Annotated in this window: 54 protein-coding genes (2 of these 54 only partly in view); 29 read left to right on the top strand and 25 right to left on the bottom strand. The window is 74.0% G+C overall.

Features of this window, described 5'->3' with window-relative positions; all coding sequences use genetic code 11:
• The 3 genes from ACFWPT_RS14295 to ACFWPT_RS14285 form a co-directional block, all read right to left on the bottom strand.
• Positions 1-1,055 carry the 5' portion of a hypothetical protein gene (locus ACFWPT_RS14295; protein ID WP_380481977.1) on the bottom strand. It extends 523 nt beyond the left edge of the window, so 1,055 of the gene's 1,578 nt are visible here — the first part of the coding sequence; it begins with the start codon at positions 1,053-1,055; its stop codon lies beyond the left edge, outside the window.
• A gap of 414 nt (positions 1,056-1,469) precedes the next feature.
• Positions 1,470-2,291, bottom strand: a complete 822-nt coding sequence (locus tag ACFWPT_RS14290) for an SDR family NAD(P)-dependent oxidoreductase (RefSeq protein ID WP_380428792.1) — start codon at positions 2,289-2,291, stop codon at positions 1,470-1,472.
• A gap of 490 nt (positions 2,292-2,781) precedes the next feature.
• The gene (locus ACFWPT_RS14285) at positions 2,782-3,951 is read right to left on the bottom strand and encodes a magnesium and cobalt transport protein CorA (protein WP_063350723.1); all 1,170 of its coding nucleotides are present in this window, start codon (positions 3,949-3,951) and stop codon (positions 2,782-2,784) included.
• A gap of 458 nt (positions 3,952-4,409) precedes the next feature.
• On the opposite strand from ACFWPT_RS14285, the gene ACFWPT_RS14280 reads away from it, so the two are divergent.
• On the top strand, positions 4,410-5,747 hold the full coding sequence (locus ACFWPT_RS14280; protein ID WP_380376731.1) for an FAD-dependent monooxygenase: 1,338 nt from the start codon (positions 4,410-4,412) through the stop codon (positions 5,745-5,747).
• A gap of 92 nt (positions 5,748-5,839) precedes the next feature.
• Here the strand turns inward: ACFWPT_RS14280 and ACFWPT_RS14275 are convergent, their stop codons facing one another.
• A complete protein-coding gene (locus ACFWPT_RS14275) occupies positions 5,840-6,739 on the bottom strand; it encodes a RimK family alpha-L-glutamate ligase (RefSeq protein WP_380376726.1) in 900 nt (299 codons plus the stop codon).
• 256 nt (positions 6,740-6,995) lie between these two features.
• On the opposite strand from ACFWPT_RS14275, the gene ACFWPT_RS14270 reads away from it, so the two are divergent.
• Positions 6,996-8,597 carry an ABC-F family ATP-binding cassette domain-containing protein gene (locus ACFWPT_RS14270; RefSeq protein ID WP_380481975.1) on the top strand — a complete coding sequence of 534 codons (1,602 nt, stop codon included), beginning with the start codon at positions 6,996-6,998 and terminating at the stop codon, positions 8,595-8,597.
• A 68-nt stretch (positions 8,598-8,665) separates the two neighbouring features.
• Here the strand turns inward: ACFWPT_RS14270 and ACFWPT_RS14265 are convergent, their stop codons facing one another.
• Entirely contained in the window at positions 8,666-9,472 is an 807-nt protein-coding gene (locus ACFWPT_RS14265; RefSeq protein WP_380481973.1) for a methyltransferase domain-containing protein, read from the bottom strand.
• Positions 9,473-9,778: 306 nt separating this feature from the next.
• Between ACFWPT_RS14265 and ACFWPT_RS14260 the strand changes: the two genes are divergently transcribed.
• Together ACFWPT_RS14260 and ACFWPT_RS14255 are read left to right on the top strand one after the other, a co-directional pair.
• On the top strand, positions 9,779-10,561 hold the full coding sequence (locus ACFWPT_RS14260) for a methyltransferase domain-containing protein (protein WP_380481971.1): 783 nt from the start codon (positions 9,779-9,781) through the stop codon (positions 10,559-10,561).
• 53 nt (positions 10,562-10,614) lie between these two features.
• Positions 10,615-11,067 carry a hypothetical protein gene (locus tag ACFWPT_RS14255; protein WP_380481969.1) on the top strand — a complete coding sequence of 151 codons (453 nt, stop codon included), beginning with the start codon at positions 10,615-10,617 and terminating at the stop codon, positions 11,065-11,067.
• An 87-nt stretch (positions 11,068-11,154) separates the two neighbouring features.
• On the opposite strand, the gene ACFWPT_RS14250 is transcribed toward ACFWPT_RS14255, so the two are convergent.
• Together ACFWPT_RS14250 and ACFWPT_RS14245 are read right to left on the bottom strand one after the other, a co-directional pair.
• Complete coding sequence (locus ACFWPT_RS14250; RefSeq protein ID WP_380481967.1) at positions 11,155-12,273, bottom strand: DUF6745 domain-containing protein; 1,119 nt, start codon at positions 12,271-12,273, stop codon at positions 11,155-11,157.
• Positions 12,274-12,472: 199 nt separating this feature from the next.
• A complete protein-coding gene (locus tag ACFWPT_RS14245) occupies positions 12,473-12,799 on the bottom strand; it encodes a hypothetical protein (protein WP_063350717.1) in 327 nt (108 codons plus the stop codon).
• A 200-nt stretch (positions 12,800-12,999) separates the two neighbouring features.
• Here ACFWPT_RS14245 and ACFWPT_RS14240 point away from each other — a divergent pair, with 200 nt between their 5' ends.
• The 7 genes from ACFWPT_RS14240 (at position 13,000) to ACFWPT_RS14210 (ending at position 19,971) form a co-directional block, all read left to right on the top strand.
• On the top strand, positions 13,000-13,956 hold the full coding sequence (locus ACFWPT_RS14240) for an STM4015 family protein (protein ID WP_380376691.1): 957 nt from the start codon (positions 13,000-13,002) through the stop codon (positions 13,954-13,956).
• 77 nt (positions 13,957-14,033) lie between these two features.
• A complete protein-coding gene (locus tag ACFWPT_RS14235; RefSeq protein ID WP_380481965.1) occupies positions 14,034-14,975 on the top strand; it encodes an STM4015 family protein in 942 nt (313 codons plus the stop codon).
• Between the two features lie 15 nt (positions 14,976-14,990).
• A complete protein-coding gene (locus tag ACFWPT_RS14230; RefSeq protein ID WP_380481963.1) occupies positions 14,991-16,130 on the top strand; it encodes an STM4014 family protein in 1,140 nt (379 codons plus the stop codon).
• A 47-nt stretch (positions 16,131-16,177) separates the two neighbouring features.
• Positions 16,178-17,083 (top strand): STM4013/SEN3800 family hydrolase, encoded by a 906-nt coding sequence (locus ACFWPT_RS14225; RefSeq protein ID WP_380376744.1) that lies wholly within the window; start codon positions 16,178-16,180, stop codon positions 17,081-17,083.
• Positions 17,080-18,411: an STM4012 family radical SAM protein gene (locus tag ACFWPT_RS14220; RefSeq protein ID WP_380376683.1), complete on the top strand. Its 1,332-nt coding sequence runs from the start codon at positions 17,080-17,082 to the stop codon at positions 18,409-18,411. Before ACFWPT_RS14225 ends, ACFWPT_RS14220 begins: the two co-directional genes overlap by 4 nt.
• Positions 18,408-19,370: an STM4011 family radical SAM protein gene (locus tag ACFWPT_RS14215; RefSeq protein ID WP_380481961.1), complete on the top strand. Its 963-nt coding sequence runs from the start codon at positions 18,408-18,410 to the stop codon at positions 19,368-19,370. Before ACFWPT_RS14220 ends, ACFWPT_RS14215 begins: the two co-directional genes overlap by 4 nt.
• 220 nt (positions 19,371-19,590) lie before the next feature.
• A complete protein-coding gene (locus ACFWPT_RS14210; RefSeq protein WP_380481959.1) occupies positions 19,591-19,971 on the top strand; it encodes a VOC family protein in 381 nt (126 codons plus the stop codon).
• A 95-nt stretch (positions 19,972-20,066) separates the two neighbouring features.
• On the opposite strand, the gene ACFWPT_RS14205 is transcribed toward ACFWPT_RS14210, so the two are convergent.
• The gene (locus tag ACFWPT_RS14205; RefSeq protein WP_380481957.1) at positions 20,067-21,677 is read right to left on the bottom strand and encodes a YDG/SRA domain-containing protein; all 1,611 of its coding nucleotides are present in this window, start codon (positions 21,675-21,677) and stop codon (positions 20,067-20,069) included.
• A 261-nt stretch (positions 21,678-21,938) separates the two neighbouring features.
• Between ACFWPT_RS14205 and ACFWPT_RS14200 the strand changes: the two genes are divergently transcribed.
• On the top strand, positions 21,939-22,268 hold the full coding sequence (locus ACFWPT_RS14200; RefSeq protein ID WP_063350711.1) for a hypothetical protein: 330 nt from the start codon (positions 21,939-21,941) through the stop codon (positions 22,266-22,268).
• A 154-nt stretch (positions 22,269-22,422) separates the two neighbouring features.
• On the top strand, positions 22,423-23,313 hold the full coding sequence (locus tag ACFWPT_RS14195) for a ribonuclease BN (protein ID WP_380481954.1): 891 nt from the start codon (positions 22,423-22,425) through the stop codon (positions 23,311-23,313).
• An 82-nt stretch (positions 23,314-23,395) separates the two neighbouring features.
• On the opposite strand, the gene ACFWPT_RS14190 is transcribed toward ACFWPT_RS14195, so the two are convergent.
• Positions 23,396-24,103 (bottom strand): rhomboid-like protein, encoded by a 708-nt coding sequence (locus ACFWPT_RS14190; protein ID WP_380481952.1) that lies wholly within the window; start codon positions 24,101-24,103, stop codon positions 23,396-23,398.
• A gap of 137 nt (positions 24,104-24,240) precedes the next feature.
• On the opposite strand from ACFWPT_RS14190, the gene ACFWPT_RS14185 reads away from it, so the two are divergent.
• The 5 genes from ACFWPT_RS14185 to ACFWPT_RS14165 all read left to right on the top strand — a co-directional run bounded on the left by ACFWPT_RS14185 (position 24,241) and on the right by ACFWPT_RS14165 (position 28,438).
• Positions 24,241-24,411: a hypothetical protein gene (locus ACFWPT_RS14185; protein ID WP_380481950.1), complete on the top strand. Its 171-nt coding sequence runs from the start codon at positions 24,241-24,243 to the stop codon at positions 24,409-24,411.
• A gap of 71 nt (positions 24,412-24,482) precedes the next feature.
• Positions 24,483-25,172: a rhomboid-like protein gene (locus tag ACFWPT_RS14180; protein WP_380481948.1), complete on the top strand. Its 690-nt coding sequence runs from the start codon at positions 24,483-24,485 to the stop codon at positions 25,170-25,172.
• Between the two features lie 86 nt (positions 25,173-25,258).
• The gene (locus ACFWPT_RS14175) at positions 25,259-25,789 is read left to right on the top strand and encodes a hypothetical protein (protein ID WP_380481946.1); all 531 of its coding nucleotides are present in this window, start codon (positions 25,259-25,261) and stop codon (positions 25,787-25,789) included.
• 236 nt (positions 25,790-26,025) lie between these two features.
• Positions 26,026-27,450, top strand: a complete 1,425-nt coding sequence (gene argG / locus ACFWPT_RS14170) for an argininosuccinate synthase (RefSeq protein ID WP_380481944.1) — start codon at positions 26,026-26,028, stop codon at positions 27,448-27,450.
• 319 nt (positions 27,451-27,769) lie between these two features.
• Positions 27,770-28,438, top strand: coding sequence for a GAP family protein (locus ACFWPT_RS14165; protein ID WP_380481942.1), 669 nt, complete (start codon positions 27,770-27,772; stop codon positions 28,436-28,438).
• Positions 28,439-28,515: 77 nt separating this feature from the next.
• On the opposite strand, the gene ACFWPT_RS14160 is transcribed toward ACFWPT_RS14165, so the two are convergent.
• From ACFWPT_RS14160 to ACFWPT_RS14150, 3 genes are all read right to left on the bottom strand, one after another.
• The gene (locus tag ACFWPT_RS14160; RefSeq protein WP_380481940.1) at positions 28,516-29,205 is read right to left on the bottom strand and encodes a hypothetical protein; all 690 of its coding nucleotides are present in this window, start codon (positions 29,203-29,205) and stop codon (positions 28,516-28,518) included.
• Positions 29,202-29,774 carry an RNA polymerase sigma factor gene (locus tag ACFWPT_RS14155; RefSeq protein ID WP_380481938.1) on the bottom strand — a complete coding sequence of 191 codons (573 nt, stop codon included), beginning with the start codon at positions 29,772-29,774 and terminating at the stop codon, positions 29,202-29,204. The genes ACFWPT_RS14160 and ACFWPT_RS14155 overlap by 4 nt, the downstream gene beginning before the upstream one ends.
• A 256-nt stretch (positions 29,775-30,030) precedes the next feature.
• Positions 30,031-30,504, bottom strand: coding sequence for a MarR family winged helix-turn-helix transcriptional regulator (locus ACFWPT_RS14150; RefSeq protein ID WP_063350703.1), 474 nt, complete (start codon positions 30,502-30,504; stop codon positions 30,031-30,033).
• A 117-nt stretch (positions 30,505-30,621) separates the two neighbouring features.
• On the opposite strand from ACFWPT_RS14150, the gene ACFWPT_RS14145 reads away from it, so the two are divergent.
• Entirely contained in the window at positions 30,622-31,032 is a 411-nt protein-coding gene (locus tag ACFWPT_RS14145; RefSeq protein ID WP_063350702.1) for an organic hydroperoxide resistance protein, read from the top strand.
• Positions 31,033-31,160: 128 nt separating this feature from the next.
• Here ACFWPT_RS14145 and ACFWPT_RS14140 read toward each other — a convergent pair whose 3' ends face one another.
• Complete coding sequence (locus tag ACFWPT_RS14140) at positions 31,161-31,523, bottom strand: hypothetical protein (protein ID WP_063350701.1); 363 nt, start codon at positions 31,521-31,523, stop codon at positions 31,161-31,163.
• Between the two features lie 156 nt (positions 31,524-31,679).
• Here ACFWPT_RS14140 and ACFWPT_RS14135 point away from each other — a divergent pair, with 156 nt between their 5' ends.
• Complete coding sequence (locus ACFWPT_RS14135; RefSeq protein WP_380343920.1) at positions 31,680-32,051, top strand: hypothetical protein; 372 nt, start codon at positions 31,680-31,682, stop codon at positions 32,049-32,051.
• Positions 32,052-32,061: 10 nt separating this feature from the next.
• Here ACFWPT_RS14135 and ACFWPT_RS14130 read toward each other — a convergent pair whose 3' ends face one another.
• Both ACFWPT_RS14130 and ACFWPT_RS14125 read right to left on the bottom strand, forming a co-directional pair.
• The gene (locus tag ACFWPT_RS14130; RefSeq protein WP_380378343.1) at positions 32,062-32,712 is read right to left on the bottom strand and encodes a beta-glucanase; all 651 of its coding nucleotides are present in this window, start codon (positions 32,710-32,712) and stop codon (positions 32,062-32,064) included.
• Positions 32,713-32,878: 166 nt separating this feature from the next.
• The gene (locus ACFWPT_RS14125) at positions 32,879-33,508 is read right to left on the bottom strand and encodes a CBS domain-containing protein (protein WP_380378345.1); all 630 of its coding nucleotides are present in this window, start codon (positions 33,506-33,508) and stop codon (positions 32,879-32,881) included.
• 377 nt (positions 33,509-33,885) lie between these two features.
• Between ACFWPT_RS14125 and ACFWPT_RS14120 the strand changes: the two genes are divergently transcribed.
• Positions 33,886-35,736, top strand: a complete 1,851-nt coding sequence (locus tag ACFWPT_RS14120) for a hypothetical protein (protein ID WP_380481935.1) — start codon at positions 33,886-33,888, stop codon at positions 35,734-35,736.
• Here the strand turns inward: ACFWPT_RS14120 and ACFWPT_RS14115 are convergent.
• Positions 35,720-36,994 carry an FAD-dependent monooxygenase gene (locus ACFWPT_RS14115; RefSeq protein WP_380481933.1) on the bottom strand — a complete coding sequence of 425 codons (1,275 nt, stop codon included), beginning with the start codon at positions 36,992-36,994 and terminating at the stop codon, positions 35,720-35,722. The two genes, ACFWPT_RS14120 and ACFWPT_RS14115, sit on opposite strands and share 17 nt — an antisense overlap.
• Positions 36,995-37,130: 136 nt before the next feature.
• Between ACFWPT_RS14115 and ACFWPT_RS14110 the strand changes: the two genes are divergently transcribed.
• From ACFWPT_RS14110 to ACFWPT_RS14100, 3 genes are all read left to right on the top strand, one after another.
• Positions 37,131-37,820: a TetR/AcrR family transcriptional regulator gene (locus ACFWPT_RS14110; RefSeq protein ID WP_380481987.1), complete on the top strand. Its 690-nt coding sequence runs from the start codon at positions 37,131-37,133 to the stop codon at positions 37,818-37,820.
• Positions 37,821-37,923: 103 nt separating this feature from the next.
• Positions 37,924-38,724 carry a HEAT repeat domain-containing protein gene (locus ACFWPT_RS14105; protein WP_380378350.1) on the top strand — a complete coding sequence of 267 codons (801 nt, stop codon included), beginning with the start codon at positions 37,924-37,926 and terminating at the stop codon, positions 38,722-38,724.
• Positions 38,725-38,895: 171 nt separating this feature from the next.
• Complete coding sequence (locus ACFWPT_RS14100) at positions 38,896-39,165, top strand: GlsB/YeaQ/YmgE family stress response membrane protein (protein WP_363582603.1); 270 nt, start codon at positions 38,896-38,898, stop codon at positions 39,163-39,165.
• A gap of 83 nt (positions 39,166-39,248) precedes the next feature.
• Here the strand turns inward: ACFWPT_RS14100 and ACFWPT_RS14095 are convergent, their stop codons facing one another.
• On the bottom strand, positions 39,249-41,150 hold the full coding sequence (locus ACFWPT_RS14095) for an amino acid transporter (protein WP_380481931.1): 1,902 nt from the start codon (positions 41,148-41,150) through the stop codon (positions 39,249-39,251).
• A 357-nt stretch (positions 41,151-41,507) separates the two neighbouring features.
• Between ACFWPT_RS14095 and ACFWPT_RS14090 the strand changes: the two genes are divergently transcribed.
• From ACFWPT_RS14090 to ACFWPT_RS14080, 3 genes are all read left to right on the top strand, one after another.
• Entirely contained in the window at positions 41,508-43,082 is a 1,575-nt protein-coding gene (locus tag ACFWPT_RS14090) for a N,N-dimethylformamidase beta subunit family domain-containing protein (RefSeq protein WP_380481929.1), read from the top strand.
• 270 nt (positions 43,083-43,352) lie between these two features.
• Positions 43,353-44,093, top strand: a complete 741-nt coding sequence (locus tag ACFWPT_RS14085) for a polyprenol monophosphomannose synthase (RefSeq protein WP_063350695.1) — start codon at positions 43,353-43,355, stop codon at positions 44,091-44,093.
• A 106-nt stretch (positions 44,094-44,199) separates the two neighbouring features.
• Complete coding sequence (locus ACFWPT_RS14080; RefSeq protein WP_063350694.1) at positions 44,200-45,435, top strand: aromatic acid exporter family protein; 1,236 nt, start codon at positions 44,200-44,202, stop codon at positions 45,433-45,435.
• Between the two features lie 40 nt (positions 45,436-45,475).
• On the opposite strand, the gene ACFWPT_RS14075 is transcribed toward ACFWPT_RS14080, so the two are convergent.
• From ACFWPT_RS14075 to ACFWPT_RS14050, 6 genes are all read right to left on the bottom strand, one after another.
• Positions 45,476-45,925, bottom strand: coding sequence for an SRPBCC family protein (locus ACFWPT_RS14075; protein ID WP_380378358.1), 450 nt, complete (start codon positions 45,923-45,925; stop codon positions 45,476-45,478).
• Positions 45,926-45,929: 4 nt separating this feature from the next.
• Complete coding sequence (locus tag ACFWPT_RS14070; protein WP_063350692.1) at positions 45,930-46,403, bottom strand: VOC family protein; 474 nt, start codon at positions 46,401-46,403, stop codon at positions 45,930-45,932.
• A 97-nt stretch (positions 46,404-46,500) separates the two neighbouring features.
• Complete coding sequence (locus ACFWPT_RS14065; protein WP_380378359.1) at positions 46,501-48,492, bottom strand: phosphocholine-specific phospholipase C; 1,992 nt, start codon at positions 48,490-48,492, stop codon at positions 46,501-46,503.
• Positions 48,493-48,506: 14 nt separating this feature from the next.
• Positions 48,507-49,940: an endonuclease/exonuclease/phosphatase family protein gene (locus ACFWPT_RS14060; protein WP_380481927.1), complete on the bottom strand. Its 1,434-nt coding sequence runs from the start codon at positions 49,938-49,940 to the stop codon at positions 48,507-48,509.
• Positions 49,941-50,263: 323 nt separating this feature from the next.
• Positions 50,264-50,530: a metal-sensitive transcriptional regulator gene (locus tag ACFWPT_RS14055; protein ID WP_063350689.1), complete on the bottom strand. Its 267-nt coding sequence runs from the start codon at positions 50,528-50,530 to the stop codon at positions 50,264-50,266.
• A 145-nt stretch (positions 50,531-50,675) separates the two neighbouring features.
• On the bottom strand, positions 50,676-51,023 hold the full coding sequence (locus ACFWPT_RS14050; RefSeq protein WP_063350688.1) for a PRC-barrel domain-containing protein: 348 nt from the start codon (positions 51,021-51,023) through the stop codon (positions 50,676-50,678).
• 244 nt (positions 51,024-51,267) lie between these two features.
• Here ACFWPT_RS14050 and ACFWPT_RS14045 point away from each other — a divergent pair, with 244 nt between their 5' ends.
• Both ACFWPT_RS14045 and ACFWPT_RS14040 read left to right on the top strand, forming a co-directional pair.
• Positions 51,268-52,098 (top strand): SAM-dependent methyltransferase, encoded by an 831-nt coding sequence (locus ACFWPT_RS14045; RefSeq protein ID WP_380481925.1) that lies wholly within the window; start codon positions 51,268-51,270, stop codon positions 52,096-52,098.
• A 386-nt stretch (positions 52,099-52,484) separates the two neighbouring features.
• Positions 52,485-53,210: a DUF4097 family beta strand repeat-containing protein gene (locus ACFWPT_RS14040; RefSeq protein WP_063350686.1), complete on the top strand. Its 726-nt coding sequence runs from the start codon at positions 52,485-52,487 to the stop codon at positions 53,208-53,210.
• A 105-nt stretch (positions 53,211-53,315) separates the two neighbouring features.
• On the opposite strand, the gene ACFWPT_RS14035 is transcribed toward ACFWPT_RS14040, so the two are convergent.
• Positions 53,316-53,966: a hypothetical protein gene (locus ACFWPT_RS14035; RefSeq protein ID WP_363374723.1), complete on the bottom strand. Its 651-nt coding sequence runs from the start codon at positions 53,964-53,966 to the stop codon at positions 53,316-53,318.
• 208 nt (positions 53,967-54,174) lie between these two features.
• Positions 54,175-54,568 carry the 3' portion of a response regulator transcription factor gene (locus ACFWPT_RS14030; protein ID WP_063350685.1) on the bottom strand. Its footprint extends 281 nt past the window's final position, so only the last 394 of its 675 coding nucleotides appear in the window; its start codon lies off the right edge, out of view; its stop codon occupies positions 54,175-54,177.

Here is a 54,568-nt window from a genome sequence, read left to right as displayed (position 1 = left end):
GGGTCGGTGAGGTAACGGCTCTCGTCGGCGTTCAGGTCGAAGGCGACGGCACGGGCGCGGCTGAGCGCGATCACCGAGTCGTAGGCGTTGCTCTTGGCGGTCACCAGGTGGTCGTCGGCGCGGCTGACCAGGTGCAGGCCGATCGCCAGCACGACGGCGGTGAGCAGCGTGACTGCGGCCAGCACCGGGTTGACGACGCGGTGGTAGCGCACCGCCAGGACGCGCTGGAGCCCGAGCAGCGCGGCGAGCGCGAGCAGGCCGACCGCGAGCAGCCACCACCAGCCGCTGCCGAGGGCGTCGCGCCGCTCGGTGTAGACCTGCTCGACGGTGGCCTCGTTGGCGGCGGTGACCTGGTCGGCGGCGGGCAGCAGTTGCTGGCGCAGCAGGTCGGTGGCCTGGCGGTAGGCGTCCAGGGCGGCGGGCGAGGGCTGGCCGGCCGGGGCCTTGGCCTGCTCCTCCAGCAGCTGGGCGCGGGCCACCAGGACCTCGTAGCTGCCGAGCCGGCCGAGCACCTGCTGGACGGCGCGCTGGCCGGCCGGGTCGGCGGCCGCGGCCTGGGCGGCCTGTTGGAGGTCGCCGTCGGCCTGCGCGCGGCGCTGCTCGTAGGTGTCGAGGGTCTGCTTGCGCAGCGTCGTGTAGTCGGGGTCGGCACCGACCAGCAGCAGGTTGGCGGCCTGGGCGTCCATGTCGCTGAGCGCGAAGTAGAGGTCGGCGGCTCGGGTGGCCTGCGGGGCGGCCCGGTGGCCGATGGTGTCGGTGCCGTCGCGGGCCCCGCCGAGGACGGTGGTGGCGGCCGCGCCGAGGCCGATCAGGGCGGCCAGGCTGAGCGCGGTGAGGCCGCGGACCAGGCGCGGGGTGGTCCAGTAGGCGCGGCCGCCGACCGTCCGCGCGCCGTGCCGGAGCCGGGCCAGGGGGCTCGGGCGGGGGGCCGGGGCGGCCGTGGCCGGGGCTGGGGCCGTGGCCGGGGCTGGGGCCGGTTCCCCCGCCTGATCGGGTTCCGTCCCCGGGGCCGTCTCCCCCGTGGTGGCCGTCGTGCCCGCTGCCGAGGTGGTCATGGCCGCACGTTCCTCTCCCCCGTTGTACGGTCCGCCGGGGTTTCCTGCTGAAACCGGAGCAGAACCGTTTCTCTCCGCCGGGCGACGCTAGTGCCGTGCCACCTGCGGGAAGCCGCCCCCTGACGGCTCCTTGACGCCGCCGGGCGCCGTTCTTGACGCATCCTTAGCGACCGTCCCCGGCGCCCGGCGGTGCCCGCCGGTTCGCGGCGGCCCTCAGCGGTTCGCGGCGGTGATCGGCGGTGGTGAGTGGTGATGGGTGGTGGTGATGGGTGATGGCGATGGGTGGTGGGCTGCGGTGGTGGGCGGGTCAGCCCTGCCCGGCCCGGCGGCCGCGGTTCGCCGTGTTCTTCCGCCGGGCCCTCTTCTTGCGGGCGCGCTTGGACATCGTGTGCTCTCCGCTTCCGGGGAAGGGCTTCAAGCGGCCTGGCCGACCAACTGGTCCGCCAGCTTGACCAGGCGCTTCAGCGAGCGCTCCTCCTGGGCGGCCTGCGCCACCGGCGCCACCGAACCGCCGTCGTAGTAGGCGCCGTTGGCGACCGCAACGTCCGGCAGGCAGAGCCGGACGACGGCCGCCGCGCCCTCCACCGCCGGCGCGCCGGCCCGCCCGTACAGCGGCAGCAGCGCCGTGTCGCACAGGCCCGGGTTGAGGCTGACGGCGGTGATGCCGGAGCCGGCCGGGGCCATGTCGGCGGTCGCCATGGTGAGCGCGAGCTGCGACTGCGCGTACGCGGCCACCCGCGAGTACCTCTTCACCCGGTGCGGGTCCGACCAGTTCATCGACGCCGTCCGGTGCAGCGAGGACGAGACGTTGACGATCCGGGCGTCGCCGGACGCCGAGAGCGGCGCCCGCAGCAGCCTGGCCAGCAGGTGCGCGGCCAGGAAGTTGACCTGCAGCGAGACCTCGTTGCCGTCGTCGGTCAGCGTGCAGCGCTCGGGCGCCAGCGCGGCGGCGTTGTTGACCAGCAGGTCCAGCGCCGGGTAGTGCTTGACGACCGTGCCGGCCAGCACCGCGACCTCCGAGAGGTGGGTGAAGTCGGCGGCCAGCTCGACGAGTTGGTCCCGGCGGGCGCCGGCGTCGACCAGCCGGGCGACGGCCGCCTCGGCCTCCGGGGTGGTCCGGGCGTGCACCAGCACGGTGGCACCCAGCCCGGCGAGCAGCCGGGCGGTCTCCCAGCCGATGCCGGAGGAGGCGCCGGTGACGAGGGCGGTACGAGCGGACAGGACGGATTCGGACATGACCGTTCCCAGGGTGCGGGGCACCGCCGACCCTGTCCGGGCCGGGGTGCGGGCTCAAAAGACCTGATGAGATGCGGAACTCGCGCGCCCGCCCGCACCCCGCGCCGATCGGACGACGGGGCGGGGCGGGGCGCGGCACGTGCCGTGCCCTCCGGCGGGGAGGCGCGGATCAGCGCACGGCGATGGCGGCCGCGGCGACGCGGACCGGCGGCCGCGGATGCGGCGGGCGGTCGTGGTGGCGTGCCGGGCGGTTCATGCTCCTCATCCAACCGGCGGGCGCGGACCGGGGCAAGCGCCGCACCGCCGCCCTGACGAATCCCTGACGCCGGGCGAACAGCCGTGCGGTCGGCGCCGGTTGCGGCAGCCGGTCAGTGCTGCCTGCGCGGGGCCGCGCCGGCTTGCGGCGGCACGGCGGAGCCGGTCGCGAGCACCGCGCCCGAGCCGGACCGCGCCGCGCCCCGCACCAGCCGCGCCCCGCCGCGGCCCGCCGTCAGAGCCAGTTGCGGCGCTTGAAGACCACGTACAACCCGGTGCAGACCAGCGCCATCAGCCCGACCGCGAACGGGTAGCCGAACGCCCACTTGAGCTCCGGCATGATCTCGAAGTTCATCCCGTACACGGTGCCGATCAGCGTCGGCGCGAAGAGGATCGCCGCCCAGGAGGAGATCTTCTTGATCTCGTCGTTCTGCACGTGCCCGGCCTCGGCGAGCTGCTTCATCTCCTCGTTCTGCCGCTGCGAGACCAGCGTCGCGTTCACGGTCAGGATGTTCTGCAGCATCTGCCGGAAGCCGTCCACCCGCTCGGCGGCGTAGGTGGCGTGGTCGGCGACGTCGCGCAGGTAGCGCTGCAGCTCGTCGTCGGTGCCGTACTTGCCGAAGCCCGCCTCCAGGCTCTTCATGATCTCCAGCAGCGGCCGGGTGGCCCGTTGGAGCTCGATCACCTCGCGGGACAGCTCGTAGATGCGCCGGGAGACCTGCGGGTCGCCGCCGAACACCTCCGTCTCGATCTCGTCGATGTCGTGCTGGAGCCCGGCGATCACCGGCGCGTAGCCGTCCACCACGGCGTCCAGCACCGCGTACAGCACCGCCTCCGGGCCGAGCGCGAGCAGGTCCGGGTCCGTCTCCAGGCGGCGGCGCACCGCGGACAGGTCCGGTGCCTGCGAGTGGCGGACGGTGAGCACGAAGTCGGGGCCCACGAAGAGGTGGATCTCGCCGAAGTCGACCTCCTCCGCCTCGTCCAGGTAGCGCGCGGCGCGCAGCACCACGAACAGCGTGTCGCCGTAGCGCTCCAGCTTCGGCCGCTGGTGGGCGACGATGGCGTCCTCGACGGCCAGTTCGTGCAGGTTGAACCGGTCCGCCGCCTCCAGCAGCTGCGCCTCGGCGGGGCGGTACAGGCCGATCCAGGCCATCGCGCCGGGCCGGTCGGGCAGTTCGCGGTAGATGTCGGCGAGGTTCGCCGGTGTGTCGATCCGCCGCCCGTCCCGGTAGACCGCCGCGTCCACCACGGAACGCTCCAGGGTGACCGGCTCGACGGGCTGGTCGGGCCGCGGATCCATCGAGTGCTCCGGCGCCGGCTGCGCGTCGGCGGGTCCGGAGCCCCCGGCGGGGCGGGAGAACGGACGCTTGCTCGCGCGCACGGCGCGCACACGCCAGTCGGACATGGCGGGTACCTCCACGGTGGGTGCCCGGTCGCCGTCCGGGGACGGCGGGCCGGAGGCGCCCGGCCGGCCACCACGCGCACGGCGCGACCGGCGGCACCCCGTCGAGGACGAGGTCAGCGCCGCGTGGGAGCCGTACGGGAGGAGGAACGCCGGGTGCCGCGAATGGTGCGGGACAACCGGGGGCGGGGCCGACTTCGACCCGGACTACTGCACTCCACGGCTCTCACCTCCTCGGCTCCGCGCGCCCGCGCACCGGAAGGGGGGCCTGCACAACTCCCGCCGAGTGTAGTACCCGCTCCCGGGTGCCTCCCACCGCCCGCCCCCGGGGGCGCCGCGCGACAGTGTTCCGGACCGGTCGTGCGCCCGGCGCGTTCGGGCACCAACGGCCGCCCGTGTCCTGCCCGTTCATCCCGCCGATGCAATTACGGGGCCGCCACCGCCCGACTACGCTACGTGTCATGACTTCTTCGGAAACGGCCCCCGGGCGGGGCACGGCGGTGGTGATCGGCGGCGGGCTGGCCGGCACGGTGGCGGCCTGGGCCCTACGCGGGTTCGCCGAACGGATCGTGGTGGTGGAGCGGGACCGCTACCCGGCGGAGCCCACGTTCCGGGCCGGGGTGCCGCAGGGCCGGCACGCGCACCTGGTGCTGGAGGCCGGGCACCGGGCGCTGGAGGAGATGATGCCCGGCATCAACCAGGAACTCACGGAGGCGGGCGCGACGAGGGTCGCCGTCTCGGGCGATCTGAAGTGGCTCAGCTCGGCGGGGTGGATGGCGCAGTACCCGGCGCAGCTCGCCTTCCTCTCCTGCACCCGGCCGGTGCTGGACAAGGCGGTGCTGGACCGGGTCCGCGCCGAGCCCTCGATCGAGTTCCTGGAGGGCGCCGACGTGGTCGGCCTGCTCGGGTCGGCCCGCACGGTGACCGGCGTCAAGGTCCGCGACCGCGGGCCCGAACGCAGCGAAGTCCGGGAGATACCGGCCGAGTTGGTGGTGGACGCGGCCGGCCGCACGACCTCGGTGCCGGACTGGCTGGCTGAGCTGGGCCACCCGCCGGTGCCCGAGGAGCGGGTGGACGCGGGCGTCGCGTACTCCTCCCGGCTGTTCCACCGCCCGGCCGGCGTCGACATCGGCTACAAGGCGATCTACGTGCAGACCAAGGCCCCGGACGCGCCCCACCTGGGCGTGCTGCTGCCGGTCGAGGGCGACCGCTGGATCGTCAGCGTCGCCGGCATGCGCGGCGCCGAACCCGAGCCCGGCGAAGCCGGGTTCACCAAGCAACTGGCCCGGCTGCGCGACCCGAGCATCCGCGAGGCGCTCCAGCAGGCCGAGCCGGCCGGCGAGGTGCGCGGCTTCGTCCCCGGCCCCGGCATCCGGCGGCACTACGAACGCAGCGCCCCGGACGGCCTGGTGGTGGTCGGCGACGCCGCCAGCACCTTCAACCCGGTGTACGGGCAGGGCGTCACCGTCGCCCTGTTCTGCGCCCGGGAGCTGCGCCGCACCGCCCTGCGCCACGGCGGCATCGGCCACGCCACGACCCGGGACGCCCGGCGCGCGATCGCGGCCGTCTCCAAGAACCCGTGGGTGATGTCCTGCACCGAGGACGTCCGCTTCGCCGCCACCACCGGCGGACCCTCCGGCGCCCTGCTCGCGCTCCAGCACCGCTTCCTCGACAAGGTGCTGGCCGGCGCCGCCCACAACCCGGCGGTCACCGCCGCCTTCCACGAGGTGATGTCGCTGGTCGCCCCACCGACGCTGCTGTTCCGCCCGTCGCTCCTCGCCGCCATCCTGCGGAGCTGACCGGCCAGGGACGTGCCCGGCCGCCGACAGGCCTCCTTCGCCAGCCGCCGGCCCGGGGCGCGCCCGGCCCGCCGTACGCCCGGCCGGAACCGTCAGACGGGCTCCAGGTGCGCGGCCACGTACGGCACGGCGACCTGCTCCAGGGCGCCGCGGCCGAACGCCGGGTGGACGTTGACCTCGAAGACCACGCCGCCGCTCTCGGCGGCGAGGTCGACACCGGCCAGCGGCAGGCCGAGGCAGGCGACCGCGCGGATCGCCAGGTCCGCGAGGCCCCGGGGCAGTTCGGCGGCGGCGAGCGGGGCGGAGACGGCGCCGCGGCTCTCGTTGCAGGGGGCGTCCGGATCCGCCTGCACGTGTTCGACCACCCGGACCACCCGGCCGTCGAGCACCACCACCCGGTACTGGTGGCGGCGGCCGTCCGGGGTGAAGTTGCGGGCATCCCGGGCGATCAGCCAGTCCGCCCCGTCATGCTCGTAGTGCCGTGCGGCGGAAGCGAGTTGGGCGTGAGTGGTGACGTGGAAGACGTCGTCGCCGCCCATCCCGACGCAGGGCCGGGCCCAGACGTCGCCGCCGAGCCGGTCGAAGGCCTCGGCGGCGGCCCGCAGGCTCGGCCGGGACAGCGAGACGGTCGGCATGTGCGCGACGCCGTCGCGGGTGAAGCGGGCCACCGTGAGGTCCTTCTCGGTGGCCGCCCGCCAGGCCTGCACATCGGTGCCGAGCGAGCGGGCGCCGTGTGCACCCAGCAGCCGCTGGAAGGACGCGAAGTCGCGCCGCCGGTGCGGCGGGATCTCGTAGACCACGACGGCGTCGGCCGCCACACTGCGGCCGTCCGCCTCCAGGCGCAGCCCGCCCCCGTCGTCGGGACGGATCCGGCCGCCCCCGCCGGTCATGAAGTGCCGGGCGTCGAGCAGCACGGGCGCCCGGCCGGTGAGGGCCCGGGCGGCGGCGGCGAGGACGTCGCGGCTTCCTTCGGTCGAACTGTGATCAGTCAAGAGAACGAGCTCACGTCGACCCATGCGGGTCATGGAAGCGCGGGGCCCGCGCCCCGGCAAGGGGGCCCCACGAGCCAACACCCGCCCCACTGGCCGAAACCCGCGCGGACGCGGTGCGCTCCCGCCGGCAATTCGGATGCGGACGCTCCACCCGCCCCGCTACCCTGGGCCGCATGTCTACGCCCCGAATTTCCTAGCCGACGGACCCGCCTCCACACCACCCGTGTGTCCGTTCGCTGTTTCGGAGCGTTATCCCATGATCACCACCCGTGGTGTCGACCTGCGCGTCGGCGCCCGCCTCCTGCTGTCCGACATCACCGTCCACATCGCCCCCGGCGACCGGATCGGCCTGGTCGGCCGCAACGGCGCCGGCAAGACCACCCTGCTCGCCACCCTCGCCGGACAACTGCCGCCCGCCGCCGGGACGGTCACCCGCACCGGCCCCGTCGGCTACCTCCCGCAGGACTCCCGCGCCGCCGACCCGTCCGCCACCGTCACCGACCGCATCCTGTCCGCCCGCGGCCTGGCCACCGCCGTCCGCGCGCTGCGCGCCGCCGAAGAGGCGATGGCGCAGGCCGACGCACCGCACGACCAGCGCCGGGCGATGGACGCCTACACCCGCGCCGAGGCCGAGTTCCAGTCCCGGGGCGGCTACGCGGCCGAGGCCGAGGCCGCCCGGGTCGCGGCCGGCCTCGGACTGCCCGCCCGGGTCATGGACACCCCGGTCGGCACCCTCTCCGGCGGCCAGCGCCGCCGGGTCGAGCTGGCCCGGATCCTCTTCGCCGACCACGGCACCCTGCTGCTCGACGAACCCACCAACCACCTCGACGCCGACTCCGTCGCCTGGCTGCGCGGCTTCCTCGCGGCCCACCAGGGCGGGCTGGTCCTGATCAGCCACGACCTCGGCCTGCTCGCCGACACCGTCAACCGGGTCTTCCACCTCGACCCGCAGCGCGCCGCGATCGACGTCCACAACACCGGCTGGCGGGCCTACCTCGACCAGCGCGCCGCCGACGAACGCCGCCGCACCCGGGAACGGGCCAACGCCGAACGCAAGGCCGCCGCCCTGCACGCCCAGGCCGACCGGATGCGGGCCAACGTCGCCACCGCCACCAGCGCCCGCAGCATGGCCCGCCGCGCCGACCGGATGCTCGCCGACCTCGAACCCGCCCGGCAGGCCGAACGGACGGCCCGGATCCGGCTGCCCGAACCCGCCCCCTGCGGCCGGATGCCGCTCGGCGCGATCAGCCTCGCCAAGGCCTACGCCGGCCGCCCGGTGCTCACCGGCCTCGACCTGGCCGTCGACCGGGGCAGCCGGATGGTCGTGCTCGGCCTGAACGGCGCCGGCAAGACCACCCTGCTGCGCATCCTGGCCGGCCACGAGAGCCCCGACACCGGCCGGGTGGTGCCCGGCCCGGGCCTGCGGCTCGGCTACTTCGCGCAGGAGCACGACACCCTCGACCCGGCGCGCAGCGTCCGCGACAACCTCGCCCAGGCCGCGCCGCACCTGAGCGACGGCGAACTGCGGCACGTCCTCGGCGCGTTCCTGTTCCGCGGAGACGACGCCGACAAGTCGGCCGGGGTCCTCTCGGGCGGTGAGAAGACCCGGCTGGCGCTGGCCGGCCTGGTCCACTCCGGCGCCAACGTCCTGCTGCTCGACGAGCCCACCAACAACCTCGACCCGGCCTCCCGGGCGGAGGTGCTGGCGGCGGTCGGCACCTACCCGGGCGCGATCGTGATGGTCACCCACGACCTGGGTGCCATCGAGGCCCTGCGGCCCGACCGCGTCCTGCTCCTCCCGGACGGCGACGAGGACCTGTGGCACGACTCCTACCTGGAGCTGGTCGCCCTGGCGTGAGCGGCGCCGCCTGACGCCGCCGCGCCCCTCCGGTCTCCCCGGCGGGGCGCGGCCGGGCCCGAGCCGTCCTACGGCTTGCGCGCCTCGATCAGGAAGCGCGCGGAGTGGGCGACGAACGGCCCCTCCGTCCGGATCAGGGCGTCCAGTTCACGCAGCCGGTCCCGGTAGGCCGCCACGGTGAAGCCCGGGACCATCCAGATCACCTTCCGCAGGAAGTACACCACCGCGCCGATGTCGAGGAACTCCATCCGGAGCCGCTCGGAGCGCAGGTCCACCACCTCCAGCCCGGCGTCGCGCGCGGCGGCGCTCTCGTCCTCCGGGCGGCGCGCCCGGCGTGCCTCGGGCTGCGGGCCGAGGAAGTACTCGACCAGTTCGAACCCGGACGCCGGCCCCACGTGCTGGGCGTAGTAGGCGCCGCCGGGCCGCAGCACCCGGGCGATCTCCGACCACCAGGCCTTCACCGGATGACGGCTGGTGACCAGGTCGAAGGCCCCGTCGCCGAACGGCAGCGGCGGCTCGTCCGGGTCCGCGACCACCACCACGCCCAGCGGGTGCAGCAGGCCGGTGGCGCGCGCGACGTTCGGCGGCCAGGACTCGGTGGCCGCCATGGTGGCCGGAAGCGCTCCGCGCTGCGCGGGAGCGGGCTGTCCTGCGACGGGCTTCGCAGCGGCGAGCCGGGCTGCGCCGGCCAGCACCTCGCCGCCGCCGGTCTGAATGTCCAAGGCTGCCGAGGCCCGACCCAGCCGCTCGGCCAGCAGCCGCTGGTAGCCCCAGGACGGCCGTTCCTCGGTGGCGCGGCCGGCGAGCCAGGAGAAGTCCCAGCCGTCCACGGACACCGCCTCGGCCTCGGCGATCAGCTCTTCGAAGGTGCGCATACCGGCATCATCCCGGTGGCCCGCCCGCCCGGCGAACCGTTTGACCCTCCGGGTCATCCCCTCGTACCGCAGGGCGGTTCCCCGGACCACGAGCAGACCGCCTGCCGTGATCAGCCCGTTCACCGGCTCCGAACCGCCGCCCCATCGTTCCCCGCCCTCGGAAAACCGGTGTCCGCCCCCGGTACGGCTGGGCGAGGATGACGGCGTGACGAACGAGCAGGCGAGGGCCCCGCCTACCACCTCGCCCACGTCAACGCCCGTCGTGCCCGCTCTTCACCCCTCTCGCCACCGTGGAGTCCCGACGCCATGACCTCCTCACCGCAGTCCCCCGTCGGCCGCTTCTACGACGAGTTCGCGGCCGGGTACCACCTCCTCTACCCCGACTGGGACGCCTCCGTCGCCCGCCAGGGCGCCAGCCTCGACGCCCTGATCCGCGCCGGCCTCGGCGATCGCCCGGTCGACGTCCTGGACTGTGCGTGCGGCATCGGCACCCAGTCCCTCGGCCTCGCCGCCCTCGGCCACCGCGTCACCGGCACCGACCTCAGCCCGGCGGCCGCCGCCCGGGCCGTCACCGAAGCCGCCCGACGGGGCCTCCGTCTCCCCACCGCGGCCGCCGACATGCGCGGGCTCCCCTTCGCCGACGCCCGGTTCGACGTCGTCGTCTGCGCCGACAACGCGCTCCCCCACCTACTCACCCCCGAGGAGGTCCGCACCGCCCTCACCGAGATGCGCCGCGTGCTGCGCCCCGGCGGCCTGCTCCTGCTCACCATCCGCCCCTACGACGACCTGCGCCGCTCCCGCCCGGCCTCCACCCCACCCCAGACCACCGAACGCGACGGCCGACGGTCCGTCATCTTCCAGCTCTGGCACTGGCACGAGGACGGCGAGCGCTACGACCTGGAGCTCTTCCACCTCACCCCCGATGCCACCGGCCAATGGCAGACCGACATCCGTCGCTCCACCTACTGGGCCCTCACCCAGTCCCAGCTCACCGCCCTCGCCTCCGAGGCCGGCTTCACCACCTCCCACTGGCAACCACCCGCCCGAACGGGCTTCTTCCAACCCGTGCTCATCGCCCGCGCCCCCTGACCCTGGCCGACCCCGACGACTGCACGATCCACACCGGCCGGGACAATTCCGGGGTGCTATTGACATGGATCGCCGAAATAGCGGACGAACCGCTGGTGCTGGAGCCGAGCGACCGGCGGGTCGAGTGGCGGACCAACACCTGGTACCTGAGTGCGGAGGATGAGGACAAGCAGTCCTTGTCCGTGACCGAGGTGGTCGCCGCCTTCGAACGAACCGCTCAGGCCATCCGGCACCGTATCCACGCGCTGGGCTTCGCCGGGGTGGCGACCTTCTACGTGTGGCACGACGAGCAGGTCGATCAACTCCGCTGCTCCACCGGATCGGTGGCCGTCGACGAACTGCCGTTCGGCGGCACCTACCTGCCCTCCGACGACCTCGTTCCGGTCGTCGAGGGCTTCCTGAGCGGCCGACAGCCAGCCGGGACCGACCCGTCGGACCAGACCGCGCCCAACGCCATGGCCCCCTTCCCCGTCTGGGTCCGCAACGTCGGACCGACCTCACGCTGACCTGTCCCGCACCCCGCCGAGGGGCAGCCCCGAGATCGGCTGGCCGAGATGCGCGGCTCAGCGGCCTGCGCCGGGGGTCCGGGCCGGTCAGGTCTCGCGCTGCGGGTGGTACTCGGACTCGGGTATGCCGAAGGTCCAGGCGACCCCGGCGCGGGCGGTGCGGGTGCTCGGCGGGACGCGCAGCCAGTAGGTGCGGAAGGTGCCGTCGGGCTCGGCGGTCGAGTTGACGACCTCGACCATGACCACCGGTTCGTCGTCGGGCAGGGTGATCCGCCAGAGCACCCCGGTCTCGTCGCGGTGGATGGGCTCGGCACCGGAGTCGGCCAGGTAGCGCTCGTAGCCGTAGTGCTCCAGCAGGACACGGCGCAGTTCGGCGTTCTCCTCGGTGCGGATCCGCTCGACGGTGACGTCGGCCAGCCCGGCCAGGAACTCGGCGGGCACGGGCATGCCGCGCCAGGCGTGCAGGGCGAAGCCGTCGGCGTACTCCAGGGCGGGGCCGTCCGCCCGGTCGAGCCGCCCGGCCTCGTCACGGTGCAGCGCGACGGGGCGCTCGCTGACCAGCGCGACGTCCTGGTACGGCCACCACCAGCCGGCCTCGCGGGCCACCCCGGCGAGCGGCGCGACGGCCTCGGCGCTGCCCCCGGCCGTGTCGGAGGCGGCCTCGAAGGCGGCGAACCAGGGAGCGTCGTGCTGGCCGCGCACGGCGTCGAGCAGGGCGAGCCGGACGGTGGTGCGCCGGGCGCGGGCGGCGGCGGCCGCGTCGTCCGAGGCCTCCTCGCGGTCGGCCTCGGGGGCGAGCCGGTCGAGGACCGCCGTGCGGGTGCGGTCGGCGAGCGGGGTGGTGACCGGGCCGAGCTCGCCGCCGGTGAGTGCCCAATGCGCCGCCCACCCGGCCGCGCCGACCTCCTCGACGGCCCGCCGCCGGGCCTGTTCCCAGGGCCCGGTGCGCACGGCCTCGCGTACGCTCACCGCGCCGGCGGCCCGCAGCTGCAGCGCCGCCTCGGCGGCGGCGAACGGCGAGCCGAACCAGCGGACGGCCGTGGGCTCGGGCAGCCCGGCTGCCCGGTAGGCGGCCCGGACCGCGTGCTCGGCCGCCGACCGGTCGGCCGGGCCGGTGGCCGCCGCAGCGGCCCGCCAGCGGGCCGTCACCTCGGCGGGCCCGGCCGTCACCGCGCCCGCCGGGCGGTCAGGGATCGTCGTCTCCATCGTCTGCTCCGTTCCCGGCCGGGCTCCCCGCCCGGCCGCCTGCTTCCGTTCCGTTCGGCACTGCGCGTTCCACGCTGCACGTTCCGCGTGGCACACCGCGCCCGCCCACCCGTCTACCGGCTGTCTGCCATCGCCCGGCACCCGGCCACCCGCCCGTCGGCCGGTCCGTCAGCCGTCGGCCCGTTCGTCGGGCCCTGCGTCAGTCCGCGACCACCCGCACTGCGCCCGGGGTGTACTCGCGCTGGCGCACCACCCGGTACCAGCTCTTCGGCAGCGGTATCGCCGCATGCTCCTCGTGCACCACCCGGCCGCCCTCGGGCAGGTGCAGCCAGCCCGCGCCGAACGGACCGGCCTCCCGGCGCAGTTCCCCGGGACCGACCACGGCGTGCGCGTGGCCGGTGACCTCCCCGAGGGCCAGCACCATCCGGCCCCGGCCGTCCCGGGGCTGGACGGCCAGCGCGGCCACCCGGGGCGGCACGGCACCCTCCTCGACCGGCACGATCAGCACATCGCCCTGGCGGTACATCAGTCCTCCCTCGCCGTACGGCCGGACCCGACGACCGCCGGAATCCCGGGCTCCACCGCGCTGTTCGCGGTCACGTTCCGGAGCCACGACCAGAACGTAGAGCAAGGGTCTGACAACGCGCCCGGCCGGCCACCCGGCCACCGGATTGTCGGACCCGGCTGGTAGACACGTGTTCGGCCCCGACCCCTGAGGAGCAGCGCATGACCGTCAACCACCACATCGAGCAGTTCCACGGTCTCCCGGTCTTCGACTTCGTCCAGGCCCTGGACGAGGCCGCCGACGGCGGCGACGCGGCAGCCGTGACCCTGCCGGAGCCGGCGTCGGCCGCCTGGCGGATCGGCCTGCACTACGAGTCCGAGGAGGCCTTCACCAAGCGCTGGCGGCAGTTCCTCGACACGGTCGACACCGAGCGCGTGACGGCCGTGGTGATCGGCCCGTGGTTCTCCGACGAGCCGGAGCAACTCGACGCCGCCCTGGCCGCGATCGTCGAGGCGGCGGACCGGCTGCCCGCGCTGCGGGGGCTCTTCGTCGGCGACGTCACCTACGAGGAGAGCGAGATCTCCTGGTTGGAGATGTGCGATGTCACCCCGCTGCTGACGGCCTACCCCGAACTGACCGAGCTGGTGGTGCGCGGCGGCAGCAACCTGGAGCTGACACCCGTGCGCCACGAGGCGCTGCGAGCGCTGCGCTTCGAGGCCGGCGGCCTGCCGGCCCCGGTGGTGCGGGCGGTGGCCGGCTGCGACTTCCCCGCCCTGGAGCGGCTCGAACTCTGGCTCGGCGTCGACAACTACGGCGGCGACGCCACGCTGGACGACCTCGCCCCCTTCCTGGACGGCACGCGCTTCCCCGCGGTGCGCCATCTGGGCCTGCAGAACAGCGAGTTCGAGGACGACATCGCGGCCGCCGTGGCGCACGCGCCCGTGGTGGCCCGGTTGGAGTCGCTCAGCCTCGCCATGGGCGTACTGACCGACCAGGGCGCCACCGCCCTGCTGGAGGGCCAGCCCCTCACCCACCTGCGCGCCCTCGACCTGCACCACCACTTCCTCACCGGGGAGGTGCAGCAGCGCCTCACCGAGGCCCTGCCGGGCGTCGAGATCGACCTCTCCGAGGCCGGAAAGCCCGACGACCGGTGGCGCTACGTCGCCGTGGCCGAGTAACCGTCACCGACCGCGCGCCCGACGCCGCCGCACCACCACACCGACCAGCCCACCACGCCCATCCGTCTGGAGCCGACATGACCGTCTCCCTCCACCCCGACCGCTTCCACGACCTGCCGATCCGCGACTTCAACCCCGACGACGGCACCCGCACGCCGCCCGCCGCCGGCTCGGTCGCCTGGAGGCTCGCCCTGGACTACGACGCGAAGCACGACTTCGCGCAGCTCTGGCAGACCTTCCTCGACACCGTCGACCCTGGCGGAATCCGCGCCCTGGTGATCGGCCCCTGGTGGCACGGCGGCTACGTCCCCGTGGCCGCCACCGTCGCCGCCATCGCCGCGGACGCGGAGCGCCTGCCCGCCCTGGAGGCGCTCTTCCTCGGGGACGTGACCTACGACGAGTGCGAGATCTCCTGGATGGAGATGGGCGACGTCACCCCGCTGCTGACGGCCTTCCCCGGGCTGACCGAGCTGACCGTCCGCGGCGGCACGGACCTGAGCCTCCAGCCGGTGCGGCACGACCGGCTGACCGCGCTGCGCTTCGAGGCCGGCGGCCTGCCGGCCCGGGTGGTGCGGGCGGTGGCGGGTTCCGAGCTGCCGGCGCTGGAGCGCCTGACGCTCTGGCTCGGCGTGGACGAGTACGGCGGTGACGCCACGATCGACGACCTCGGGCCCTTCCTGGACGGCGCCCGCCTCCCGAGCCTGCGCCACCTCGGGCTGGCCAACAGTGAGTTCCAGGACGAGATCGCCTCGGCCGTCGCGCACGCGCCCGTGGTGGCCCGGCTGGAGTCGCTCGACCTGTCCATGGGCGTGCTCTCCGACGAGGGCGCCGCCGCCCTGCTGGAGGGCCAGCCGCTCACCCACCTGCGCGCCCTCGACCTGCACCACCACTACCTCAGCGAGGAGCTGCAGCAGCGCCTCACCGAGTCCCTGCCCGGGGTCGCGCTCGACCTCTCCGAGGCCGAGGACCCCGACGAGGACGAGGACGACGGGGACCGCTACGTCGCGGTCGCCGAGTAGGCGGGTGACGGCACGATGACACCGCAGCTGACCGTCCTCGGCAATCCCGGGCACCGACGGGTGACGCTGTTCGCCGCCGCCGCCCGGGCCGCCGGGCTGCCCGAGCCCGCCGTCCTGCCCTGGCTGGACGTGCTGCGCGGCGACTACCGGCTGCCCGAGGACGGCCTGCTGCGGATCGAGTCGCCCGGTGAGGAGGCCCTGGTCGACGAACTGCTGCGCGGCCCGGCGCTCGGCCCGTCCTACGCGCCGACCCGGGTCGAGGGCACGGCCGCCTGGTACGCGGGGGTGACGGCCGCGCTGCGCGAGCTGGCCGGGCGCCCCGGCGCACGGCTTCTGGGCGATCCGGAGGAGATCGCCGTGATGTTCGACAAGCGGCGGGCGCACGCGCTCCTCGCCGCCGCCGGGGTGCCGGTACCCCGGGCGCTGGGCGGCGAGGTCACCGGCTGGGAGCAGTTGCGCGGGCGGCTGGCCGCGGCCGGCCTGCGCCGGGTCTTCGTCAAGCCCGCGCACGGCTCCTCCGCCTCCGGGGTGACGGCCCTGCAGTTCGGGCCGCGCGGGCAGGTCCTGGCCACCACGTCGGTCGAGCTGGCCGACGGGCTGCTGCACAACTCGCTGCGGGTCCGCCACTACCGCAGCGAGCGGGAGGTGGCCGAGATCATCGACCGGCTGGCACCGGACGGGCTGCACGTCGAGCAGTGGATCCCGAAAGCCGCGCAGTCCGGCCGCTCGGCGGACCTGCGCGTGGTGGTGGTCGCCGGCCGGGCCACCCACGCGGTGGTGCGCACGAGCGCGCAGCCGATGACCAACCTGCACCTCGGCGGCGCCCGGGGCAGCCTCGACCTGGCGCGGGAGGCCGCCGGGCCCGCATGGCCGGCCCTGCTGGAGACGGCCGAGCGCGCGGCGGCCTGCTTCCCCGGCTCGTTGATGGTCGGGGTCGACGTCCTGCCCACGGCCGGCTGGCGGCGCGCCCTGGTCGGCGAGGTCAACGCCTTCGGCGACCTGCTCCCCAACCTCACCGGCCTGCCCGGCGGCCCCGCCGAGGGCCTCGACACCTACGGCGCCCAGATCGCCGCCCTCACCGGGGCCACCGGCCGCACCACCGGAACGCCCCTCCCCACCCCGACGGACCACCAGATCACGGAACCCTCCCGATGAACCACCAGACCTCCCCCCACACCCAGGCTCCCGCTCCGGCCCCCGACATGAACGCGGTCGTCGGCACGCACGACCTGCTGCTCGTCACACTCGACACGCTCCGCTTCGACGTCGCCGAGGAGCTGGCCGCCGCCGGCCGGATCCCGCACCTCGCCGCCTTCCTCCCCGGCGGCCGCTGGGAGCGCCGGCACGCGCCCGGCAGCTTCACCTACGCCTCCCACCAGGCGATCCTGGCCGGTTTCCTGCCCACCCCGGCCTCCCCCGACGGCCCCCACCCGCGCCTGTTCGCGGCCCGCTTCGCCGGCTCCGAGAGCACCGCCCCGCGCACCTGGGTGTTCGACGCACCGGATCTGCCGACCGCCCTCGCCGCCGCCGGGTACCGGACGGTCTGCATCGGCGGCGTGGGCTTCTTCAACAAGCAGGGCCCGCTCGGCTCGGTGCTGCCCGGCCTGTTCCAGGAGAGCCACTGGGAGCCCGGGATGGGCGTGCCGTCCCCGACGTCCTTCGAGGAGCAGGTCGCCCGGGCGGAGCGGGTCGCCGCCGAACAGCCCGCCGGGCAACCGCTGTTCCTGTTCCTGAACGTCTCGGCGCTGCACCAGCCCAACTGGTTCCACCTGCCCGGCGCCACCCGTGAGCACGGCGACTCCCGGGCCAGCCACGGCGCCGCTCTGGAGTACGTGGACGCCCACATCGGCCGGCTCTTCGCGGCGATGAGCGCCCGCCGCCCCTGCTTCGCGATCGTCTGTTCCGACCACGGCACGGCGTACGGCGAGGACGGCTACACCGGGCACCGGATCGGCCACGAGGTGGTCTGGACCGTCCCGTACGCCCACTTCACGATCCCCTCAGCCGTCCCCGATGCCGCCCCCACAGCCGCCTCAGCTTTCCCTGCCCCCGCTGCCGTCCCCGCCACCGTCACAGCCATCGCCGCCACCACCGAGGAGCGCGCATGACCACCGCACCCCCGCGCCCCGACTCGCCCTACCAGTCCTACGTCTACGCCTACCCGCACAAGACCGCCTACCGCCCGCTGCCGGAGCGCCCGGGGCTGCGCGAGCTGTGGGCCGGCGAGGCACAGGACGCGCTCTCGCTCTACCTGCACATCCCGTTCTGCGAGGTCCGCTGCGGCTTCTGCAACCTGTTCACCAGGATCGGCAGCCCCGAGGGCCTGACCACCGCGTACCTGGACGCCCTGGAGCGCCAGGCGGTGGCCGTCCGCACCGCTCTGGACGAGGGCGCGCGCTTCGCACTGGCCGCCTTCGGCGGCGGCACGCCCACCTATCTGACGGCCGGCGAGCTGGAGCGGCTGTGCGACATCGCCGAGCGGCGGATGGGCGCCGACCTGCGGGCGATACCGCTCTCGGTGGAGGCCTCCCCCGCCACCGCGACCGCCGACCGGCTGGAGGTCCTGGCCGCCCGGGGCACCACCCGGCTGAGCCTGGGCATACAGTCCTTCGTCGACGCCGAGGCCCGCTCCGCCGTGCGCCCGCAGAAGCGGGCCGAGGTGGAGGCCGCCCTCGACCGGATCCGTGCCGCCGGGTTCCCGGTGCTCAACATCGACCTCATCTACGGCATCGACGGCCAGTCCGAGGCCAGTTGGCTGCACTCGCTGGACGCCGCGCTCGCCTGGCAGCCCGAGGAGCTGTACCTCTACCCGCTCTACGTGCGCCCGCTCACCGGCCTGGCCCGGCGCGGCGAGCAGGAGAGCCAGTCCGCCTGGGACACCCGCCGGCTCGCGCTCTACCGCACCGGCCGCGACCACCTGCTGGCCCACGGCTACCAGCAGGTGTCGATGCGGATGTTCCGCCGCGCCGCTTCCCCGCAGGCCGGGGCGAGCGAGTACGCCTGCCAGACGGACGGCATGGTCGGCCTGGGCTGCGGCGCCCGCTCCTACACCTCGCGGCTGCACTACTCCTTCGACTACGCGGTGAACGCCACCGAGGTGCGCGGAATCATCGACGGCTTCGTCGCCACCGAGGACTTCCACCACGCCGAGGTGGGCCACCGGATGAGCGGCTGGGAGCCGCGCCGGCGGCACCTGGTGCAGTCGCTGCTCCAGGCCGAGGGCATGCCGCTGGCCGACTACCGGGCCCGCTTCGGCAGCACACCGGCCGCCGACTTCCCGGCGGAGCTGGCCGAGTTCACCGCCCGCGGCTGGCTCGCCGATGACCAGGACCGCCTGGTGCTCAGCCCGGAGGGCCTGGCGCACTCGGACGCGGCCGGGCCGATGCTGTTCTCGCCCGAGGTCCGGGCCCTGATGACGGCGTACGAGGCGAAATGACCTTCCTCGGCCTGCCGTCCACCACCCCGCGCACACCGCGCACACCGACCGCGCCAACCGCAGAGACCGGCGCGACCGCCGCGACCGACCGTGGGCGCGACCTCACCCTGCTCTACCGTGGCCCACTCGCATCCTGCGACTACGACTGCCCCTACTGCCCGTTCGCCAAGCGCCGCGACACACCCGACCAACTGCGCGCCGACCGCGCGGCCTTGGAGCGGTTCACCGGCTGGGCGGCCGGACGGGCGGGCAGCGGCGACACCCTCGCCCTGCTGTTCACGCCCTGGGGCGAGGGCTTGGTGCGGTCGTGGTACCGGCGGGCGCTGGTCGAGCTGAGCCGGCTCCCGCACGTACGCCGGGTGGCGATCCAGACCAACCTCAGCTGCCGGACCGACTGGCTTGCCGAGGCCGATCCCGACACCCTCGCGCTCTGGGTGACGTACCACCCCGGCCAGGTCACCCGGGAGCGTTTCCTCGCCAAGTGCCGGGAGCTGGACGCCCTGGGCGTGCGCTACAGCGTCGGCGTGGTCGGCCAGCCCGAGCACCTGGCCGAGGCCCGCCGGCTGCGCGCCGAGCTCGCCGCAGGCGTCTACCTCTGGGTCAACGCCGCCGAGGGCCGCACCTATACCGACGCCGAGGCCGCAGACTGGGCGGCCGTCGACCCGCACTTCGGCTACAGCCGGCACGCCCACCCCAGCGCCGACCGCCCCTGCCGCACCGGCGAGTCCGTGCTCTCCGTGGACGGCGACGGTACCGTCCGCCGCTGCCACTTCGTCCGGGACGTTCTCGGCAACCTGTACGACGGCTCCTACCGCACCCAACTGCGGGCGCGCGACTGCCCGTTGCCGGTCTGCGACTGCCACATCGGCTACGTCCACCTGGAGACCCTGCCGCTGTACGAGCTGTTCGGCGCCGGCGTGCTGGAGCGGGTGCCGCACGCCTGGCCGCAGCGCGGCTGAGGCCGGGCGGCGGGACGCGACAACCCGATTGCCGGACGGGGCCGCCACCCGTGAAAGCACACGAACGACCGTGCCGGCCCTCCGCGCCCCGCTCGACCGCACCTCTCCGAGCGCGGCAACACCCGGCAATCTCCCGCACACGCCCCGCCGCCGCCCACCGCCCCCGTGGGCGCCCGCCCGCCGACGTCCCTAGCCTGGAAGCAGGAGGAGGCGAAGCACCATGCTTGGAGACGCACCACTGCAGGCCGTCATCCCCGCCGCCGACCTCGCCCGCGCGAGGAGTTTCTACACCGACACCCTCGGCCTCAAGCTCGCCGAGGAGACCGACGAGGAACTGGTCTGCGACTGCGGCGGCACCCAGTTCACGATCTACCACACCCCCAGCGGCGGAAAGGCCGCCCACACCCTCGCCAGCTTCAAGGTCGCCGACCTCGACAACGCGATGTCCGCCCTGCGTGAGCGCGGCATCACGTTCGAGGAGTACGACTTCCCCGGGCTGAAGACCGTCAACGGCATCGCCGAACGCGACAACCTGCGCGCCGCCTGGTTCAAGGACAGCGAGGGCAACATCCTCTGTCTGGCCCAGTCCGTCAGCCAGTAGCACGATCCCCCCAGCCCCGCCCTCGGCTCAACCCGCTGCCCCGCCCGTTCACCACGAGCAGACGGGGCGGCGGCCGAGATGACCGGACGGGAGGCTCAGCGCATGCCCTCGTGCCGGGGAACCCCGTGCCGCAGCCGATGCTCCGCGAGGCGCTTCCGGTCGACGACGTGATCCGGCGCCTCCCGCAGCCGGCCCAGCACGGAGCTGTCGTCGCGGCTCACCACCGTGAGGTCGTCATTGACGATCAGCATGCCGAAGTCGAACAGCACGTGGTGGTTGGCACACAGGCAGAGAACGTTGTCGACGGTGTCCGATCCGTAGTGCGGACTCCCCAGGGGCGTGATGTGTGCGGCCTCGGCGTAGGCGCCGCCCGGGACCGCCATGCGGACGCCGCACAACTGACAGGTGTAGTCGTGCGCACGTTTCACGTGGGTGGCGATCGCGGTGTTCCGGACGACGCGCACGACCGATGTCGCGGATCGGACGGGCCCCGCCTGCCCGACGTCCTCACCCTTACCCTTCCGGACGTCTTCCGCCTGACCCGCCTCCCGACCATCCTCATCCGTCGGAGCCGTCACCCGATCCGATACCCGGGCGACTGCCGCGGCCTGTTCGGCTGGGGGAAGGGCTACCAGGCGGAACCGCCACACGAGGAAACCGCCGGAGGAGTTCTCGGACCAGAAGTCCTCGACCCGGAAGAGCCCGTCGTAGCGGTAGAAGGAGCGGGTCGCGGTGGTGACTCCCCGGACCACGCGAACCGGGGCCCCGGTCGCCGCGCTCGTCGCCAGGGCCGCGTTGCCGCGCGTCAGCTGCTGGTTCCGGGCCGGCTGCCCCGTCTGCGGGCTCCGCCCGCCCTCCCCGGTGTAGAGGATCACGTCACCGAGATCCTCGTCCTCCTCGTACCCACCGGAGACCACGATCGATTCCGCGCCGAGTTCTCGCAGACCGCAGATACCGGCCTGGAGCGGCCGGTGCACGCCGGCGAGCGAGAGCGTCCGCCGGTTGTCGAACTCCTGGCCCAGCCGTACGCCCGGCACCGGCCCGATGCCGTCGGGGAACGGGCCGAACTCGACCGGCGCCTGCCCTTCCGGGAGGGCCGTGGCCAGTTCCCTGACCCTCGCCCGCTCCTCCTGCCGCGCCGTCTGGGCGCGGAAGAGCACTTCCCCGATGAGGGTGTCCCGGGTGGCCGCCAGCCAGGCGCTGTCATCGGCGCGCAGCGCGGACAGCCCGTCGAAGAGTTCGCGAAGCCGCGACTCCGTCGGAATGGTCCGTCCGTCCAGGTAGGAGTCGAGCGTTCGCGCGCTCAGGTCGCAGTGGCGCGCCACCCGTTCGGTCGACGGGTCGCCGACCTTGTTCCACAGTCCGCGCAGCGCGCGGGTGAAGTCCTCCTCCTCGGGTGTGCGGCCCGCCGTCGCCGCGCCCTGCCGCCGGGCCTCCTCCGCGAGGCCTTCCTCGGCGGCACGTCGCCGGTCGTACCACTGCCGCCGTTCGAGCTCGCTGCCGCTGCCCCACGCCTCGACCATGGCGTCCAGGTTCTTGGCGCTCGGCAGGCGGGATCCGTTCAGGGCGGCGTAGACCGCCGTCCGCGAGGCGCCTAGCGCGACGACCGTCTCGACCGTGCCCCGGGACCGTTCCTTGAGTTCGCGGAGCTCGCGGGCGAAGGAGACCAGCGGGCCCGTTCCACTCAGCGGGAGCCTGCGCGCCATATCCACACCGTGAGATTCCTCACAGTTCCTCTCCCATTTCCTGTGATGCGGGTCACATCAGCGACGTCGGTACGCCTCTGACCTGGACCAACATCAACTTTCTCAAGTCCCGCGATGTTTTCTGCGGTTTTTCGGCCTTCCGCAGCTCTGTCATCGTATCCACTGTCGGTACGAGCCGTACGCCCCACAACGGAGCGACGGCTCCCTGCGTCAACAGGAAGCCGTCATCACTCGTAGCCCCATCAACACCCGGAGAACTACATGCACGAGGGTACGGGGATTCCCGCGTCGGGCGGAAGCGCCCAGGCCACGGGCACCGCACCGCCCGCACCGGGCCCCCGCTGGCTCGCTCCGGCCGGAGTCGCCGCGACCGGCGCCGGCCCGGTCGCGGCCGGGTTCCAGAGCAACAACACCATCGCGATCATCTCGGCGGCCCCGAGCCTCGTCGTGGTGCTGCTGTTCTTCTTCGGGGTCGTCTGCCCGGCGGTCTGGTCGCGCAAGGCCCAGCGCAAGAAGGCGGCCCTCAACGTGCTCAACACCCTCATCGGGCGGAACCCCACGAGCCTCACGAGCCCGCCGCCCCGACGGTAGACCCACGACCACACCACACCCGCTACCCGGCCCCGACCCCAGACGCCCGACGCCGCCCACCCGCCAGCCTGCGGACGGACACCTCCGGTGGCGGGGCGGGCCGGGCTGGCCTTGACTGGGGCGGATCGTTGCCCCGCTGCGGGAGGACCGAGAGATGAGGTCGGTGAGGGAGGCCGCCGGCCGTTGGGGGGAGCGGCTGGCCCGGGGGCGCGGGCGGTGGGAGCGAGCGCGGGCCGAGGCCGAGCGGCGCTTCCCCGTGATCACCGAGCTGACGGCCCGGCTGCTCTCCCCCGGACTCCTGGACGCCGCCACCCGGATGGCCTCCCAGATCTTCCTGACCTCCGTACCGCTGCTGTTCGCGGTGGCCGCGTTCGCCCCGACCGGCGTGCGGGACCAGATGGTCGCCTCGCTCCGCTCGCTCTTCGGCATCTCCGGCGCCACGGATCAGCAGTTGCACCAGTCGCTGTACGGCACCGGGGACCTGCGGCAGACCACCGGGTTCATCGGCGTGCTGATGGCACTGCTGTCGGCGACCAGCTGCAGCCGCGCGGTGGCCCGGGTCTGCGAGCACGCCTGGCGGCTACCGAAGGCCGGGACCAAGGTGGCGGCCTGGCGGTGGCTACTGTGGATCGTGACCTGGCTGGCGGTGCTGCTGTTCCAGGGCCCGCTGCGGGACGACTTCGGCGCCGGCTTCTGGCTGGGCCTGCCGCTGACCTTCACCGCCTCGTTCGTCGTCTGGTGGTGGACCGCCCACCTGCTGTTGAGCGCCCGGGTCGGCTGGCTGCCGCTGCTGCCCGGCGCGCTGCTGACAGCCGCCGCGGCCACCGCACTCTCGCTGACCGCCCGGATCTACATGCCGGACGCGCTGAACCGCGCGCTGGCCCAGTATGGTTCGCTGGGCCTGGTGCTGATGGGGCTGTCCTGGCTGATCGTGCTCTGCGCCGCCATCACCTTCTCCGTCACGGCCGGGGCGGTGCTGGCCCAGGGACCGCCGCTGAACGCCTACCTGGGCACGCCCGCCCCGGGCCCCCCGCGCACCGGCTGATCCGTCGACGCCACCACCACCACGACGCAGCCACCAACCACCGCCGCCACCGCCACCATCACCGCTGCCATCGCCACCACCGTCAACGCCGGCGCAGCCGCCCTCGGACGAGCCGGCCCGTGGCGACCGGGTCCCAGGAGCCGGGGCGGTCCCGGGTCAGCGGGTAGCAGGCCAGGCCGATCAGCACGGCGCTGAAGTGGCCGATGCTGGTGTAGTCCCGGCTCTGCGCGACGCCCAGGCCGTAGAAGACCAGCACACCGGCCACGTACAGGTACCGCCAGGGCCGCACGATCAGATAGGTGAGCACCGCGACCACCCCGGCGAGCGCGTAGCTGACGCCGTAGTCGAGGGTGTAGACGGCCCTCGGCGGGGCGATGCCGCGGTGGATCGCCCACCCGAGCACGCCCTCGCTGAGATAGGTCGCGCCGACGTGCGCGATCATCGCCACCGAGATCCAGCGCAGGGTGCCGAGCCAGCGTTCGGCGGGCACGTGGAAGAGGTTGTAGAGCAGGAAGTAGCTCAGCCACCCGCCGCCCGCGATCCACAGCGCGCTGGTGATCAGCACGCGCACCGGCGAGACCTGGAGGTGGTGCAGGTTGGTCGAGCGCCGTTCCAGGATCCGGTCGGCGGTCGCGGTGTCGACGTGGCGGATCACCTGCGTGGTGGCGAGCAGGATCGCCAGCCAGACGTAGGTGCCCGGGGCCCGGCGGACGTAGGTCCAGACCGCGTGCGCGAGGCGTGCCCACCAGGGGCGCCGGTGTCCGGGCGCGTTGGTGGTGCCACCGGTCATCGGCGCCTCCTCGACGGTTCCCTTCACCCTCACCCGGGGCGCCTCCGGGCGCGTCGACGCGGTGCGCCCTTCGGGTGAGCGGGTCTCGCGGACAGTCTCCCGCATCCCCCCACGCCCTGGACCCGGCGCCGGCCACCGTGGTGGTCCGCGCACTGAACGCCGACCCGGCCGGGCACCCGGCGGACGGCGCGGCACTGCTGGACCTGCTGGAGCTGCTGACGGCCTCTCCGGCCCCGGGCGGCCCGGCGCCGAACGCGAGTTCGGTCGGCGAGGAGATCACCCGGGGCTGGCGTACGCTGGCGCTCTGACCGCCCGGAACGGGCCGCCGGGGGCCGCCGGGCGGCACCACCGGGACCGCACAGCGAGGGCGACGGGCACGATGAGCGAGCGCGGCACGACGACCGCACCTGCAGGTATCGACGCCGGCCCCGGCGCGCGGCACCCGGCGCTGCGCGTGGCGGACCGGCTGCGGCTGACCACGGTGTACGTGCTGCTGCTGACCGCGACGGCCTGCTGGCTGGCCGGCCAGAGCCACGGCGCCCGGGCCCGGTTCGTCCGGCACAACAGCAGCAACGTCCACCACATGGAGGTCGGCAAGTGGTGGACGATGTTCACCAGCGGGCTGGTGGTCGACGGGGTGCCCGCCTGGGCGGGCATCGCGGCGGTGGCCGTGGTGCTGGGTCTGGCCGAGTGGCGCTGGGGCCCGGCCCGGGCCGGCGCGGTCTTCGTCTTCGGGCACCTGGGCGCCACTCTGCTCACCGAGGGCGCCATGTGGGTGATGCTCACCGCCCGGATCCCGGGGGCGCTGTCCCGGGCGCGTGACGTCGGGATCAGCTACGGGCTGGTCGGCACCGCCGGCTGCCTGCTGGCCCTGGGCCCGGCTCCGCTGCGCCGGTTCGGGCTGCCCGCGCTCGGGCTGGGGCTGGCCGTGACCTGGGCGCTGGACCAGCAACTGGCCGACGCCGGGCACCTGGTGGCGCTCGGCCTCGGCGCGCTGGCCGCCCGGACGCCCTGGCTGCGCGGCCGGGCGCGGGCCCGGGCCCGGGTGCCGGTCTCCGCCACGCGCTGACGGCCCTCCGGCGTTCCTCCGGCGTTCCTCCCGACGTTCCTCCCCGGGGTCTTGCGATCACCCCCACCCCGAGTAATGCTGATTACATGATTACAACCTCACCCGAAGAGCTCCGGGGGTGGTTCACCGGCCGCCTCCCCGCCGACCTGTTCACCGATCTCGTCGAGATCACCGCGGACCGCGAAGAGATCACCGTCGTCGGCCGCATCACCGAACCCGTCCTCGACCAGGCAGCATCGGACGCCGAGCGCGAAGCGGCGCTCGAGGGCCGGATCGCCGAGTTCCGCGACCGGACCAGGGACGCCCGGATCGCCGTCGCCCGGGAGGCCGAGCGCCGTTACGGCCGCAAGGTCTCCTGGGGCGCCGAGTGCGGCGACCTGAGGGGCATGTTCACCACCGTCTCCGCCCCCGTCATGACCCGGCTGCGCCAGCCCGAACGGCAGGTGCTCGACACCCTGGTGGAGGCGGGCGTCGCCCGCAGCCGCAGCGAGGCGCTCGCCTGGTGTGTCCGCCTGGTGCAGCGCCACTCCGACACCTGGCTCACCGAACTGCGCGAGTCGCTGGAGAACGTCCGCCGCCTGCGCGCCCAGGGGCCGGACACCGACAGCGCCTCCTGACCCCCGCCCCGGCATACGACCTCCCAACGCGCCTGGGAGAAAGCCGGGTTGGGGCACGGCGACCACCGATCGGCCACGGCCGGGGCGGCAACAGGAGCGGCCGCCCCTCGCCGAGCCGATCGTATGCTCTTGCGGTACTCTGCAAACCTATGCCAGAGTGCGGGCATCGGATACGCCGAATCCCCTCACACGTCGCTAAGTCAGGAGCCCGCGCCTCGCGGGTCAAGGGTGCATGCATGTCGAAGGTCTTGAGCAAGCTGCCGGTCGGTGAACGGATCGGCATCGCATTCTCCGGTGGATTGGACACCTCCGTCGCCGTCGCGTGGATGCGCGAGCACGGCGCCGTCCCCTACGCCTACACGGCCGACATCGGCCAGTACGACGAGCCGAACCTCGCCGACGTCCCGGCCCGCGGCCGCGCCTACGGCGCCGAGCAGGCCCGGCTGGTCGACTGCCGGGCGGCGCTGGTCGAGGAGGGCCTGGCCGCCCTCGCCTGCGGCGCCTTCCACATCCGCTCCGCCGGGCAGACGTACTTCAACACCACCCCGCTCGGCCGCGCCGTGACCGGCACCCTGCTGGTCCGCGCGATGCGCGAGGACGAGGTCTCCATCTGGGGCGACGGCTCCACCTACAAGGGCAACGACATCGAGCGGTTCTACCGCTACGGTCTGCTCGCCAACCCCAGCCTGCGGATCTACAAGCCGTGGCTGGACCAGCGGTTCGTCACCGAGCTCGGCGGCCGCAAGGAGATGTCCGCCTGGCTCTCCGAGCGCGACCTGCCGTACCGCGACTCCGCCGAGAAGGCCTACTCCACCGACGCCAACATCTGGGGCGCCACCCACGAGGCCAAGCGGCTGGAGTACCTGGACACCTCGATGGAGATCGTCAGCCCGATCATGGGCGTGGCCTTCTGGGACCCGGCGGTCGAGATCCAGACCGAGGACGTGACGATCGAGTTCGAGTTCGGCCGTCCGGTCCGCATCAACGGCCGGACGTTCGCCGACGCCGTCGAGCTGGTGCACGAGGCCAACCGGATCGGCGGGCGCCACGGCCTGGGCATGTCGGACCAGATCGAGAACCGCATCATCGAGGCCAAGAGCCGCGGCATCTACGAGGCCCCCGGCATGGCGCTGCTGCACACCGCCTACGAGCGGCTGCTCAACGCGATCCACAACGAGGACACCGTCGCCACCTACCACACCCAGGGCCGCCGGCTCGGGCGGCTGCTGTACGAGGGCCGCTGGTTCGACCCGCAGTCGCTGATGCTCCGCGACAGCCTGCAGCGCTGGGTCGGCCAGCCGGTCACCGGCAGCGTCACGCTGCGACTGCGCCGCGGCCAGGACTACTCGGTGCTCGACACCCAGGGCCCGAACCTCAGCTACCACCCCGAGAAGCTGTCCATGGAGCGTAGCGTCGACGCCGCGTTCGTCCCGGACGACCGCATCGGCCAGCTGACCATGCGCAACCTCGACATCGCCGACTCGCGCAGCAAGCTGGAGCAGTACGCGGTGCACGGCCAGCTGGCGCCGTGGAGCGGCCTGATCGGCGAGCTGGCGCCCGGCGGGGCGGCGCCGATCGCCGCCGCCGGCCCCGACGCCGAGGCGCTGGCGGCCAAGTCCACCGCGCTCGACAGCGCCGCGATCGAGTCGGGCAACGACTGATCCGCTGCCGTGACCACGTCCGAGGGCCGCCGCACCGCACCGGTGCGGCGGCCCTCGGCGGTTCCGGTCGAACGACGGCCGTTCCGCGCCTGAGCCCCCGGGCCTCACCCGCACAGCGGTCCCGGCCGTGCACGGCGGCCCCGGGCGTAGCTGAATGGGGCAGACGTGTGCCCGGCGGAGCAGGCCCGGGGCAGCGGCTTCACCGGACGCCCCGGGGCAGCGGCTTCACGGGACGAGCCCGAACCGCGGCTGCGCCGGACGGGCGCTGACGGCGGCTGCGCCGGGCGAGCCCGGGCGACGGCGAGGAGGCGGGAGCGGGATGGGCGAGGCGGTCGGTTCGATGCTGGCGTCGGCGGTGGGCCTCGCGATCAGCCCGCCGGCGCTGGTCGCGGTGGTCCTGATGCTGGCCGCACCGCGCGGGCGGACCATCGGGCTCGCCTTCGCGGCCGGCTGGGCGGTCGGCCTGGCGGCGGTGGTGGCGGTCGTGGTGGCGGCGGGCAGCGCACTGGGTTCGGGTGGCGGTCGGCCGACCTGGCCGTACTGGCTGGAGCTCGCGCTGGGCGTCCTGTTCGTCCTGATGACCGCGAAGCAGTGGCGCGACCGGCCCCGCGCGGGGCACGTCACCGCGCCGCCGAAGTGGATGCGGGTGGTGGGCCGCTTCAGCGCGGGCCGGTCGGCCGGTCTCGCGGTCGTCCTGGTCACGACCGGCCCGAAGAACCTGGCACTGGCCGTCGGCGGCGCGGCCTCGATCGCCGCCAGTACGGCCGGGGTCGGGGGCACGGTGGTGGCCGCCGCGCTGATGGTGCTGATCGGTTCGCTGTGCACGCTGCTTCCGCTCGCGGTCCACCTGCTCCGCGGGGACCGCTCGGCACGGACCCTCGGGGAGTGGAAGGCCTGGCTGGCCACCCACAGCACGGCGATCACGACCACCGTGCTGGCCGTGATCGGGGCCGAGTACGTCGGCGACGCCATCACGGGGCTCGCGTGAGCCCGCGGGCGGCGGCCGCCCCGCTGCCACCACCACCGCCCTCCACCCACCAGCGCCCCACCGCCCCACCGCCCGGCTCACCGGATGCGCACCACCCCTCTCCCCCGCACCGACCGCAGGCCCAGCCGTCCGCCGTCCGCCCCCGGGCGCACCGCCAGCACGTCCCTGAGCGTCAGCAGGATCTCGCCGTCGTAGCGCTCGGCCAGTTCCCGCGCCAGTTGCGCGGCGCCGCCCGGCCCGGCGTCCGGGGCCAGGGCGGGCAGGTGACCGGGGGCGCTGAGGTCCTCGGCCTGGGCGGCCCAGCGGGCCGCGTCCCGGGTCTCGCCCTCGGCCGCGTAGTGGACGGCCAGGCAGTGCACGGCCAGCCGGTCGCCGTACTGCGTCGCGATCCGCCACCAGAAGACGCCGTCCGCGGTGCGGCCCATCCCGTAGAGCAGGCAGCCGAGGGTGCGGAAGGCCGTCTTCTCGGCGAGTTCGAGGTCCAGAGCCAGTTCGCCCGGGTCCACCGCGCCCGCCACGGTGGCGCACAGGTGCCGCAGGTCGCGGCGGAGCTCGGTCCGGCCGCCGGCCCACGGGGGCTCGCCGAAGGCGTGCGGCGGCCGGGCGTTCGCGGGCGGGCGGGCCGGGCGTTCGCGGGCGGGCGGCGCGGGCCGGCGGGCGGCGGCGAGCCGCTCGGCCAGCCGACGGGTGAAGGCGGCCGGGTCGTGGTCGCGGAACTCGCGTTCCAGCAGGGCGGCGTCCGCCCGCAGCAGTTCGGTGACCTTCACGGCGCCTGCCCGTCGTCCGGCTGCTCCAGCAGGTACTCCAGGTGGCGCCGCCCGAGGCTGTAGTAGGTGCGGGCGGTGGTGTGCGCGATGCCGAGGCTGCGGCCGATGTCCGGGTAGGACAGGCCCGCCTGGCGCAGCCGGACGACGTCGGCCTGGACCGGGGCGGCGCGCGCGAGCTCCTCCATCGCCCAGTCCAGCGCGTCGAGTTCGGCGAGCTGGTCCAGTTCGTCCTGGCTGGTGTCGGGCCGGCGCTGCGCGATGACGCGCAGCCGTTTGCGTTCGGCACGGCGGCGCTCGCGCAGGAGGTCCACCACCGCATCCTTGACGATCTTGAAGGCGAAGGCCTGCGGGTCGGCGCTGGCCAGGGCGCGGCGCCAGTTCCTGTAGAGCGTGGCGCCCGCGTTCTGGACGGCGTCCTGCGCGTCCTCGCGATGTCGCAGGCGCTGCTGGGCGTACCGGAGGTAGCCCGGGTGCTCGCGGGTGAAGAAGGCCTCGAAGTCGGCCGGCAGCGCGCCGAGCGGGTCCGCCCGCAGGTCCCGCTTCTCGCCCGGCCCGGGGGTGTTCAGCACACGCGCCCCCCTTTCGTGGGTCAGCTGGCCGGCCCACCGGGTGGCACGCCGACGGCCCCTGGGGGCTCGTGGTGTAACCGTCCGGGCGGCCCGGGTTGTTGACCGGATCGGGCGGACAATTGGCGACCGTTTCCGTTCACTTTCGAAAACCGGCGCTGACCTGCCGGTTCGGCCCCGACAGGAGCCCGGGACCCAGACGCACGTGACCCACGTCACAGACCGTGGACCGCCCGACTTGACAGGGCGGATGCCGCGACTACGGCGCCGGCTCCACCACCGCCGAGTCCAGCGCGGCGGTCACCCGCTCCAGCAGTACGCGCAGCGCGGCCAGGTCCTCGACCGGCAGCCCGGTCGCGTCGAACAGCCGGCGGGGCACCCGGCCGGCCCGCTCGCGCAGGGCGGAGCCCTCGGCGGTGAGGCTGACGGTGACCGACCGCTCGTCCTCCGGACTGCGCTCGCGCCGCACCAGTCCGGCCGCCTCAAGCCGCTTGAGCAGCGGGGAGAGCGTGCCGGAGTCGAGCCGCAGGCGCTCGCCGATCCGCTTGACGGGCAGGTCGCCGTCCTCCCAGAGCACGAGCAGGACGAGGTACTGGGGGTAGGTGAGCCCGAGGTCGCGGAGCAGCACCCGGTAGACGCCGCCGAAAGCGCGGGAGGCCGCGTTCAGCGAGAAGCAGATCTGCTGGTCGAGGCGGAGCAGTTCCTCGTCCGCCATGCCGGGGAGCGTGGTCATGGCTCCATGGTACCGATCACCCTCACATCATTTAGTTGTGCGCAATTGAATTGCGTGCTCTACTTATCTTCAGAGGGCGGCCCGGGCGGCCGCCGGAACACACGAAGGGAACCGACCATGGACGCGCTCTACACCGCAGCCGCCACCGCCAACGGCCGGGAGGGCCGCGCCGTCAGCTCCGACGGGCAGCTGGACCTCGCGCTCGCGATGCCGCCCGCGCTCGGCGGCAGCGGCCAGGGCACCAACCCCGAGCAGCTGTTCGCGGCCGGCTACGCGGCCTGCTTCGCCAGCGCCCTCGGCCTGGTCGGCCGCCAGGCCCGGGTCGACACCAGCGAGGTCTCGGTCACCGCCGAGGTGTCGATCGGCAAGGACGGCGCCGGCTTCGGCCTGGCCGTCGTGCTGCGCGTCGAACTGCCCGAGGCACTCGCGGACGGGACCGGCGAGCAGCTGGTCAAGCAGGCGCACGAGGTCTGCCCGTACTCGCGCGCCACCCGCGGCAACATCCCGGTCGAGCTGGTCGTCGAATAGGCCCAGCAGGCCACGCACGCCGAGTAGACCGCGCAGGCCGAACGGGCTGCGCAAACGCCGGCCAGGACGCCACCGCAAACGGGCCCGCCACACGCACCACCGTGTGGCGGGCCCGCGTGCGCCCCGGCTCAGCCGTCACCCGGCCCGTTCACCGAGCGCAGCGTGTCGAGCCTGTGCCGGTACTCCTCGGTGTCGATCTCGCCACGCGCGAACCGCTCCGCGAGCAGTTGCTCGGGCGTCGGCCCGGCCGCCGCGCCGTGCGGTGCGCCCCACCCCGGCCCCGCCGCACCCGAAGCCGCCGAACCCGAACCCGGCCCCGCCGCACCCGGACCCGCCGGGCCGTACGGCAACGGCCGGCGCGACCGCGACACGTACCGGAACAGGGCGATGGCGGCGAGCACCAGCACCAGCAGGACCAGCAGCGTCAAGACCGCCATCACACCGATGCCCCAGCCACCCAGGACGTGGCCGTGTCCGTGCCAGTACCTCATGGGGACCTCCTCCTCCGGCCCCGCAGCCGGGGCCCGCCGAGGTGACCAGCGCCTCACCACCATCGTGCGCCCGCACCGGGCCGAAGCGCCCTGAAGAAAGCCTGAGAAAACGTTCCGGCGCTCAGCGCCCGGCCCACCGGGGTAGCGTTGCCGCCCATGAACCACCACCCACCGGCCGACGACCGCTCGCCCGAGCAGCTCGTCGCGGCCGGGGTGCTGCGGCGCCACGGGGACCATCGCCCCCACCCCGCGCTCGGCCACTCCCCGATCAGCTACGTCTCCACCGCGCTCTGGGCCGAACTCACCGCGCTCGCCATCGCACCGCCCGCGGCCGAAGCGACCGCCACCGCCCTGCTGCACGCCATCGCCGCGCGCGCCGTGGACGCGGCCCTGGCCCCCGGCAACGAACGCGCCCCGCGCGACGACCTGTACGTGGCCCACCCCGCGCACATCGGCGCGCACCGCCGGACGGTCTGGTTCCAGCGCTCCGGCCCGCGCGGCCCGGTCACCGCCACCTTCGCCCCGTGAGGCGGGACGCTCAGCGCTCGACCTGAAGGCTGTGGCAGACCCAGCTGAGCCGGTCCGGCCCCTGCAGCGGCGGCCGGTCGTGGTACGTGCCGTCCGCGACCGACAGGTTGACGATCAGGTACGCCTGCCAGCCGGGACCGACCCCGTGCAGGTCCGCGTAGACCAGCTCGTCCTCGACGTACCAGTCCACCGAGTTCGCGCCGAGCACGACCCGCAGGTCGAAGGTCGACCCGGGCGCGATCCCCGAGCCGGCGCCGTGCCAGTACCGGTACCCGCCCCGGACGTGGTTGGAGAACTCCAACAGGTCAGGGTGGTCGGGGTGGTACTCGAAGAGGTCGACCTCGTTGCCGCCGTCCCGCCAGGTCCAGACGGCCGGCCAGGCACCCAGCCCGACGGGCAGCGTGATGCGTGCCGACAGCTGGTCGCCGGTGCGGGCCTGGAAGCCGTCCGGACTGCCCTCGGTGGTGAGCAGGTTGCACGTCCAGAGCCCGCCGACGAGCCGCCGGGTGGCGCTGAACACGCCGCCCGGGCAGTAGCCGCGGCCGAGGTAGTCGAGCTTGTGGTCGCTCCGGTTGGTCGGCCCCATCCGGGGGTAAGCACTGCTGCGCCCGGCGGTCCACTGTCTGGTCGAAGTGAAGTCCGCGTCGAACACGACTGCCACGGCCGCCTCCCCTGTGCTCCGCCTCCCCGGCAGTTCGACCCGCCGGGCACACAGGGTGAGTTACCCGATACGCTCCGCAGTATGCGAAGCGAACCGCCCGGGCCGGGGCAGCGCACAGCGGTCGGATCGCAGGATCGACGGATCTCGGGATCGACGGATCGACGGATCAGCCCACCGGAGCGGCCGCCCCGCCCGCACCGAGCCGGTCGGTGACCGAGACCACGCCGTCCACCGAGCGGCACAGGTTGAGCACGATCGGGACCAGGTACGGCTCGGGCACCGTACCGCTGAGCACCACCCGGCCCTGATCGACCTCGACGCCGATCTCCGCCGGGCTCACCCCGTCGATCCGGCCGAGCACCTCCTCGACGATCTCCCGCCGGATCACCACGTCCTCGCGCAGGAACACCCGCAGCAGGTCCCCGCGGCTGACCATGCCGGTCACCCGTCCGTCCTCGTCCAGCACCGGAAGCCGCTTCAGCCCGTGCCGGCTCATCAGCCGGGCCGCCGCGACCACGCTGGTCCCGGGCGTCGTGCAGACCGGCTGCCCGGTCATCAGGTCGGCCGCGGTCACGGCACCGCCCGGGCCGGCCGGCGCCGCCTCGGGGGCGGGCAGCAGCGCGCCCGGATCCTCCTGCGCGGCCAGCGTGCGCAGCAGGTCGGCTTCGGAGACGATCCCGAGCGGCCGCCCCTGCGCGTCCACCACCGGCACCCCGGTGATGTCGTACTCGGTCAGCAGCGCGACGATCTCCCGGAAACCGGTCTCGGGCGCGACCCGGACCACGGGGCTGGTCATCACTGATTCGACGGTGGCATGCCGCACGCCGGTTCACCTCGTCCACGACACTCTTGCAGCCGGGCGCGGATCGTCCCGGCCGGTACCGGCAGCATCGCGCCCGGCGGCACGGGCCGCCAGGGGCCAAGGGGCTGAACGGACGGGACCTTGGGCCCGCCCGCCGAACGCGGATCCGACACCGCGCCGAACCGACACCCCCGACCCGGCGGGGTGTCGACCCGGCGCCTCGCCGAAACCACCGACCCGCCGACCCGGCAACGCACCGACCCGGCGACCCGGCGACCCGGACGGCGCAACCATCACATGATCGACTCGTTGGACCGTCCACCACGACAGCACGCACGGCATCCGGGGAGGGCCCGTTGGCAGGACGGACGATGGGCGCGGCATCGCCGGCGCAGGGCGCCGCGGCGCGCCCGGTGGCCCAGGCCGAGGCCGCGCTGGTGCGCCACTACCGCAGGCTGGCCCGGCTGGCGTACCTCGCGCTGCCCGCCGACCGGGACCGGCACAGCCGGGTGCTGGCCGCGCACGCGACCGTCCAGCGCGCCCTGCCCTCCCGCTGGACCCGCCCGGCCGGTCCGCCGGCGGCGGACGAGGACCCGGTGTACGCCGCGCTGCGCCTGCGGGTGCTGCGCGCAGCGCTGCGGCCGCACCCCGCGCGGCGGCTGCCCGCTCCCCGGATCTGGGGACTGCGGCTGTTCACCCCGCACGGCGGCGAGGAGGACGCGGCGCTGGACCACGCGCTCGCGGCGCTCGACGCCCCCGCCCGGGCGGCCTTCGCCCTGCGCGCGGTGGAGGGGCTGACGCCGGAGCAGGCGGCCGGGGCGCTGGGACAGGCCGGGGTCGAGCGCCCCGAGGAGGCCGTCGCGGCGGCGGCCGGCGTGACCGCCGGGGCGGACCCGGAGCCGCCCGCCTTCGACCCGTGCGCGGTGCGGGTCCAGCCCACCGACCTGCTGCGCCGCCGCCGGACGTGGAGCGCCGTGCTGCTGGTCGGCCTGCTCGGACTCAGCACGACGGCGGCCGTGGTGGCCGACTCCGGCCCGGCCGCGCCTGCGGCCCGCCCCGCGCCCGCCCCGTCCGGCACCGCGGCCGACCCGGCCCGCCTGACCCGGGTCGAGCCGGACCGGTGGCAGCACACCGCGCGGGTCGACTTCACCGCCTGGCCCGCCCGCGGCGACCGCCGCGACGACGGCGCGCTGCTCGGCCGCGCCCTGGCCGCCTGGGAGCGGCCGGGCCCGCAGACCCGCGCCGAGCCGGGTGTGGACGCCACGCCGCTCGTCGCCCCGCCGGCCCTGCTGTTCGCCGGGACGGTCGACGGCGCCGCCGTGGTGGTGCTGTTCGACGGCCGGCGGCTCGCCCGCTACACCGACGGGCGCGACGGCGGCCTGGACCTCGCCCGGGCCGACGACTCGGACGTGACCACGGCGGGCGCGGTGGTGCTGCGCCGCCAGGGCACCGCCGTGCGCTATCTGCTGGCCCCCTGGGTGGACGCCGCCGAGACCCGCCGGATCGACCAACCCGACTCCCCCGCACGGCCGTTGGACCACCCTGACGGGGTCACGGCGGCGGTCCCGGGCGGTGGGCTCGCGGACTGCCACGGCGCCACGGTGCTCCAGCTGCACTCCTCCCCCGCCATCGCCGAGAAGCACGCCTTCCTGCTGACCGACCTCGGCGGACTCGTCCCCGCGCACCTCACCTACTCCCCGCCACCGGACCGCACCCAGCCGGCCCGCGAGCCGCGCGAGGCCACCGGCCAGGACGCGCTGCTGGCCTGGGCCCGCGCGGGCTGCGCCGTCCCGGACGGCACGCCGGGCGTCAAGCAGCTCAACCTGTGGGCCTTCGCGGTGCAGCCGCTGCCGCAGAACGCGGGCTCGGCGTCCTGGGTCTGCCTGCGCGCCGACCGATGGACCGGCGAAGGCAGCGCCGCCACCGCCGTCCTGCTGCCGACCGCCCGCGGCCCGCAGCGCACCGGCGGCGGCCCGGGGCGGGCGTGCAGCCGGTTCGAGCAGGACGTCGTCGGCTGGGCCTGGTGGCGCTCCCCGCAGGGGGCGGAGTTCCTGCTCGCGGCGGGCAGCCGGCGGGTCACCCGGCTCGCCGTCAAGGGCCCGGACTGGTCCGCCGACCGGCCCGCCCCGGACCACACGCTGGCCGTCGAGCGCCCGGCCCGGGCGGCCGTCCAGGTGGAGGCGGCCCTGGACGGCGGCGCCCGGATCAGCCCGCCGCACTGAACCGACCGGCCGACTCGCGCGCGCACTTCGGCAGCTCGCAGTCCGGCAGCTCGCTCTCCAGCGGCTCGTAGTCCGGCAGCCCGCCCTTCGGCAGCTCGTAGTCCGGCAGCTCGACGCTGGAGACCTGCTTCCCGAGCTCCAGCATCCGGTTCAGCACCCAGCGCCGGTTCAGCAGCCCGTTGCGCACGCGCAGGCCGGTGGCGGTGCGCGGCGCCAGGAACGGGCCGGTGCGGTCCCCACCCTTCTGGCAGCCCTGGGCGTAGCCGCGCAGCAGTTGCTCGTACCGGGCGAAGGCGGTGCGGTGGTCGCCGCGGGCGCGGGCCAGTTCGCCGGCCAGGACGTACGCGGCCACCACGGCGGTGCCGGTGCCCATGCCGCCGATGGTGGCGCCGCAGGCCGCGTCGCCGAGCAGGGCGATCCGGCCGCTGGACCAGGTGGGGACGTCGGCGCGGCTGATCGAGTCGAAGTAGAGCTCGGGGGCGTGCCGCAGGCTCTCCAGCAGGCGCGGCACCTCCCAGCCGAGGCCCGAGAAGGCATCCCGCACCAGGGCCTTCTGCTGCTCCGGGTCGTGGCGGTCGTAGCGCAGTTCGGGCGAGGCGAAGAGGCAGAAGGCGCCCGCGCGGGCCGGGTCGCGGTGGTCGGCGCCGATCGAGGCGAGCCGGCCGGGGACGTTGAGGCCGACCGAACCGGGCGGCAGGCCGAGGTCGTTGGGGAACTGCCAGGTGGCCGCGTAGTAGCCGAGGTGGCGGACGTAGCGCTGCTCGGGGCCGAAGGCGAGCCGGCGGACGTTGGAGTGCAGCCCGTCGGCGCCGATCACCAGGTCGAACTCGCGCGGCGCGCCGTGCCGGAAGGCGGCCCGCACACCGCTCGGGGTCTCCTCCAGGGCGGTGATGGAGTCGCCGAAGACGTACTCGGCGCGGGCGCGGCTGTGCCGGTACAGCAGCTGGGCGAGTTCACCGCGCGGGATCTCCAGCTCGCCGCCCGCGAACTCGGCGGGCAGGTGCAGGAGTCGGCGGCCGTCGGCGCCGAGGAAGGTCATCGGGCTGCCGCCGGTGTCGAGCGCGCGCAGTTCGTCGAGGACGCCCATCCGCTCCAGCACCGTCAGGTGGGTGCGGCCGCGGAAGTCGACGTTCTGGCCGCCGCCGCGCAGCGCCGGGGCGAGTTCGACGACGGTGACCTCGAAGCCGTACCGGCCGAGCCAGTGGGCCAGGGCGGGGCCGGCGATGCTCGCGCCCGAGATCAGGACCTTGGTGCTCATGGGAAACCACTCCGTCCGAGAGGATCGAAAAACTGTGTCCAGTGGATACTGTTTGCTGCTGTGTACGGTAGACGCAGTTAGGTCGGACGAGCAACCCCCAGAACGGGAGCGGAATGTGAGCGAGGCGGCGAACGACATGGTGCGGCTGCTCTGGGGCCCCCCGGCCAAGCCCACCCGCGGGCCGAAACCGGCCCTCAGCCTGGAGCGGATCGCGGCGGCGGGCGTCGAGATCGCGGACGCCGAAGGCCTGGGCGCGGTCTCGATGCAGAAGGTCGCCGGGCTGCTCGACTTCACCAAGATGTCGCTCTACCGCTACGTGCCCGGCAAGGCCGAACTCGTCGCCCTGATGGTCGAGGCCGCCGTCGGCGAGCCCCCGCAGGACCGGAACGCCCACGACTGGCGGGGCCAACTCACCGCCTGGGCACACCACTTGACCGAGTCGTTCGGCCGCCACCCGTGGCTGCTCGACGCCACCGTCGGCCCCCGGGTGATGGGCCCGAAGGAACTCACCTGGCTGGAACGGGTGGTGACCGCCCTCGACGGCCACGGACTGACCGGCCCCGAGCGGATGGACGCCGCCGTCCTGCTCGCCGGACACGTCCGCAGCATCGCCCAGCAGTCCCGCGCCGCCGGGCCCGACGGCTCCCCCGAAGCCGAACTCCTCACCGCCCTCGGCACGCTGGTGCACCAGCACGCCGACCGCTACCCCGCCCTGGCCGCCGCCATGACCGGCGAGGACGGGCGCGACCAGGCCCTGGACTTCGGCCTGGACCGCATCCTGGACGGCCTCGCCGCCCTGATCACCCGCCGCACGGGCACCGCCTGACGCCTCCCGCCCCGCCTCCTGCTCTGCCTCCCGCCCCGCCCCGCCCCGTCTCCCGAGGAAATCCGATGGGCCCGCGTTCGGCCAGCCGCTAGCATCCCGGGCCATGGCGATGTTCGTGCACCTGACCACCGCGGCGAACGCGCCGCGGATCCGCCGCGCCGGGATCCGGGCCGACAGCCGGGGGCAGGGCGGGGTGCGCGGGCTGTACTGCTTCCCGGTACTGCCCTCGTACCCGCTGACCCACCAGTGGCTGCGCGAACTGGCCCGGTTCGGCACCGGGGGCTCGCTGGTCGCGGTGCACCTCCGGCTGGACGACGCACAGCAGGTGCTGGCCGGGCACTACCGGGACCGCGCGAGGGACGCCCAACAGTGGGTGCCCGCCGCCGAGGCGGTGCGGCGGATCGCCGAACTGGCGGACCCGCGCGGCTGGGAGGTGTTCGTGCCGCGCGCGGTGGGCGCCCGCGAGGTCCACCGGATCCGCGGCGTGCCGCAGGTCTCCGGCTGGCGCTACCAGCCGAACGCCCACGGCACCCGGCCCTGCCCCTGCATGGGCTGCCAGCCCGTCGGCGGGTACGGCAGCCGTCGACTGCGCGAGCGCCACCAGCACCCGCTGGACGCCCCGCCGCCGCCCGTGCCCGTCCTGCTCGCCCGGATCGAGGCCGCCGGCGAGCCGGGCGACCCCGCCGAACTGCTCGCCGCCCTGCAGAGCTTCGGGCGCCGCCGCCGCGGCCCACTGGACCGCCTCGCCCGGCTGGCCGCCCACCCGGACCCGGCCGTGCGCGAGGAACTGGTGTGGGCCGTCGCCGGCTGGTCCACCCCAGGTGTCGCCGCCCTGCTCGACGGCCTCGCGAACGACCCGCACCCGGACGTCCGCGAGGCCGTCGAGGCGGCACTGGAACGCTGAGGGCCGGCCGCCAGGAGTCCTCGGTGAAGCTCAGGACCGAACAGGTGCGGCCGGAGCCGTAGAAGCTCCCGACGTGCCCGTTCGGCCGATCCGGGCGATCATGGGACGAACCGCGTCTCGGCGATTCGGCGCACCGGTGTCAGTCCGGCGGCGCCCGGAAGGTGGACTGCGATGTTCCAGCTCCTGTGGATTCTGCTCATCGGCTTCGTGCTGGGCGTACTGGCCAAGCTGATCCTGCGCGGGCCGCAGTCGATCCCCTGGTGGCTGACGATGCTGCTCGGCGCCGCCGGGGCCTGGCTCGGCAACGCCGTCTCCGGATGGATCGGCGTCCGCCACACCTCGGGCATCGACTGGATCCGGCACCTTCTCCAACTCGGCTTCGCCGTCGCCCTGGTGGCCTTCGTCGCCCCGGCCTGGAGCAAGTCCCACCCGAGCCGCTGACCCGGACGACCCGGACTGCCGCTGACCTGGACTGCCACTGAGCAGAGGCGGAGACGGTCGACCCGTTCGGCGGGGAGGTGCCGTCAGCCGACGTGGACGGCCGGGCGGCGGCTGCGGTCCGGTTCGGCCTCGCGCAGGACTTCGCGGGTGACGGGGGCGATCTCGCCCTGCCCGAACAGGAAGAACCGCAGGAACTGGGCGAAGGGGTTGCCCTCGGTCCACTCGAAGTAGATGTGCGGCTGCTGCCCGGTGAGGTCCCGTACCCGCAGCAGCAGGGCGGCCAGCGCGTTCGGCACGCTGGAGCTCTGCAGCGTCAGCACCCGGTAGCGGTCGTGCAGCACCTCGCCGCGCACGGTCAGCTCGGCCTCGAAGTCGGACGGGTCGAGCACCGTGACCTCGACGAACACCAGGTCGTCCTCGACCGGGATGTCGTTGTCGGCGCGGATCTGGCGGATCTTGTCGCGGTACTCGGCGAGGTCCCGGCTGTTCGGCTCGTTGGCGATCAGCCGTAGCGGGCGGTGCATGTAGTCCCGGACGAAGCGTTCCGCGACGACATCGAGCACCACGTCGGTGACGCGCAGTTCGAAGGCCCGCTTGAGCCGGGAGAGGAAGGAGACCAGCATGATGCCGGCGATGAAGCAGCCGCCGATCTTGACGCCGTCCGGCCGCTCGGCGATGTTCACGGCCGTGGTGTAGAGGAAGACCCCGGCGATCACGGCGAAGCCGACCGTCCTGCGGCGCTGCCCGGACTTGTGGGCGGCGATGGTGACGGCGATGGCGGCCGAGCTGATCAGCACCAGCACGCCGGTCGCGTACGCGCCGCCCTGGGCGTCCACGTTGGCGTCGAACAGCCAGGTGACCAGGAAGGCGATCAGGGTGAGGACGATCACGGTGGGGCGCACCGCGCGGGCCCAGTGCGGGGCCATGCCGTAGCGGGGCAGGTAGCGCGGCATCAGGTTGAGCAGTCCGGCCATCGCGGAGGCGCCGGCGAACCAGAGGATGGCGATCGTGGACAGGTCGTAGACGCTGCCGAAGGTGTTGCCGAGGTTCTCGTGGGCGAGGTAGGCGAGCGCCCGCCCGTTGGCCTGGCCGCCGGCCTTGAAGGCGTCCGCGGGGATCAGCAGGGTGGTGATGAGGCTGGTGGTGATCAGGAAGCAGCTCATGATCGCGGCCGCGGTGGTGAGCAGCTTGCGGGCGCCGCGGATCCGGCCGGTGGGCTTCTCCTCGGTGTCGTCCGGGTCCCCCTCGATGTGCGGCATCACGGCGACGCCGGTCTCGAAGCCGGACAGGCCGAGCGCGAGCTTCGGGAAGACGATCAGTGCGACGCCGATCATCGCGATCACGTTGCCGTGCTCGGCGGTGAGCGCGTCGGCCCAGTCGCCGACGACGTGCGGGGCCTTCAGCACGTGCCAGAGTCCGTTGGTCACCACCACGACGTTCAGCGCGAGGTAGACCGCGACCAGGACGACGGCGATGCCGATCGCCTCGCTGAAGCCCTTGAGGAAGACCCCACCGAGCAGGGCCACCATGATGAGGGTGATCGTCACCTGCTTGCCGGTCAGCACGCTGTGCAGATGCGGGTTCTCCACCAGGTGCGCGGTCGCGTCGGCGGCCGACAGGGTGATGGTGATCATGAAGTCGGTGGCCGCGAAGCCGAGCAGCGTGAGCACGAAGAGCTTGCCCTGCCAGAACGACAGCAGCCGCTCCAGCATCGCGATCGAGCCCTGGCCGTGCGGGCTCTCCTGGGCGACCCGCCGGTAGACGGGCAGGGCGCCGAGCAGGGTGACGATCACCAGCACGATGGTCGCCAGCGGCGAGAGCAGGCCGGCGGCGAGGGCGGCGATGCCGGGCTGGTAGCCGAGCGTGGAGAAGTAGTCCAGGCCGGTCAGGCACATCACCCGCCACCAGCGCTGGCCCTTGACGTGCGGCGCCTCGGCGTGCGGGCCGGGGTGCTGCTTGGCCATGTCCGACAGGCCTTCCAGCATCCACGCCCGGAACCTCGCGCCGCGGGTCGCGGGTGCCACCCCCGGATCGGCCGAACCCGACGACACCACGTGCACCCCTGTCCACGAGTCGGCCGGCCGCGCTCGGCTCCGGCCCCCCAAAGGCCGCCGGACGGCGGGCCTGGTCAGGCTAGGGGACCGGATCGGTACCGCCGGGGAGCAGCGCGTCCGGACACGCCAGCGGTGCCCCGGACGGCCCTCAGCGGTGGCGGGCGGCGCCCCGCCGTGCTGGTCGTCCCGGCGCGGCGGGCCGCACCCGCCACCCGGAACAGGCGAGGATGTCCGCGCGATCGACCGATGTGTGCAGGTTTGCCGAGGACGGACACCAGGGAGGCAGCGGTGGCGGAACCGAGTCGGCGGGGGATTCTGGGCCTGGGCCTGCTGGCGGCGGCCACCGCCTCCTGCGGCACCCGCCACCCGGACCCCGCCCCGCACTCCTCGTCCGACGGCCCTGCCCCGCGCCCCTCCGCCGACGCCCCCGCCCCGACCGCCGCCCAGCACGTGGTCGTCCCGCCGGAGCAGTCCCTGCCCGGCGCGCCCGACTGGGAGATCACCGACCCCGGCCCCGCCGACGCCATCGAGGGCTTCGCCGACCGGGTCAGCGTGCTGCCCGGTGAGCAGTTCGGCCTGCACGTCTCCACCCCGGCCGCCGCCTTCACCGTCTCCGCCTACCGCACCGGCTGGTACGACGGCGCCCGCGCCCGCCTGGTCTGGCGCCGCGAGCACGTCCCGGGCGGCCGGCAGCCCGCCCCGCACGTGGACCCCGCGACCAGGACCGTGCTGACCGGCTGGCAGCGCACCCTCGCCGTGGACACCACCGGCTGGCCCGAGGGCGCCTACCTGCTGCGCCTGGACGCCGAGGACGGCTCCGGCCAGCGCTACGTCCCGCTCACCGTCCGCTCCGCCGCCACCGCCGGGCGGACGGTGGTGATGAGCGCCCCCGCCACCTGGCAGGCGTACAACGAGTGGGGCGGGTACAGCCTCTACAACGGCCCCACCGGCGGTCTGGCCACCCGCTCGCTGCGGGTGGTCTTCGACCGGCCCTACGACTACGACCACGGCGCCGGGCTGTTCCTGGTGTACGAGGCGCCACTGGTCGCGCTCGCCGAGCGGCTCGGGCTGCCGCTCGCCTACACCACCGGGATCGACGTGGCCCGCGAGCCCGGGCTGCTGCACGGCGCGAGCGCCGTCCTCTCGCTCGGCCACGACGAGTACTGGTCCCCCGAGCAGCGCGCCCAGGTGGTCGCGGCCCGGGACGCCGGCACCAACCTGGCGGTCCTGGGCGCCAATTGCTGCTTCCGCCGGGTCCGCTTCGAGCCCTCGGAGCTGGGCCCGGACCGGACGGTGGTCTGCTACAAGGACGCGTGGGCGCAGGACCCGGGCCACCAGGCCGGCGCCCCGGCGACCACCGACTTCCGGGTCGGCCCGGGCGCCGACCCGGAGAGCTCGATGCTCGGCGTGATCTACGACGGCTACCCGGTGGACGCCCCGTACGTGGTCGGCTCGCCGGAGCACTGGGCGTTCGAGGGCACCGGCGTCGCCACCGGGGCGTCCTTCCCGCACCTGGTCGGCGTCGAGTACGACCGGGTGGACACCGCCTTCCCCACCCCGCGTCCGATCGAGGTGATCGCGCACTCCCCCGTGGTCTGCGAGGGCCGCCGCTCGCACTCCGACACCGCGTACTACACCGTGCCGGGCGGCGCCGGGGTGTTCGCCTCCGGGACGATGCGCTGGGTGGAGGCCCTGGACGCGCACGGGCCCGGGGGCGGCAGCGCCGACCACGGGATCGATGCCCGGGCCGGGGACCTGGTCCGCCGGGTCACCGAGAACGTCCTGCGCACCTTCGCCGCCGGCCCGGCCGGCCTGACCCACCCGGCCCGGGACAACCTCGCGACCGTCTACGGCGGGGCGTAGCCCGCCGGGAGCTGCGAGGGACCGTCTGCGAGGGGCCGTCGAAGAAATTTCCCGGAACGACGGATCGGGGCGGTGACGCGGCGCCCCGGGCACGCATCGCGGTCGAACGGATTTCCGGGCCGTGGCCGGCCGTGCCCAGCCCGTCACCCGGGGCGAGGAACCGTCCGCCGCACCGATACACTCGCACGGTCTCATCCACCGCAGGTCGTCAAGGACAACCGTCCGGCGTGGCACGGGTGCCGGCCGGAAAGGGCACGAGGGAAACAGAACATGGTCGAGGCCTCCCCGAAGGTCGTTGTCGTCGTCCCCACGTACAACGAACGGGAGAACCTTCCGGTCCTCGCGGGTCTTCTCGCGGACCTCCCGGTACCGGGCCTGCACCTGCTGGTGGTCGACGACAACTCGCCGGACGGCACCGGCGAGATCGCCGACAAGCTCGCCGCGGAATCCGGCGGCACCGTGGGCGTGCTGCACCGCACCGAGAAGGACGGCCTCGGCCGCGCCTACCTGGCCGGCATGGCCCGGGCCCTGGACGAGGACGCCGACGTCGTGGTCCAGATGGACGCCGACCTCTCGCACCCGGCCTCGGCGATACCCGCGATGGTCCAGGCCCTGCTGGCCGACGACACCGCCGTGGTGCTCGGCTCCCGCTACGTGCCCGGCGGTTCGACCGCCGCGGAGTGGCCCTGGCACCGCAAGGCCCTGTCCGCCTGGGCCAACCTCTACGTCAACACCATCCTCGGCCTGGGCGTCCGGGACGCCACCGCCGGTTTCAAGGCCTGGCGGGCGAGCACCCTGCGGGCGATCGACCTGCCGACCGTGCAGAGCAGCGGGTATTCGTTCCAGGTCGAGATGAACTACCGGGTCGTCCAGCGCGGTCTGACGATCCGCGAGGTGCCGATCCGCTTCGAGGAGCGGATCGAGGGCGCGTCGAAGATGAGCATCGGGGTGCAGGTCGAGTCGGCGCTGGCGCCCTGGAAGCTGCGGCTGAACCGCCAGGACCCGCGGTAGGCCGTGGCCCGCCGGATGTTCTGTCCCGTGACCCGGGCCCGGGCATACGGGTGCCGGTCGGGCGGCTCGGCGGTGTGAAGGGCTGCCACAGGGAAAGAAGGGCGACATGGCCCTTCTCCCGGAGTCCCTCACGGCCCTGATCCGCCGCGGTGCCCGAGAACCCTTCGTCGTCCAGACCGTACGGGCCACCGTGGCCGCCACCCTCGCCTTCGCGGTGGCCACCCGGCTCAGCAACGAGCCGGCCCCGCTGACCGCCCCGCTCACCGCGCTGCTGGTGGTGCAGGTCACCGTCTACTCGACGCTCAAGACCAGCATCCGCCGGGTCAACTCGGTGGTGGTCGGCGTGCTGATCGCGACCGGTTTCAGCGCCGTGGTGGGGCTCTCCTGGTGGAGCCTCGGGCTGATCATCCTGGCCTCGCTGGTCGTCGGCCGGTTCGTCCGGGTCGAGGAGTTCGTCCAGGAGGTCGCGATCAGCGCCATGCTGATCCTCGGCGTCAGCGGGCTCGCCTCGCAGGCCTGGGACCGGGTGCTGGAGACGCTGATCGGCGCCGCCGTCGGCCTGCTGTTCAACCTGCTGTTCGCCCCGCCGGTCTGGGTGGACACCGCCGGGGAGTCGATCGAGGACCTCGCCCGGCGGGCCCGGCAGCTGCTGCTGGACATCGCCGAACAGCTGGGCCGTCCGACCCCGGTCGCCCGGGCCGCCGAGCAGCTGCACGAGGCCCGCCGGCTCGACCACGCCATCGCCGACGTGGACGTGGCACTGCGCCAGGCGGAGGACAGCCTGCGGCTCAATCCGCGGATCAACGACGGACTGCTGTCCCGGCTGGTGCTGCGCACCGGACTGGACACCCTGGAGATCTGCGTGGTGGTGATCCGGGTGCTGGCCCGCTCGCTGACCGACCTGGCCAAGCGGCGCGCGCCCGGCGAGCGGCTGTTCCCGCCGGACGTCGCGGTGGGCCTGGAGGAACTGCTGGCGCACGTCGGCGGGGCCATGGTCAGCTTCGCGGTGCTGGTCACCACCCAGGTGAGCCGCAGCGCCGAGGAGGCGGAGCGGCGGCTGACCGCCGAGCTGGCCGCGGCCTGGACCTGCCGGGAGAACGTCGCCCAGGTGCTGCTGCAGAAGGTGCGGGAGCACCCGGAGGCGTGGCAGTTGCACGGTTCGATACTGGCCGAGGTGGACCGGATCCTGGACGAACTGGACCTGGAGCACCGCAGCCGGCGGCTGATGGAGGAGCTGGACCGGGCCTCGGTGGCGAGCCGGGAGCGGTTCTCGCGGTTCGCCGGGCTGCGCCGGTTCGTCCGGGGCGAGCGGGCGCGCCCGGCGGTGCGGGCCGGGCGCTGACCCTGCGTCGGGCTCAGGAGGCTCAGGGGGCTCAGGGGGCTCAGGGCATCGACCAGGGTTCCTGCGGGAGCGGGTGGCCGGTCTCCAGGTAGGTCTTCAGGTTGGACAGCACCGCCGACCAGCCCTGCTCGACGTCCGCCCGCTCGGCCTCGTCGGCCAGCTGGTCGTGGGTGACGGTGAGCCGGGTGAGGTCGTGCCAGCCCCGGAGCTCGAAGGTGACCCGGGAGGGACCGCCCGGGCGTCGTTCCCCGGGCCCCGCCCAGGTGGTGACCAGCCGGTGCGGGCGGTCGACGGCCTCGACGACGCCGATCACGTCGGCCGTCCCGGAGCCGTCGGCCCGCTGGTGCTCCCAGGGCGCGCCGGGCAGCCAGGTGGAGACGTTGCGGTGGCCCCAGTAGAGGCCGGACTCGTCGGCGTTGGTGAGGGCGTGCCAGACCCGCTCGGGGGTGGCGCGCAGGTAGAGGGTGCTGCGGAAGGCGGGCGCGGCCATCGCGTCAGCCCCTGGCCGCGTCGAGCAGCGGCTGGACCTCGATCTTCTGCATCCGCATCATCGTCGCCATCACCCGGCCGGCCTTGGCCCGGTCCTCGTCGGCGATCAGGTCGAGCAGGACGCGCGGGGTGATCTGCCAGGAGAGGCCGAAGCGGTCCTTGAGCCAGCCGCACGGGCCCGCCTGGCCGCCGTCGGCGGTGAGCTCGGCCCAGAGCTCGTCGACCTCCTGCTGATCCTCGCATTCCACCTGCAGCGACATGGCCTCGGTGAAGTGGAACTCGGGGCCGCCGTTGAGGGCCGCGTACTCCCGCCCGGCGAGTTCGAAGGCGACGGTCATGACCGAGCCGGCTCCGCCGGGGCCGGTCTCGGGGTAGCGGGTGACCTGCGTGATGCGGGAGTTGGGGAAGAGCGAGGTGTAGAAGGTGGCGGCCGCTTCGGCCTGGCCGTCGAACCAGAGGAAGGTGGTGATCTTCTGCATGCGCCCGACGGTAGCCCCGGGCCCCGCCCGGACGGCCGAGCCACGGCCGGGGGTCACCGGTTCGGCGCCCCCGGCCCGCGGCCCGCCCGCTACCGGGTCAGTGCACCCAGCCCGCGTAGCGCTGCACGAAGCGCAGGCCGGTGTGGGCGGTGACGACGACGTCGTAGCGCCCCTGCTTGTCCAGCGGCCAGGACAGGTTCACCTGCTGCCCGGGCTTGACCCGGACGGTCTGCGCGGTGCCGGCGAAGTCGTTGGGGGCGGCGGTGAAGGAGACGTCGGTCATGCCGTCGTTGGCCACCTGCAAGGTGAGCCGCACGCTGCCGTGCAGGTCGGCGGTGACGATCGGCACGCCGATGTCGTTCTGGCCGTCCTGCCCGTCCCGGACCACGGTGCCGGCGAAGCGGCGGACGAAGCCGTCCGGGCCGTGGACGGTGAAGTCGTAGCGGCCGTTGGTGGTGGCGGCGTCCCAGACGTACCGGGCGGTGGCGCCGGGGGCGACGGTGTACGGGGTGCCCGCGAAGGGCAGCGCGATGTTCGGGTAGACGGTGTACGGGAAGGCCACCGAACCGTCGTTGCTCATCGTGCAGGTGACCTTGCCGGTCTTGCGGTCCACCTCCACGTCGGCCCACGGCTGGTAGGGCAGCGGGCGGTGCGGGCGCTCGCCGCGCTCCTGGACGGGCATCGACTGGGCTCCGACCGCCGGGAGGGCGACGCCGGGCAGCTTGGTGCCCGCGTCGGCCCTGGCCATCAGGGCGGTGGTGTCGGGCAGCGACGGGACGGACGGGTTCGGCGCGGCGAAGTCGAAGCAGCTGGTGAGGTCGCCGCAGACGGACCGGCGCCAGGCCGAGATGTTCGGCTCGGCGACGCCCGTGACCAGCTCCATGAAGCGCAGCACGGAAGTGTGGTCGAAGACCTGGGAGTTGACCCAACCGCCGCGCGACCAGGGCGAGACGACCCACAGCGGGACGCGGTTGCCGAGGCCGATGGCGCGGCCCTGGGTGAACTCCTCGGGAGTGCCGGGCTCGGGGGTGGGCGGGACCATGTGGTCGAAGTAGCCGTCGTTCTCGTCGTACATGACCAGGAAGACGGTGTGCTCCCACACCGCCGGGTTGGACATCAGCGACTGGAGGGCCTGGTTGACCCAGTGCGCCCCGTACGCCGGGCCGGCCTCCGGGTGCTCGGAGAAGAGGTAGGGGGCGACCAGCCAGGAGATGGTCGGCAGGGTGCCGTCCTTGCAGTGGCGGTCGAAGGCGGCCGGGTCGAACTTGGTCATCGCGTTGATGTAACGCGGGTCGGTGGGCGGGAAGTTGTGGAACTGCTTGAAGTAGGAGAGGGCGTTGTCGTCGTAGTCGCCGGTGCGGTCGTCCTTGCTGGGGTTGTGGTAGACCCGCCAGCTGACGCCGGCCTGCTCCAGGCGCTCGGCGTAGGTGGTCCAGTCGGCGACGGGGTTGTCGGTGACCGGGGTGTTGTCGATCCAGGGCCCGGTGGTGCCGTCGCGGCCGGGGCCGGAGGTGCCCGTCCAGAGGTAGAGCCGGTTGGGGTCGGTCGGGCCGGCGAGGGAGGTGAAGTAGGCGTCGCAGAGGGTGAACGCGTCGGCCAGGGCGTACTGGTAGGGGATGTCGTCCCGGGTGAAGTAGCCCATGGTGCGCTCGCCCTTGGCGGCGATCCACTTGTTCATCGCGCCGTTGTTGATCGCCTGGTGGCCGGTCGCCCAGTCGTGGGGCAGGCCGCCGGCGTTCTGCGCGTTGTACTTCGAGGTGTCCATCCGGTACGGCAGCATGGCTCCGCCGTCGCTGCGGCGGCTGTCCGGCTGGCGGAACACGTCGGCGCCGTCCGGGAATTGGAGCGCCTGCTTGTCGCCGAAGCCGCGGACGCCGCTGAGCGTGCCGAAGTAGTGGTCGAAGCTGCGGTTCTCCTGCATCAGCACGACGACGTGCTTGACGTCCTTGATGGTGCCCGTCAGCCGCTCGGAGGCGGCAGGGGCGGCGGCGGGGGCGGCCTCGGCGGGGGCGGCGCCCAATCCGGTCAGGGCGGTGGCGCCGACGGCCGCGGTGGCGCCGACGAAGGTGCGGCGGGAGAGCTCGGACATCACGAACTGGCCTCTCAGAGCTGGAAAGTGGCGACGGCGGCGGCGGTGTCGGAGGGCCACTCGTTGGCGGCGGTGTTCGGCTCGGGCTGCGGCCAGTCGGCGACCAGGGTGTGCGCCTCGACCAGCTTCAGCGGGCCCGCGTACTGGACGTAGTCGATGCGGTCCTGCGGCTCGGGCTTGGCGCCGCGCTGCTTGCGGGTCGGCGACCAGGTCGCGCCCGGGAACTTGACCGGGTCGCGGTGCTCCTCGCGGAAGGTGTCGGTCAGCCCCGCGCCCTGGAGGGCCACGCCGACGGGCCAGTTGAGCACCCCGACGCCGCCGTGCGCGGCGGCGGTGGCGGCCGTCCAGTCCAGGTGGGACGGCGAGGAGAGGGCGCCGGCGAGCACCACCGGGGTCCGCCGGGCGATGTCCGCGCTCACTGCGGCGGCCAGGGCCTTGGCCTGCTTCAGGCGGAGCGAGGCGGTCTCGGCCGCCTCCGTCTGGGCGGCCGTCCGACCGTCCTGGAGCGCGTACGGGCCGTAGCCGGCCTCGTCGAGGTGCGCGGCCCAGAACCGGACGGCCCGGCCGCCGGGGAGCTGCACGGTGGCCCCAGCGGCGGGCAGGTCGGCGGTCGGCGGGGTGACGTCGGCGAGCGGGTAGCGGCTCAGGATGCCGACGCTGCCGGGGCTCTGGTAGGCGTACCAGCCGAGCGCGTCGGCCAGGGTCTTCGCCCGCTCACCGGCGGTCTCCTGGAGGGCGAGCACGTCCAGGCCCTGGGTGAGGACGACGCGCAGCTGCTTCTCCAGGGCGTCGGTGTACCCGGCGCCGGCGTCGTGCAGGTTCCAGCTGGCGGCCTTGAGGCGCGGCGGCGCGGCGGGGTCGACCACGGGGATGAGGACGGTGACGGTGTCGACGGCACCCGCGCTGTCCTTGACGCCGACGACGGCCACCTCGGGGCTCTTGCCCGCCGCGGGCGCGGTGCCGGTGAGCGTGCCGTCGGCGGTGACGTTCAGCCAGGACGGCCCGCTGACCTTGCGGAAGGCGGCGCTCCCCGCCGGGTTGCCGGCCGGGCGGGACCAGAGGCCGCCGAGCTTGACGGAGACCGCCGCGCCGGGGGCGACGGGCGCGGTGGTGAGGGCGTCCACGGCGCTGTGCGGGCGGACGACGGCCGGCTTGGCGCGGAAGCTGAACGGGGCCGTCTGGGCGAGGACGCCGTAGCCGTCCTTGGCGAGCAGGTAGGCGGTGTACGGGCCGCCGGTCAGCGCGGAGGTGTCGAGCTGGAGGTCGCCGGAGGTGCCCGGGACGTACTTCCAGACGAGGGAGCTGCCGTTGCCGGGCTGACGGCCGCCGTCGTAGACGCCGACCCAGTTCTTGGCGTCGGGGGCGTCGGTCGTCCAGTGGAAGGTGAGCCGGTCGCCTTCGGCGGGGTTGGCGGAGGAGGTGAGGGTCAGGGCGCTGCCTGCGGCCACGGTTGTCCTGTCCGCCGCCCGGGGCCCGGTCCGCCGGGGGTCGGCGCCGGGTCCGCGCGCGGCTGGTCACGGAGGCTGGGGAGGGAGGACCCGACAGTTGGCTGTACAACTGTGGGCGGCCCTCATTCATCCGAAAGTCAGCGACCGGGACGTGAACGGCGCGTGACGGCCCATCGGGCGGTTCGGGAACTCCGTGGCGGGCGGCGGGAATCCTCGGCGGAAACGCCGGAAGCGCCGGGAGGGCCGCGACGGGATCCGTCGCGGCCCTCCTGCGCTGCTGCGCCTCTGCGCCTCTTGGCTTCTGCGCTCCTCGGCTTCCTGACTTATGCCAGGGCGAGGAACAGCTTCTCCAGCTCGGCCTCGCTCATCGGCGGGGTGTCCTCGTCGGATACGGCCATGCACTGGCGCATGCCGCTGGCCACGATCTTGAACCCGGCCCGGTCCAGGGCGCGCGAGACCGCCGCGAGCTGGGTGACCACGTCCTTGCAGTCACGGCCCGCCTCGATCATCGCGATCACCCCGGCCAACTGGCCCTGGGCACGGCGCAGCCGGTTCAGGACCGCGCCGACCGACTCCTCGTCCACCTGCATGTCCGGGCCGCCTTTCGCATCGACTGTCGACTGACAACTGTACCCGGCGGGGTATCCATTCCCGGGCGGGGCGATGCGGGCGAGGGGCGCTGGGGTGTTCGACGGTTCAGCGGCGGTGCTCAGCGACAGTGCTCAGCGACGGTGTTCAGCGGCGGGCGAGGCGGCGCTCGCCGCCGGCGCCGGTCTCGTACGGGAGCCCGTAGTGCGCGAACACGGCCGGTTCCTCCTCGGCGGGCAGGACGTCGTCGGTGCCGATCGACGGCGCCTGCTTGACCTGGTTCTTCGGGAACGCCACCCGGACGTAGTCCGGCCCGACGACCGCCCCGTCGAGCGGGACGAACACCAGGCGGCGCTTGGTCACCAGGCCGACCGTGACGGTGGCGAAGAACGGCTGGTCGGTGGCCGTCTCCACATAGACGGACTCCAGCGAGCCGATGCGGTGGCTCTTCTCGTCGACCACGACGTGGCCGCGCCATTCGCGGATGTCTGCCATAGCGATCACCACGGCGTCGGACCTCCCGTTCCCCGGCCTTTCCGCTTCCGTCGTCCGGCGACGGTTCGCCGCCGGGACCTCCCATCCTGCGCCGGGACGACCGGGGGCGCGCGATGGGCGACGAAAACGGACATACAGGGGTGACCCGACCAACCGCCACCAGGGCCGTGACCTGGGCTTTAGGCTGTCCGCCGAGGGAGTTGCAAGCAGATCATACGATCGTCAACAGACGGAGGCAGCGGCCGTGGGACACGACGACCCGTGGGAGTCCGGCGAGGCCGGAACCCCGGCCGACCTACGGCCCGACATCCCGCACCCGGCCCGGATGTACGACTACTACCTCGGCGGGAAGGACAACTTCCCCGCCGACCGGGCCGCCGCCGAGAAGGCGCTCGCCGCCAATCCGGAGTTCCGCTCCACCGCACGGGCCAACCGGGGCTTCCTCACCCGCGCGGTGCGCTGCGTCGCCGACCTCGGCATCGACCAGTTCCTCGACATCGGCACCGGCATCCCCACCGCCGGCAACACCCACGAGATCGCCCAGGCCGCCAACCCCGGGGCGCAGGTCGCCTACGTCGACAACGACCCGATCGTGCTCAGCCACGCCCGCGCCCTGATGTCCGGCACGGGCCCGGGGCGGACCGCCGTCCTCCAGGCCGACCTGCGCGAGCCGTCCGCCGTACTCGCCGCCGTCGAGGCCGCAGGGCTCCTCGACCTCTCCCGACCGGTCGGCCTCGTCCTGGCCGCCGTCCTGCACTTCCTGCGCGACGAGGACAAGCCGTACCAAGCGGTCGACACGCTGATGGACGCGCTCCCCTCCGGCAGCCACCTCGTCCTCTCGCACGGCACTGCCGACTTCATCCCCGCCGAGGTCCGCGACCGCGTCACCGGCATCTACGACAAGGCCACCGCCCCCCTCGTCGGCCGCACCCGCGACGAGGTCCGCACCTTCTTCGACGGCCTCGACCTCCTCGACCCCGGCATCACCACCGTCCCCCTCTGGCGCCCCGACACCGCCCCCGCCCCCGGCGCCGACCGCGTCAGCATCTACGGCGCGGTGGGTCGCAAGCCCTGACGGCGCCCCGGGGAAAATATACCGACCGGTCTACAGATTCTCTCCCGCCGGGAGGACGCCGGGCTCGCTTCCGCGCAGGAAGTCGGCAGGTCCGACTTCCTGTGCGGAAAACGGCTCCGCGGCCGCCCCCGGAAAATATGTAGGCCGGTCTACAGATTTCTCCCCGGGGCGACGGCAGGGGCACCGGTGGGCACGGGTGGGCCCAGGTGGACACGGGTGAGGGTGGGTGGAGCGGCGCCGGGGGGCTGGCTGGAGTCGCTTTAGGGGGGTTAATACCACCGACCGGGGCCACCACGTGCGGTTACTGTCGTCGGGACGGCTCCGGACGGGGGCGGTCATCAGGGGCTATCGCGCAACAAGCAGCGCAGGACACATGGGGGACGAACATGGGCAGGTACCACCGTTTCGCGGGGGCTCTCGTGGTCGCCGGGGTCTCCGCCGGGGTGCTCAGCGCCTGCAACCCGATCGGGACCAACTTCACCGACGACGCCACCGTCACGGACAAGATCACCGGCATCCGGCTGGACAGCGACGCCGGGGAGGTGACCGTACGCGGCAAGGCCGGCGCCACCCAGGCCGCCGTCCACCGCAACATCACGTACCGGAGCGGCAAGCCGGGCGCGAGCACCCGGGTGGACGGCGGCGTGCTGGTGCTCGGCGGCTGCGGACGCAACTGCTCGGTGGACTACACCGTCGAGCTGCCGCCGGGGCTGCCGATCACCGGGGGGACGTCGGCGGGCGGGATCAAGCTCACCCAGGTCGGCGACGTCTCGGTGCACACCAGCTCCGGCGACATCACGCTCGACGACGTGGCCGGGCCGGTCGACGTGCGCACCGACAACGGCGAGATCAAGGGCACTTCGCTCAAGGGTGACCGGGTCAGCGCCAAGACCGACAACGGCGGGATCAAGCTCACCCCCGGCAAGGCCCAGAACATCACGGCGAAGACCTCCAACGGCGAGATCAACGTGACCGTGCCGACCGCCTCCTACCACGTCACCGCCTCGACCGACCTGGGCGAGAAGCACATCGGCGTCCAGAACGACCCGAACGGCCAGTACAAGCTGGACCTCGGGACGAACATCGGCGAGATCACCGTCAAGACGGGCTGACCCACCCGGTCGACGGGGCCGCCAAGGGGGCGCCGTGACGGCCGAGTTCGCCCCCCCAGCGCGGTCGCCCGGCCCCGCCGGTGGGCCTGGCGGGGCCGGGGGCGGTCAGAGACCGACCTGGACCTCGGCGCGGTGCCGGATGTACTCGTCGGGGTGCGCCCTCGCGATGGCCACCGCGGCCTCCACCAGGGCGTGCAGCCGCGACGGGTAGGCACGCGGCACGAGGGGCAGCCCGGGGAGGATGCAGCGCCGCACGTCCAGGTCCTCGTTGGCGACGAACTCCCGCAGGGCGGCCTCGTACCAGGCGTCCCGCACGGTCGAGCCTTCGTCGGCGGCGGCCGTGCTGCGGCCGTCCCCGACCGACAGGGACGTCCAGTACCAGGCCCGGGCGGCGCCGGCGCGCTCGGTGTCGGTGCCGGTGTGCAGGTAGCCGAGCAGGGTCAGCCGGACCCGGCGCTGGCCGAAAGCGAGCAGGGCCGGCTCGACGAAGCGCCGGTTGAAGCTCGGGTTGGGGTCGTAGATCGCCGCTTCCAGCAGTGCCTCGAAGTACTCCTCGGGCAGGTCGGTACGCCCGGAAAGCGCCTTGTGGACCTCCCACCGGGCCGCGCTCGGGAAGTCCGCCCCGTGCGCGGCCTCAGCCCCGAGCAGGCGGAGCAAACGCGTCAACCGCAGGTCGAACTCCTGCGATCCGTCCGCCGTGCGCCCGGGCAACGGCTGGAGAATCCGCACCTCGCCTGCCGTGTCCTTCGTTTCCACGAACACCCTCCTCATCCTGAGTCATCGGCAGACTACTCGCTGATACACCAGTTCGGAGGTCGTTTTCGGGCAGGCCGGAATTCAGATCACCGACATATGGCCGGAGTTTGACGGTCGCTCAGCCCTGCCACCGGCGCAAACCAGGCGAGTTGGACGGACGGGCCGACGGACCGGCCGACGGATGAGCCGACGGGCGGGCCTTCGCCGGTCAGGCCGGACGGCCCGGCGGGACCAGGCCGGACTGGTAGGCGATCGCGACGAGTTGGGCCCGGTCCCGGGCGTCCAGCTTGGCCATCGCGCGGTGGACGTGGGTGCGGACGGTGAACGGGCTGACGAACATCCGCTCGGCGATCTCCTCGTTGGTGAGCCCGGTGGCGGCCATCGACATCACCTCGCGCTCGCGCGCGGTGAGCACGGACAGCCGCTCGGAGGTGCCGCCGGCCGCCGGATCGGGCTGGGCGAGGAGCTGGTCGATGACGGCCCGGGTGGCGGCGGGCGAGAGCAGGGCGTCCCCGGCGGCGACGGTGCGGACGGCCGCGAGCAGTTCCGCCGGGTCCGCGCCCTTGCCGAGGAAGCCGCCGGCGCCGGCCCGCAGTGCCTGG

Source organism: Kitasatospora sp. NPDC058478 (assembly GCF_042720345.1).
Classification (GTDB): domain Bacteria; phylum Actinomycetota; class Actinomycetes; order Streptomycetales; family Streptomycetaceae; genus Kitasatospora.
The sequence above is the reverse complement of the archived record's forward strand: the minus strand, read 5'-3'. Positions and strand labels throughout refer to the sequence as shown.

Bases quoted from the DNA above. Each gene is read 5' to 3' on its own strand.
- ACFWPT_RS14290 (WP_380428792.1), bottom strand. From the start codon at position 2,291: ATGTCCGAATCCGTCCTGTCCGCTCGTACCGCCCTCGTCACCGGCGCC.
- ACFWPT_RS14285 (WP_063350723.1), bottom strand. From the start codon at position 3,951: ATGTCCGACTGGCGTGTGCGCGCCGTGCGCGCGAGCAAGCGTCCGTTC.
- ACFWPT_RS14280 (WP_380376731.1), top strand. From the start codon at position 4,410: ATGACTTCTTCGGAAACGGCCCCCGGGCGGGGCACGGCGGTGGTGATC.
- ACFWPT_RS14270 (WP_380481975.1), top strand. From the start codon at position 6,996: ATGATCACCACCCGTGGTGTCGACCTGCGCGTCGGCGCCCGCCTCCTG.
- ACFWPT_RS14265 (WP_380481973.1), bottom strand. From the start codon at position 9,472: ATGCGCACCTTCGAAGAGCTGATCGCCGAGGCCGAGGCGGTGTCCGTG.
- ACFWPT_RS14260 (WP_380481971.1), top strand. From the start codon at position 9,779: ATGACCTCCTCACCGCAGTCCCCCGTCGGCCGCTTCTACGACGAGTTC.
- ACFWPT_RS14250 (WP_380481967.1), bottom strand. From the start codon at position 12,273: ATGGAGACGACGATCCCTGACCGCCCGGCGGGCGCGGTGACGGCCGGG.
- ACFWPT_RS14245 (WP_063350717.1), bottom strand. From the start codon at position 12,799: ATGTACCGCCAGGGCGATGTGCTGATCGTGCCGGTCGAGGAGGGTGCC.
- ACFWPT_RS14240 (WP_380376691.1), top strand. From the start codon at position 13,000: ATGACCGTCAACCACCACATCGAGCAGTTCCACGGTCTCCCGGTCTTC.
- ACFWPT_RS14235 (WP_380481965.1), top strand. From the start codon at position 14,034: ATGACCGTCTCCCTCCACCCCGACCGCTTCCACGACCTGCCGATCCGC.
- ACFWPT_RS14230 (WP_380481963.1), top strand. From the start codon at position 14,991: ATGACACCGCAGCTGACCGTCCTCGGCAATCCCGGGCACCGACGGGTG.
- ACFWPT_RS14225 (WP_380376744.1), top strand. From the start codon at position 16,178: ATGAACGCGGTCGTCGGCACGCACGACCTGCTGCTCGTCACACTCGAC.
- ACFWPT_RS14220 (WP_380376683.1), top strand. From the start codon at position 17,080: ATGACCACCGCACCCCCGCGCCCCGACTCGCCCTACCAGTCCTACGTC.
- ACFWPT_RS14215 (WP_380481961.1), top strand. From the start codon at position 18,408: ATGACCTTCCTCGGCCTGCCGTCCACCACCCCGCGCACACCGCGCACA.
- ACFWPT_RS14210 (WP_380481959.1), top strand. From the start codon at position 19,591: ATGCTTGGAGACGCACCACTGCAGGCCGTCATCCCCGCCGCCGACCTC.
- ACFWPT_RS14205 (WP_380481957.1), bottom strand. From the start codon at position 21,677: ATGGCGCGCAGGCTCCCGCTGAGTGGAACGGGCCCGCTGGTCTCCTTC.
- ACFWPT_RS14200 (WP_063350711.1), top strand. From the start codon at position 21,939: ATGCACGAGGGTACGGGGATTCCCGCGTCGGGCGGAAGCGCCCAGGCC.
- ACFWPT_RS14195 (WP_380481954.1), top strand. From the start codon at position 22,423: ATGAGGTCGGTGAGGGAGGCCGCCGGCCGTTGGGGGGAGCGGCTGGCC.
- ACFWPT_RS14190 (WP_380481952.1), bottom strand. From the start codon at position 24,103: ATGACCGGTGGCACCACCAACGCGCCCGGACACCGGCGCCCCTGGTGG.
- ACFWPT_RS14180 (WP_380481948.1), top strand. From the start codon at position 24,483: ATGAGCGAGCGCGGCACGACGACCGCACCTGCAGGTATCGACGCCGGC.
- ACFWPT_RS14175 (WP_380481946.1), top strand. From the start codon at position 25,259: ATGATTACAACCTCACCCGAAGAGCTCCGGGGGTGGTTCACCGGCCGC.
- argG (WP_380481944.1), top strand. From the start codon at position 26,026: ATGTCGAAGGTCTTGAGCAAGCTGCCGGTCGGTGAACGGATCGGCATC.
- ACFWPT_RS14165 (WP_380481942.1), top strand. From the start codon at position 27,770: ATGGGCGAGGCGGTCGGTTCGATGCTGGCGTCGGCGGTGGGCCTCGCG.
- ACFWPT_RS14150 (WP_063350703.1), bottom strand. From the start codon at position 30,504: ATGACCACGCTCCCCGGCATGGCGGACGAGGAACTGCTCCGCCTCGAC.
- ACFWPT_RS14145 (WP_063350702.1), top strand. From the start codon at position 30,622: ATGGACGCGCTCTACACCGCAGCCGCCACCGCCAACGGCCGGGAGGGC.
- ACFWPT_RS14140 (WP_063350701.1), bottom strand. From the start codon at position 31,523: ATGAGGTACTGGCACGGACACGGCCACGTCCTGGGTGGCTGGGGCATC.
- ACFWPT_RS14135 (WP_380343920.1), top strand. From the start codon at position 31,680: ATGAACCACCACCCACCGGCCGACGACCGCTCGCCCGAGCAGCTCGTC.
- ACFWPT_RS14125 (WP_380378345.1), bottom strand. From the start codon at position 33,508: ATGACCAGCCCCGTGGTCCGGGTCGCGCCCGAGACCGGTTTCCGGGAG.
- ACFWPT_RS14120 (WP_380481935.1), top strand. From the start codon at position 33,886: ATGGGCGCGGCATCGCCGGCGCAGGGCGCCGCGGCGCGCCCGGTGGCC.
- ACFWPT_RS14115 (WP_380481933.1), bottom strand. From the start codon at position 36,994: ATGAGCACCAAGGTCCTGATCTCGGGCGCGAGCATCGCCGGCCCCGCC.
- ACFWPT_RS14110 (WP_380481987.1), top strand. From the start codon at position 37,131: ATGGTGCGGCTGCTCTGGGGCCCCCCGGCCAAGCCCACCCGCGGGCCG.
- ACFWPT_RS14105 (WP_380378350.1), top strand. From the start codon at position 37,924: ATGGCGATGTTCGTGCACCTGACCACCGCGGCGAACGCGCCGCGGATC.
- ACFWPT_RS14100 (WP_363582603.1), top strand. From the start codon at position 38,896: ATGTTCCAGCTCCTGTGGATTCTGCTCATCGGCTTCGTGCTGGGCGTA.
- ACFWPT_RS14095 (WP_380481931.1), bottom strand. From the start codon at position 41,150: ATGCTGGAAGGCCTGTCGGACATGGCCAAGCAGCACCCCGGCCCGCAC.
- ACFWPT_RS14085 (WP_063350695.1), top strand. From the start codon at position 43,353: ATGGTCGAGGCCTCCCCGAAGGTCGTTGTCGTCGTCCCCACGTACAAC.
- ACFWPT_RS14080 (WP_063350694.1), top strand. From the start codon at position 44,200: ATGGCCCTTCTCCCGGAGTCCCTCACGGCCCTGATCCGCCGCGGTGCC.
- ACFWPT_RS14075 (WP_380378358.1), bottom strand. From the start codon at position 45,925: ATGGCCGCGCCCGCCTTCCGCAGCACCCTCTACCTGCGCGCCACCCCC.
- ACFWPT_RS14070 (WP_063350692.1), bottom strand. From the start codon at position 46,403: ATGCAGAAGATCACCACCTTCCTCTGGTTCGACGGCCAGGCCGAAGCG.
- ACFWPT_RS14065 (WP_380378359.1), bottom strand. From the start codon at position 48,492: ATGTCCGAGCTCTCCCGCCGCACCTTCGTCGGCGCCACCGCGGCCGTC.
- ACFWPT_RS14055 (WP_063350689.1), bottom strand. From the start codon at position 50,530: ATGCAGGTGGACGAGGAGTCGGTCGGCGCGGTCCTGAACCGGCTGCGC.
- ACFWPT_RS14050 (WP_063350688.1), bottom strand. From the start codon at position 51,023: ATGGCAGACATCCGCGAATGGCGCGGCCACGTCGTGGTCGACGAGAAG.
- ACFWPT_RS14040 (WP_063350686.1), top strand. From the start codon at position 52,485: ATGGGCAGGTACCACCGTTTCGCGGGGGCTCTCGTGGTCGCCGGGGTC.